The sequence below is a fragment of the Pectobacterium hainanensis genome (assembly GCF_046237015.1).
In the GTDB taxonomy this organism is placed as follows: domain Bacteria; phylum Pseudomonadota; class Gammaproteobacteria; order Enterobacterales; family Enterobacteriaceae; genus JBJYIN01.
Window position 1 is genome coordinate 230,687 of record NZ_JBJYIN010000003.1, and the last position, 57,671, is coordinate 288,357.

46 protein-coding genes, 1 tRNA gene and 1 pseudogene (1 of these 48 cut by a window edge) are annotated in these 57,671 nt (G+C 48.5%); 30 read left to right on the forward strand and 18 right to left on the reverse strand.

Annotated elements, in window-relative coordinates:
- The 7 genes from ACKPVM_RS04680 to ACKPVM_RS04710 form a co-directional block, all read left to right on the forward strand.
- Nucleotides 1–22: the 3' end of a FecR family protein gene (locus ACKPVM_RS04680; RefSeq protein WP_409307316.1), read on the forward strand. 914 nt of this gene lie to the left of the window's left edge; 22 of the gene's 936 nt are visible here — the last part of the coding sequence; its start codon lies beyond the left edge, outside the window; the stop codon is at nt 20–22.
- A gap of 298 nt (nt 23–320) precedes the next feature.
- Nucleotides 321–3,005 carry a TonB-dependent receptor gene (locus ACKPVM_RS04685; protein ID WP_409307317.1) on the forward strand — a complete coding sequence of 895 codons (2,685 nt, stop codon included), beginning with the start codon at nt 321–323 and terminating at the stop codon, nt 3,003–3,005.
- Between the two features lie 118 nt (nt 3,006–3,123).
- On the forward strand, nt 3,124–3,744 hold the full coding sequence (locus ACKPVM_RS04690; protein ID WP_409307319.1) for a heme acquisition protein HasA: 621 nt from the start codon (nt 3,124–3,126) through the stop codon (nt 3,742–3,744).
- Between the two features lie 165 nt (nt 3,745–3,909).
- On the forward strand, nt 3,910–5,736 hold the full coding sequence (locus ACKPVM_RS04695) for a type I secretion system permease/ATPase (RefSeq protein WP_409307321.1): 1,827 nt from the start codon (nt 3,910–3,912) through the stop codon (nt 5,734–5,736).
- Nucleotides 5,737–5,823: 87 nt separating this feature from the next.
- Nucleotides 5,824–7,182 (forward strand): HlyD family type I secretion periplasmic adaptor subunit, encoded by a 1,359-nt coding sequence (locus tag ACKPVM_RS04700; protein ID WP_409307322.1) that lies wholly within the window; start codon nt 5,824–5,826, stop codon nt 7,180–7,182.
- A 2-nt stretch (nt 7,183–7,184) separates the two neighbouring features.
- Nucleotides 7,185–8,534, forward strand: a complete 1,350-nt coding sequence (locus ACKPVM_RS04705; protein ID WP_409307324.1) for a TolC family outer membrane protein — start codon at nt 7,185–7,187, stop codon at nt 8,532–8,534.
- Nucleotides 8,535–9,312: 778 nt separating this feature from the next.
- Nucleotides 9,313–10,653, forward strand: coding sequence for an anaerobic C4-dicarboxylate transporter (locus tag ACKPVM_RS04710; protein ID WP_409307325.1), 1,341 nt, complete (start codon nt 9,313–9,315; stop codon nt 10,651–10,653).
- 83 nt (nt 10,654–10,736) lie between these two features.
- On the opposite strand, the gene cuyB (ACKPVM_RS04715) is transcribed toward ACKPVM_RS04710, so the two are convergent.
- The 3 genes from cuyB (ACKPVM_RS04715) to ACKPVM_RS04725 all read right to left on the reverse strand — a co-directional run bounded on the left by cuyB (ACKPVM_RS04715) (nt 10,737) and on the right by ACKPVM_RS04725 (nt 13,599).
- A complete protein-coding gene (gene cuyB / locus ACKPVM_RS04715) occupies nt 10,737–11,492 on the reverse strand; it encodes a cysteate racemase (RefSeq protein ID WP_409307327.1) in 756 nt (251 codons plus the stop codon).
- Nucleotides 11,492–12,502, reverse strand: a complete 1,011-nt coding sequence (cuyA, locus tag ACKPVM_RS04720; protein ID WP_409307399.1) for a D-cysteate sulfo-lyase — start codon at nt 12,500–12,502, stop codon at nt 11,492–11,494. Before cuyA ends, cuyB (ACKPVM_RS04715) begins: the two co-directional genes overlap by 1 nt.
- Nucleotides 12,503–12,576: 74 nt before the next feature.
- Entirely contained in the window at nt 12,577–13,599 is a 1,023-nt protein-coding gene (locus ACKPVM_RS04725; protein WP_409307328.1) for a malate/lactate/ureidoglycolate dehydrogenase, read from the reverse strand.
- Between the two features lie 377 nt (nt 13,600–13,976).
- Between ACKPVM_RS04725 and ACKPVM_RS04730 the strand changes: the two genes are divergently transcribed.
- The 4 genes from ACKPVM_RS04730 (at nt 13,977) to ACKPVM_RS04745 (ending at nt 17,937) form a co-directional block, all read left to right on the forward strand.
- Nucleotides 13,977–14,933 carry an ABC transporter substrate-binding protein gene (locus tag ACKPVM_RS04730; RefSeq protein WP_409307401.1) on the forward strand — a complete coding sequence of 319 codons (957 nt, stop codon included), beginning with the start codon at nt 13,977–13,979 and terminating at the stop codon, nt 14,931–14,933.
- 75 nt (nt 14,934–15,008) lie between these two features.
- Nucleotides 15,009–15,875 carry an ABC transporter ATP-binding protein gene (locus ACKPVM_RS04735; protein WP_409307329.1) on the forward strand — a complete coding sequence of 289 codons (867 nt, stop codon included), beginning with the start codon at nt 15,009–15,011 and terminating at the stop codon, nt 15,873–15,875.
- Nucleotides 15,835–16,701, forward strand: a complete 867-nt coding sequence (locus ACKPVM_RS04740) for an ABC transporter permease (protein WP_409307331.1) — start codon at nt 15,835–15,837, stop codon at nt 16,699–16,701. Before ACKPVM_RS04735 ends, ACKPVM_RS04740 begins: the two co-directional genes overlap by 41 nt.
- Nucleotides 16,702–16,827: 126 nt before the next feature.
- Nucleotides 16,828–17,937 carry an iron-containing alcohol dehydrogenase family protein gene (locus tag ACKPVM_RS04745; protein ID WP_409307333.1) on the forward strand — a complete coding sequence of 370 codons (1,110 nt, stop codon included), beginning with the start codon at nt 16,828–16,830 and terminating at the stop codon, nt 17,935–17,937.
- Nucleotides 17,938–18,047: 110 nt separating this feature from the next.
- On the opposite strand, the gene gltP is transcribed toward ACKPVM_RS04745, so the two are convergent.
- Together gltP and cbl are read right to left on the reverse strand one after the other, a co-directional pair.
- Nucleotides 18,048–19,364: a glutamate/aspartate:proton symporter GltP gene (gene gltP / locus ACKPVM_RS04750; protein ID WP_409307334.1), complete on the reverse strand. Its 1,317-nt coding sequence runs from the start codon at nt 19,362–19,364 to the stop codon at nt 18,048–18,050.
- Nucleotides 19,365–19,801: 437 nt separating this feature from the next.
- On the reverse strand, nt 19,802–20,755 hold the full coding sequence (cbl, locus tag ACKPVM_RS04755) for an HTH-type transcriptional regulator Cbl (RefSeq protein ID WP_409307336.1): 954 nt from the start codon (nt 20,753–20,755) through the stop codon (nt 19,802–19,804).
- Between the two features lie 344 nt (nt 20,756–21,099).
- Here cbl and ACKPVM_RS04760 point away from each other — a divergent pair, with 344 nt between their 5' ends.
- Nucleotides 21,100–21,942: an AraC family transcriptional regulator gene (locus ACKPVM_RS04760; protein ID WP_409307337.1), complete on the forward strand. Its 843-nt coding sequence runs from the start codon at nt 21,100–21,102 to the stop codon at nt 21,940–21,942.
- A 125-nt stretch (nt 21,943–22,067) separates the two neighbouring features.
- A complete protein-coding gene (locus ACKPVM_RS04765; RefSeq protein ID WP_409307339.1) occupies nt 22,068–23,051 on the forward strand; it encodes a DMT family transporter in 984 nt (327 codons plus the stop codon).
- 98 nt (nt 23,052–23,149) lie between these two features.
- Here ACKPVM_RS04765 and ACKPVM_RS04770 read toward each other — a convergent pair whose 3' ends face one another.
- From ACKPVM_RS04770 to hybG, 8 genes are all read right to left on the reverse strand, one after another.
- The gene (locus ACKPVM_RS04770) at nt 23,150–23,650 is read right to left on the reverse strand and encodes a TlpA family protein disulfide reductase (protein ID WP_409307341.1); all 501 of its coding nucleotides are present in this window, start codon (nt 23,648–23,650) and stop codon (nt 23,150–23,152) included.
- A complete protein-coding gene (locus ACKPVM_RS04775) occupies nt 23,637–24,356 on the reverse strand; it encodes an ABC transporter ATP-binding protein (protein WP_409307342.1) in 720 nt (239 codons plus the stop codon). Before ACKPVM_RS04775 ends, ACKPVM_RS04770 begins: the two co-directional genes overlap by 14 nt.
- 4 nt (nt 24,357–24,360) lie before the next feature.
- Nucleotides 24,361–25,473 (reverse strand): ABC transporter permease, encoded by a 1,113-nt coding sequence (locus ACKPVM_RS04780; RefSeq protein ID WP_409307402.1) that lies wholly within the window; start codon nt 25,471–25,473, stop codon nt 24,361–24,363.
- Between the two features lie 16 nt (nt 25,474–25,489).
- The gene (locus ACKPVM_RS04785; RefSeq protein ID WP_409307343.1) at nt 25,490–26,779 is read right to left on the reverse strand and encodes an ABC transporter permease; all 1,290 of its coding nucleotides are present in this window, start codon (nt 26,777–26,779) and stop codon (nt 25,490–25,492) included.
- A 2-nt stretch (nt 26,780–26,781) separates the two neighbouring features.
- The gene (locus ACKPVM_RS04790; protein WP_409307345.1) at nt 26,782–28,179 is read right to left on the reverse strand and encodes a Fe-S-containing protein; all 1,398 of its coding nucleotides are present in this window, start codon (nt 28,177–28,179) and stop codon (nt 26,782–26,784) included.
- 221 nt (nt 28,180–28,400) lie between these two features.
- Complete coding sequence (locus ACKPVM_RS04795) at nt 28,401–28,928, reverse strand: iron transporter (RefSeq protein WP_409307346.1); 528 nt, start codon at nt 28,926–28,928, stop codon at nt 28,401–28,403.
- Nucleotides 28,929–29,037: 109 nt separating this feature from the next.
- On the reverse strand, nt 29,038–30,960 hold the full coding sequence (locus ACKPVM_RS04800) for an FTR1 family iron permease (protein WP_409307404.1): 1,923 nt from the start codon (nt 30,958–30,960) through the stop codon (nt 29,038–29,040).
- 85 nt (nt 30,961–31,045) lie between these two features.
- On the reverse strand, nt 31,046–31,315 hold the full coding sequence (gene hybG, locus ACKPVM_RS04805; protein WP_409307347.1) for a hydrogenase maturation factor HybG: 270 nt from the start codon (nt 31,313–31,315) through the stop codon (nt 31,046–31,048).
- A 466-nt stretch (nt 31,316–31,781) separates the two neighbouring features.
- On the opposite strand from hybG, the gene ACKPVM_RS04810 reads away from it, so the two are divergent.
- From ACKPVM_RS04810 to hycI, 11 genes are all read left to right on the forward strand, one after another.
- Nucleotides 31,782–32,408 (forward strand): 4Fe-4S dicluster domain-containing protein, encoded by a 627-nt coding sequence (locus ACKPVM_RS04810; RefSeq protein WP_409307349.1) that lies wholly within the window; start codon nt 31,782–31,784, stop codon nt 32,406–32,408.
- Nucleotides 32,405–34,423 carry a hydrogenase 4 subunit B gene (hyfB, locus tag ACKPVM_RS04815; RefSeq protein WP_409307351.1) on the forward strand — a complete coding sequence of 673 codons (2,019 nt, stop codon included), beginning with the start codon at nt 32,405–32,407 and terminating at the stop codon, nt 34,421–34,423. The genes ACKPVM_RS04810 and hyfB overlap by 4 nt, the downstream gene beginning before the upstream one ends.
- Nucleotides 34,424–34,484: 61 nt before the next feature.
- Complete coding sequence (locus ACKPVM_RS04820) at nt 34,485–35,432, forward strand: respiratory chain complex I subunit 1 family protein (protein WP_409307406.1); 948 nt, start codon at nt 34,485–34,487, stop codon at nt 35,430–35,432.
- A gap of 16 nt (nt 35,433–35,448) precedes the next feature.
- Nucleotides 35,449–36,903 (forward strand): hydrogenase 4 subunit D, encoded by a 1,455-nt coding sequence (locus ACKPVM_RS04825; protein ID WP_409307353.1) that lies wholly within the window; start codon nt 35,449–35,451, stop codon nt 36,901–36,903.
- A 9-nt stretch (nt 36,904–36,912) separates the two neighbouring features.
- Nucleotides 36,913–37,578: a hydrogenase 4 membrane subunit gene (hyfE, locus tag ACKPVM_RS04830; RefSeq protein WP_409307354.1), complete on the forward strand. Its 666-nt coding sequence runs from the start codon at nt 36,913–36,915 to the stop codon at nt 37,576–37,578.
- 5 nt (nt 37,579–37,583) lie between these two features.
- On the forward strand, nt 37,584–39,152 hold the full coding sequence (locus ACKPVM_RS04835; protein ID WP_409307355.1) for a hydrogenase 4 subunit F: 1,569 nt from the start codon (nt 37,584–37,586) through the stop codon (nt 39,150–39,152).
- Complete coding sequence (locus ACKPVM_RS04840) at nt 39,145–40,884, forward strand: hydrogenase large subunit (RefSeq protein WP_409307357.1); 1,740 nt, start codon at nt 39,145–39,147, stop codon at nt 40,882–40,884. The genes ACKPVM_RS04835 and ACKPVM_RS04840 overlap by 8 nt, the downstream gene beginning before the upstream one ends.
- 11 nt (nt 40,885–40,895) lie before the next feature.
- The gene (hyfH, locus tag ACKPVM_RS04845) at nt 40,896–41,480 is read left to right on the forward strand and encodes a hydrogenase 4 subunit H (RefSeq protein ID WP_409307358.1); all 585 of its coding nucleotides are present in this window, start codon (nt 40,896–40,898) and stop codon (nt 41,478–41,480) included.
- A complete protein-coding gene (locus tag ACKPVM_RS04850; RefSeq protein WP_409307360.1) occupies nt 41,477–42,268 on the forward strand; it encodes an NADH-quinone oxidoreductase subunit B family protein in 792 nt (263 codons plus the stop codon). The genes hyfH and ACKPVM_RS04850 overlap by 4 nt, the downstream gene beginning before the upstream one ends.
- Nucleotides 42,265–42,741, forward strand: coding sequence for a formate hydrogenlyase maturation HycH family protein (locus ACKPVM_RS04855; protein WP_409307361.1), 477 nt, complete (start codon nt 42,265–42,267; stop codon nt 42,739–42,741). Before ACKPVM_RS04850 ends, ACKPVM_RS04855 begins: the two co-directional genes overlap by 4 nt.
- The gene (gene hycI / locus ACKPVM_RS04860; RefSeq protein WP_409307362.1) at nt 42,734–43,237 is read left to right on the forward strand and encodes a hydrogenase maturation peptidase HycI; all 504 of its coding nucleotides are present in this window, start codon (nt 42,734–42,736) and stop codon (nt 43,235–43,237) included. The genes ACKPVM_RS04855 and hycI overlap by 8 nt, the downstream gene beginning before the upstream one ends.
- A 208-nt stretch (nt 43,238–43,445) precedes the next feature.
- Here the strand turns inward: hycI and ACKPVM_RS04865 are convergent, their stop codons facing one another.
- Together ACKPVM_RS04865 and ACKPVM_RS04870 are read right to left on the reverse strand one after the other, a co-directional pair.
- Complete coding sequence (locus ACKPVM_RS04865; protein ID WP_409307364.1) at nt 43,446–45,134, reverse strand: methyl-accepting chemotaxis protein; 1,689 nt, start codon at nt 45,132–45,134, stop codon at nt 43,446–43,448.
- Between the two features lie 398 nt (nt 45,135–45,532).
- Complete coding sequence (locus ACKPVM_RS04870) at nt 45,533–46,375, reverse strand: lipopolysaccharide core heptose(II) kinase RfaY (protein ID WP_409307366.1); 843 nt, start codon at nt 46,373–46,375, stop codon at nt 45,533–45,535.
- Between the two features lie 193 nt (nt 46,376–46,568).
- Here ACKPVM_RS04870 and ACKPVM_RS04875 point away from each other — a divergent pair, with 193 nt between their 5' ends.
- The gene (locus ACKPVM_RS04875) at nt 46,569–47,111 is read left to right on the forward strand and encodes a 4Fe-4S dicluster domain-containing protein (protein WP_409307367.1); all 543 of its coding nucleotides are present in this window, start codon (nt 46,569–46,571) and stop codon (nt 47,109–47,111) included.
- A 38-nt stretch (nt 47,112–47,149) separates the two neighbouring features.
- The gene (gene fdhF / locus ACKPVM_RS04880) at nt 47,150–49,300 is read left to right on the forward strand and encodes a formate dehydrogenase subunit alpha (protein ID WP_409307368.1); all 2,151 of its coding nucleotides are present in this window, start codon (nt 47,150–47,152) and stop codon (nt 49,298–49,300) included.
- Between the two features lie 37 nt (nt 49,301–49,337).
- On the opposite strand, the gene flhA is transcribed toward fdhF, so the two are convergent.
- Complete coding sequence (flhA, locus tag ACKPVM_RS04885; protein ID WP_409307369.1) at nt 49,338–51,509, reverse strand: formate hydrogenlyase transcriptional activator FlhA; 2,172 nt, start codon at nt 51,507–51,509, stop codon at nt 49,338–49,340.
- Between the two features lie 729 nt (nt 51,510–52,238).
- Here flhA and ACKPVM_RS04890 point away from each other — a divergent pair.
- Nucleotides 52,239–53,549: a dicarboxylate/amino acid:cation symporter gene (locus tag ACKPVM_RS04890; RefSeq protein ID WP_409307371.1), complete on the forward strand. Its 1,311-nt coding sequence runs from the start codon at nt 52,239–52,241 to the stop codon at nt 53,547–53,549.
- Between the two features lie 191 nt (nt 53,550–53,740).
- On the opposite strand, the gene hypT is transcribed toward ACKPVM_RS04890, so the two are convergent.
- Entirely contained in the window at nt 53,741–54,634 is an 894-nt protein-coding gene (gene hypT, locus ACKPVM_RS04895) for a hypochlorite stress DNA-binding transcriptional regulator HypT (RefSeq protein ID WP_409307372.1), read from the reverse strand.
- 163 nt (nt 54,635–54,797) lie between these two features.
- Here hypT and cuyB (ACKPVM_RS04900) point away from each other — a divergent pair, with 163 nt between their 5' ends.
- Nucleotides 54,798–55,514 carry a cysteate racemase gene (cuyB, locus tag ACKPVM_RS04900; protein ID WP_409307373.1) on the forward strand — a complete coding sequence of 239 codons (717 nt, stop codon included), beginning with the start codon at nt 54,798–54,800 and terminating at the stop codon, nt 55,512–55,514.
- 81 nt (nt 55,515–55,595) lie between these two features.
- On the opposite strand, the gene nlpA is transcribed toward cuyB (ACKPVM_RS04900), so the two are convergent.
- Nucleotides 55,596–56,408, reverse strand: coding sequence for a lipoprotein NlpA (gene nlpA, locus ACKPVM_RS04905; protein WP_409307408.1), 813 nt, complete (start codon nt 56,406–56,408; stop codon nt 55,596–55,598).
- A gap of 532 nt (nt 56,409–56,940) precedes the next feature.
- On the opposite strand from nlpA, the gene ACKPVM_RS04910 reads away from it, so the two are divergent.
- Nucleotides 56,941–57,016: transfer RNA gene (locus ACKPVM_RS04910), tRNA-Asn, on the forward strand.
- A gap of 161 nt (nt 57,017–57,177) precedes the next feature.
- Nucleotides 57,178–57,385, forward strand: a pseudogene (locus ACKPVM_RS04915) (Arm DNA-binding domain-containing protein); the annotation flags it as partial.
- Nucleotides 57,386–57,671 lie beyond the last annotated feature (286 nt).

Sequence of the window (57,671 nt, forward strand, 5' to 3'; positions counted from 1 at the left end):
CGGTGTCACCATTTTATACTAACCGATTTCCGGCCAGTCCCATTTTTGAGAAAAAACGCAGAAATGGGACACGAGAGATCAGAAAAACGATCTGCACTCTCATCCCCCCAGACCTAAACGGACCAGACCTTTCCACCATCACATCTCATCAACACCCTATAGGAAAAAATTTAAATCTTTTTTTACGGGTTCTACGATCTCAACCGTCTTCATATTTAGGTAATGATTTTTATTATCATTTCCATTCAGAAACAAAAAACTTATATCTCTTTGTTTTTAGATACTAATTGATAATGATGTTGGCGGCAGAACAGGTGAAAATGGACAGTATTTTAAAAAATCAACAATTCCCTTTGTTACCGGTCAGTAAACTCTCGCTTGCCGTTGGGATCGCGCTTTCGTTATTAGGTCCGCAACCCTACGCACAAGCAGAAACTCAGGCGACAACCAAACCTCAGACACAGTCAGGTAGAACAATCGCTTTCTCCATCGGCGCACAACCTTTACATACAGCACTTTTGCGTTTTGCAGAACAGGCGGGGCTACAGGTGTTCTTTGCTGATGTAAAACTGGAGAACATGCAGGCCAGCCCGTTACAAGGGCAAGTAACACCCGATCAAGGGCTACGCCAGTTAATTGGCAACAATCCCGTTAATTTCCAAATCACGCCCGCTGGCGTTATTACCCTGTATCCCCATCAGGATAATGTCGATAGCGTCAAAATCGATGACACCATGGTGGTGCGCGCGCTCAGCGTTGCCAACGCAGGCGATTGGATCTATGAACAGCCGCGAGCTATCAGCGTGGTATCTCGTGAGCAAATGGATAATCGTCCCGCTCGCCACGCCGCTGACTTGCTGGAGCAATCCACTGGCGTTTACTCCAGTGTCAGTCAACAAGACCCGGCACTTTCGGTGAACATCCGTGGTATTCAGGACTTTGGCCGCGTCAATATGAACATCGACGGTGTTCGGCAGAATTTCCAGAAAACAGGCTATGGTCAACGTAACGGGCAGATGTATATCGATTCAGAATTGCTTTCCGGCGTCACCATCGAAAAAGGTGCAACCAACTCAATGGGGAGCGCCGGGACGCTAGGTGGCGTCGCTACGTTTAATACGGCCAGTGCCAGTGATTTTCTGGCACCAGGCAAAGAACTTGGCGGTAAGTTGCACGCCAGCACTGGCGATAACGGCACTCACTTTGTGGGTAGCAGCATCCTCGCACTCGGCAACGAAACGGGCGATATTCTGATCGGTGCCAGTGAACGCCATTTAGGTGACTATTGGCCGGGTAACGACGGCAACCTCGGTAATATCCGAATCCCCGGTAGCGCGAATAATTACAATGAACTGGCTGAGAACTTAAAACACCAGAAAGTCACCAATGCGGCTTATACCATGCGCTCAAGGTTAGCCAAAATTGGCTGGAATATGCCCGCAAACCAAAGAATTCAGCTCAGCTATATGCAGACGCAAACCTCCAGTGAGAACACGGGCACTTTGTCTGACATGTCGAACACTGAATTAGGCTGGAAAGCCAGCGGTCACAGCGAAATCATGGCCCGTAATGTCGCGCTGGACTATAGCCTGAACCCTGATAACCAAGACTGGCTGGATTTTAAAACAAAAATCTATTACGCCGATACAGACAACGATACATACAACTATTCAACGTCAAGCAACAGTGCCTATAGCGAGCGAACCCGACTTCGCACCTATGGGTTACAGGCGCAAAATACATCAAAACTCTGGTTCAGTGGCGCACATGAGCTCAGTGCCGATTACGGTACGGAACTTTACTACGACAAGATTACAACCAACAGTGACAGCAGCAGCGCAAGTAATGCGACGCCAGAAGGCAATCGCACAATGGCCAGCTTATTTGCCAACCTTAATTACGCTTATGACGACTGGCTCACCTTGCATGGTGGGATGCGCTACGATCGTTACCGGCTGCGCGGCACGACCAGCATCAGTTATAAAGAAATTAACTACACCATTGATGCCCCCTGTGACAAACGTTCCATTGCGCTTTGCACACCGCTGACCAAAGACGTCACACAGGATTGGGATGTAAATGACGAACACGGCAAGATATCACCCACCTTGTTTGCCGGAATCAAGCCGGGCGTGGACTGGCTGCAACTGTATACCAGCTACGGATTATCGTGGCGTCCGCCTTCAGTCAGCGAATCGTTTGCCAATGGCACATATAGTGCGGGTAATTATTATCTTTATCCCAACCCTAATTTAAAACCGGAGCGTTCCCGAGCATGGGAAGTCGGTTTCAATATCCAACATCCAGATCTCCTGCTTGAAGGCGATCGGATCGTTGCTAAAGTCTCTTATTTCGATACCAAGATCAGCAATTACATCAGTCTGAATGGAGCCAGAAATAAGCCGGGATATAACGGTTATTCCCTCAGTAATGCGGTATTCCAAAATAATCTGGCGCAAAGTCGTTTCCGTGGACTGGAATATCAATTGAACTACGACGCCGGTTTTCTCTACGTTGATGCCACCTACACACACATGATCGGTAATAACGATTTCTGTGCGCCCGTTGCCTGGCTAGGCGGTGTGACAACCGTCGGCGGCACCCGGAACAACTATTACTCCACGCCTGTGGATACGTCCGCCAGCGATTTCTACTGCCAGAAAACACTGCTCTTTAGCAATGCCGCCTATCTGCCTGGCGATCGCGGATCGGTGACGCTGGGTGCCCGTGCTTTCGACAGAAAACTGGATATGGGGGTCACGATGCGTTTTGCGCCCGGCTATCAGGACACCACCGCGCCCAGCAACTCAGCCTATCTGGCTGACTGGCCTAAATATCAGGTATATGACCTGTATGCCAGTTACCGCCTTACCGACAGCTTGACCCTACGAGGTTCGGTAGAAAACATCGCTAACCGTGCTTACATCGTCAGCTACGGAGAATCATTAGGGTATACCCCAAGCAGAGGAAGAACCGTACAGGCTGGGATGGAATATAGATTCTGATTTCTCTGTTATCTCGGGTAGATAACAGGAAAGCAAAGGCGACGGTAATCAACCGACGCCTTTCGTGGCATACACGGGTTACCGTGTATATCAATCGTTAGTTAATGAGGAGTCTGTTATGAGTTTTGCAATTACCTACGATAGCTACTACGCCAATTATAGTATTACCGATTATCTGACTGAATGGTCAGCCGCGTTCGGCGATGTTGAACATACGGCAGGCAATACAGAGGTCGGAGGAAACAATACTGGCGGCTTCTACGGTGGCGATACATTTATAGACGGAACTCAATATGGTATTACCAGTACGCAAAATGAGTTTTCTGCACTCATTGCCGAAGGTGATCTGACCTACACCCTTTTCTCCTCTCCTGCGCATACCCTGTATGGCGATCTCGATAGTCTTTCATTTGGGAATGTGTTGAAAGGGGGGACCACGGAAGGAACCACCTATTCTCTCGCCGAACCGGAAGTGACCTTCAGCGGATTAGACCTGTCAACCGACGTGGCCAACTTGACGCTTGATAACCGTGGTGTTGTCCACGATGTGGTCTATGGTCTGATGAGTGGTGATGTCCAACCTCTTCTGACGGCCTTAACCAGCGCCGGTATTGATATCAATGCCAGCCTGGACAGCCTGAGCTTCGCAACAGCCACCGCAGATGCGGCGATTGCCACAGACGCCACCATCGATGTTGTCGGTGTTGCCGATACTGCCGATCTGCTGTTGGTAGCCTAAGAAAACGGCTAAAAGTCTCACCTTTTAGCCGTTTGAAAGCACACCGCTACGGTACAGAGAGAACGTCGCGCCGTAGCGGTGACTCAAGTGTAATGATTGCCGGGAAGCCTCGTCAATAGCGGAATGGCTAACGGCACGCGCCTATTTATTGAGGAAGGATACGCCATGCCTTCACCCCGTTCCGTCTCATCAGGAAGAGAAATTATTGACGCACTGGCAACCTATCGTCAGGGGTTCTGGGGAATTGGCCTATTCAGTGCCGTCATTAATCTTCTGATGCTGGTTCCCGCCATTTATATGTTGCAGGTTTACGATCGCGTCCTGCCTTCTGGCAACACAATGACGCTGGCTATGCTGACGGTAATCACGCTAGGCCTGTTTTTATTCATGGGGTTACTGGAATGGATACGCAGCGCCGTGGTGATCAGCCTCGGAACGCAAATGGATATGCAACTTAATCAGCGGATCTATAATGCCGCTTTCGAAAATAACCTGAAGAATGGCCCTGCCAAGGGAGGGCAAGCCCTGAGCGATCTCACCACCTTACGACAGTTCGCAACCGGTAATGCTTTATTCGCTTTCTTCGATGTTCCCTGGTTTCCCATCTATCTACTGGTCATCTTCCTGTTGCATCCATGGCTGGGGCTTACGGCACTGATTGGAGCCATCATCCTGATAGTATTCGCATGGTTAAACCAGCGACTAACGCGTGAACCGTTGGCGCAGGCAGCAAAAATTACCGTTCAAGCGACTCAACAGGCCAATGCGAATTTACGCAATGCCGACGCCATTGAGGCGATGGGGATGCTGGGGGCCATGCGCCAACGCTGGCTGACGCAACACCAGCAATTTCTTCATTACCAAAATGTCGCCAGTGAAAAAAGCGCCAATATTACTTCACTGGCCAAAAGTACCCGGCTGGCACTCCAGTCACTGATGCTCGGGCTCGGTGCGCTGCTGGCGGTAAACGGTGACATTACCCCCGGAATGATGATTGCGGGATCGATTCTGGTGGGCCGGGTATTAAGCCCTATCGATCAGATCATCGCCGTCTGGAAACAATGGATGCAAGCGAGATTGGCCTGGCAACGACTTAACGAATTACTGGATCAAAATCCGGTCCGCACCACAGGTATGGCATTGCCTGCTCCACAAGGACGATTACAGGTAGAACAACTCAGTGCCAGCCTACCGCATTCTCGAACACCGATACTGGTCAATCTCACTTTTGAGCTATTACCAGGTGACGTACTGGGTGTATTAGGGCATTCCGGATCGGGAAAATCCACCCTGGCACGTCTGCTGATTGCGGCACTCCCCCCACTGAGCGGTAAGGTCCGGTTGGATGGCGCAGATCTACATCAATGGGACAAAGAAAATCTGGGCCGTTTCGTTGGTTACCTGCCGCAGGATGTGCAGTTATTCAACGGTACCATTGCCGAAAATATTGCCCGTTTTAACCGACCTGACGCCGAAAAAATTGTGGCTGCCGCGATGGCCGCCGGCGTACATGACATGATTCTGCGTTTGCCACAAGGTTACGATACTCAATTGGGTGACGGAGGCGCAGGCCTCTCCGGTGGACAAAAACAGCGGGTGGCGCTGGCTCGAGCTATTTATGACTCGCCCAAACTGATCGTACTGGATGAGCCTAACGCCAGTCTGGATGAAGATGGTGAAAAAGCGCTACTGACCTCGATTGCCACTCAACAGCAAGCTCTGTGCACACAAATTCTGATCACCCACAAGGCCAGCCTCCTGTCCTGCACGAACAAGCTTTTGGTTCTACGTGCGGGGCAAATTCAGTATTTCGGTGAAACCACACAGGTACTCAAGGAACTCCAGCGTGGACAACCGGTAAAACCGCCCGCCGTCAAACCAGTCGCCGTTCCCTCGTCTACACAGACTTTCAAACCTTCCCTGCCGGGCTCATCCGGGCTAAGTATGGTTTATAGCGCATCAGGATCGCGTAAAGCCGCGCCGGATAAATAACAAGAAGAGTACCGCCCTCACACACAGGGTAATTCAGGAATGTGTACGCCAGAGACTGGCTTGTTCGATTTCTTAACGAGGATGGATATGTCTGCCCCAGTTAAATCAATGTATCAGCCAAATATTGCCTCAGCCCCAGTGACGGGAAATGCCGCAGTAACGCCATTACACACCGATGCCGGACGCCATTTAAAACGAGGAGTATTACTGGTTCTGCTCGGTTTTATCGGTATGCTACTTTGGGCCGGATTAGCCCCGTTGGATAAAGGTGTCGCAGTATCAGGACGGGTCATTGTCGCCGATAACCGAAAGGCCGTACAACCGGTCAACGGTGGTCGTATTGCAACGCTAGCCGTGCGCGACGGTGAACAGGTACAGGCTGGACAAACGCTCGCGACGTTAGATCAAACACCAGCCCAGGCTCAACGCGATAACTTATCGACCCAACTTCTGGAAGCGCTGACCAGTGAAGTCAGACTGAAAGCCGAACGCGACAATTTAGCCGCGATCCCCTTTTCCGAAATGCCATTAACCACCGGATTACGTTCTCAGCAAATTCAGGCAGCACAACAGCAACTCTTTGTCAGTCGCCGAGCGGCAATCCAGCAGGAGATTGCCGCAATGCAGGCTGCCATCATCGGGGCTAACGCACAATGGCACGGTGCCCAGGCACTGCTTACGAGTAATCAAACGCAATACCACATTATCAACCAACAATTACAAGGATTACGCCCGCTGGCATTGGAAGGCTATATCGCCCGTAACCGTTTACTTGACGTCGAACGTCAGGCTGCACAGTTAGCTGGTAGCATTGCACAAGAACGCAACAATATGGTGCAGATACACCAACAGGTCATTGAGCTGGAAGAAAAAATCCAACAGCGCCAGAACGAGTATCAAAAGGATGTGCGTACACAGCTTACCGAACTTCAACGGTCTATTCAGGATATGACACACCGACTGACCTCTGCGGAATATGAATTGCAAAACACGCAGATCCGCGCTCCTGTTAGCGGCACTGTTGTTGGGTTAACGCTGCACACCGAAGGCGGCGTCGTTAGCCCTGGACAGGTTCTGATGGAAATTGTCCCCAATGGGCAACCGCTGCTCATTGATGCCCAGCTCCCCATTGAGCTGGTAGACAGGGTAACGGAAGGTTTGCCGGTAGAACTGCTATTTCCCGCATTTAATCAAGCCACAACGCCACGTTTCTCCGGCACTGTGATACTGATCGGCGCCGATCAGCTTCTCGATCAACAGACGGGAAAACCCTACTACGCCCTACGAATTCGCGTTGATGAACAAGAAAAACAGCCGTTTTCTGATCTTGCTGTTCGCCCCGGCATGCCGGTCGAAGCATTTGTACGAACAGGAGAACGCTCGTTGCTTAATTATCTGTTTAAGCCGCTATTGGATCGTTTGCATATCGCTCTGACCGAGGAATAATCATGCTGCGTTTTTTATATATTCAAGCGATACGCCATTATCGGTGGTTATTTTGTTTTTTCGCATTAGGTTACGGAACATCAAGTCAGGCATTGGGGTTAATGGAAGCCTGGCATTTAGCCTTAGCCCACGATCCCACCTTTCAGGCCGCTATTCATGCACGTAATGCTGGTGTAGAAGAAAAACATATCGGACGAGCGGGACTATTGCCGACCATCACCTACGACTATAGTCAGTCCCGTAACGATTCAACGGTAACCAGCAATGCCCAGAAAGCTGAACGAGACTATAACAGCCACGCCTCCAGCTTCACCTTGCAACAACCACTGTTGGATTATGAAGCCTGGTCACGTTACCAGCAGGGGGAAGCCAGTGCCGTACTAGCAGATGAACAATTGCGCGATCAAAGCCAGCAACTGCTGGTCCGTTTATTTCAGTCCTACAGCAACGTGCTATTCAGCCGGGAACAAATTACGTTGGTTCAGGCTCAGCAGCGGGCATATCGGGAACAATACCAACTTAACCAGCGTTTATATCAGCAAGGCGAAGGGACACGCACTGACATTCTGGAAACGGAAGCCAGGCTCAACCTCACCGATGCTCAACTGATTGAAGCACAAGATAATCTCGATATCAGCCTGCGCGAACTCGAAACCTTATTGGGTATCCCCATCACCGCCGGACAACTTGCTGAACTCACTCCGCGTTTCACACCGAGACAACTTCAGCCCGCCAATTACCAACACTGGCAATCACTCGCGGCTCGCCATAATGCGCAATTACTGGCGCTGGGCCAATCACTCGCCGTAGCAAAATACAGTATTGAACGTAATCGGGCGGGTCATCTGCCACAAGTCACATTCGTTGCCAGCACACGCCATACCCAATCCGATACCGAGAGCAGTTATAACCAGAAATATGATACCCGCTCAATCGGTATTCGAATTAGCGTGCCTATTTTTGCCGGAGGCGGTGTTTCCGCTGCGACACGTCAGGCTCAGGCGCGCTATCAACAAGCGGCCAAAGAAAAAGACGAGCAAACTGCGACCATTCAAATTGAATTACGTCGCCAGTTTAATTTGGTGACCAGTAGTCAGGCAAAAATTCGGGCATATGAATTAGCAGAGCAATCGGCTCTGGCGCTGGTCACTGCGACGCAAAAAAGTGTACAAGGCGGAGAACGCGTTAACCTCGATGTACTCAATGCAGAACAGCAATTGTATGGCGCGAGACGCGACCTCTCCGAAGCTCGCTATACGTGGCTAACCGCCTGGCTACAGTTACGTTACTATGCTGGCACACTGGATGAACAAACCCTACATCAGCTATCAACCTACTTCATTCATGTATAGGGTTGTCATACCTTTCGGGCGCGTATTCTGGCGTTCCCACCGTTCGAACTCTCGGTGGACAGACACGCCATTTATTCCGCTAACGTCAGCAATCTGACTGCGCCATGCGATTTATTTTCAGGAGTGGTCAAATTAAAATATATTCTAAAAAATTTTATAAAATTATTACCCTAATAACTTACAACACTATAAAAACCGTTTATTAAAACAATATAGCAAAGAATTAAAACAGATAATAAAAGCAACTTTAGATAAAAAAAGGGAGAGAAAATCAATCATTATCATTGGCTAATACCAATAACTGCCTGTCATTATTGACATTCAATAACAAAAGGGATTTAAGTTCACAAAGAAATAAATAATCATTTAAAATCAAATGGATAAGATCAAAATACTCATTATTGGGTATTTCGCACCTATCACAAGGTGGATTATCATATCAAAAACAGAACAAAACAGCCCATAAATAAAAACCAATAAACAACAAAAATAGAACAACAATTAAATAAAAAACCAATATTTATCAAATATATTAACTTAATGTCGATTTTGTTTAATTCATCATTTATTAAAAAAGTAATTTTACACTTAAAAAAGTAAATAAACCACAAGAGAATAATTATTGAGAGCTAGTTCCTTTATTTCGCGTAAAAATTAGAAACATAAAAATTAATAGATGTAGATCAAGAAAATGAATAACAAATAATCCCTATAGTACCCGCGACGAAGGTAAGACAACCTAATTAATTAACTCGTCATTTTGAGCAATGGGGTATCTATGGACTTTATCATTCAATTAGTCATCGTCCTGATCTGTCTTTTCTACGGTGCTAGAAAAGGTGGGATCGCGCTAGGTTTATTAGGCGGTATAGGACTGGTCATTCTGGTATTTGTTTTTCAACTTCAACCGGGTAAACCACCCGTCGACGTCATGCTGGTTATCATTGCAGTGGTAGCCGCATCCGCAACGCTTCAGGCCTCAGGGGGTCTGGATGTTATGCTACAGATCGCAGAAAAGCTGCTGCGCCGTAATCCGAAGTATGTTTCGATTATTGCGCCGTTTGTGACCTGTATCCTGACCATCCTGTGCGGTACTGGCCATGTGGTTTATACCATCCTGCCAATTATTTATGATGTCGCTATCAAAAATAATATCCGTCCTGAACGTCCTATGGCGGCGAGTTCCATCGGTGCACAAATGGGTATCATTGCCAGCCCGGTCTCCGTTGCCGTGGTGTCACTGGTTGCCATGTTGGGTAATTTCACCTTCCAGGGGAAACACCTCGGTTTCCTTGACCTGCTGTCAATTACCATTCCCTCTACCTTACTGGGTATTCTGGCTATCGGTATTTTCAGTTGGTTCCGTGGTAAAGACTTGGATAAAGATGAAGACTTCCAGAAATTCATCGCCGATCCAGAAAACAAGCACTATGTTTATGGTGACACCGCCACGCTGTTGGATAAAAAATTGCCTCGCAGCAATTGGATCGCCATGTGGATCTTTTTAGCCACCATCGCCGCGGTTGCTATTCTGGGTGCTGTCGAAGAATTGCGTCCGGTCTTTGCAGGCAAACCATTATCCATGGTTCTGGTTATTCAGATGTTCATGCTGTTTTCTGGTGCCATTATCATTATCGCCACCAAAACGAATCCCTCATCAATTTCCAAGAATGAAGTGTTCCGCTCCGGGATGATCGCCATTGTGGCGGTGTATGGTATTGCCTGGATGGCAGAAACCATGTTCGGCGCACATTTGGATCAAATCAAAGCGACCTTGGGTTCACTGGTTAAAGTTTACCCATGGGCCTATGCCATCATTCTGTTGATTGTATCGAAGTTCGTTAACTCTCAGGCTGCGGCATTGGCTGCGATTGTGCCTGTCGCGTTGGCTATCGGTGTTGATCCGGCTTATATCGTCGCGTCTGCACCAGCTTGTTACGGTTATTACATTCTGCCAACGTACCCAAGCGACTTGGCTGCCATTCAGTTTGACCGTTCAGGCACCACCAAGATTGGTCGTTTCGTTATTAACCACAGCTTTATTCTGCCAGGTTTGATCGGGGTAAGTACTTCCTGCGTCTTTGGCTGGGTATTTGCTGCAATGTACGGCTTTATCTAACGATATTGTGTGACACAAAAAGCCGTTCGATTTCTCGAGCGGCTTTTTTATTTATCCGTCTTTACACCCTAAATCATTCAGCCTCAGCGCGACACCTCACCCGATTTCACGGTATGGGACCACAAATCGACACAGACCTGAGCTAACGCCTGTGTGGGATCAATACTGATATCCAACCAACGTGACTTCACCGCCGTCAACGCCAGAGGAACTTCTGTGCAGGCCAGAACTAACCTTTGCGCCCCGCGCTCAATAAGCCGCAGTGCCAATTGTTCCAGTAATTCCCCTCCGCGTTGTAACTCACCGCGTTTCACGGCATAGCAACCCGGCACAAATAGACTATTCATTTCCTGTTCGTTTGGCTCCAGCGTCACCACGCCTTTCGCCGCAAACCGTTGCTGATACCACCCGGCGCTAAGCGTGCCTTGCGTGGCAATGAGTCCAATCTTTTGCTGTGCTTGCAGGCTAACGCTGGCAAACTGTTCAGTCCAAGCCAACGTAGCGTCAGCAATGTGCAAAACGGGCACGTCACTTTCCGCAGCCAGTTCATCAAACCAATGATGAGCCGTATTGCACGGAATAACGATATGGCTGACTGGTAACTGGTTTAACTGACGAATAGCAGATAATAATACCGGTAGTGGCGACTCACCGGTTCCTGCCAATGCCCGTTGTCGGTCGGGGATCTGCGGCACATTCCAGGCAATAATCGGAACATGTTCTTGATCGCAATTGGCTGGTGTTTGCTCAATAATTTTTTGCAACAGATCGACCGTAGCCAGCGGTCCCATGCCACCCAACACACCGATCAAGATGGCTTTATCTGGTGTAATCTTCATCAGAGTGACGTATTTTCCAGCAGTTGGCGATAGCCAAAAAGTCCGGCAGCGCCACCGGTATGAATGAACACAATATTCTCATCAGGATGAAAATAGCCGCGACGGATCAAATCGATTAACCCAGCCATGCCTTTACCGGAATAAACAGGATCGAGCAAAATACCTTCCAATCGCGCCAATAACGTTAGTGCTTCCAACGTTCCATCCGTTGGAATACCGTATCCATCCCCGACATAGTCACTATTCACCTTAACCGTATCGCGGGGGATCGAGCCAGGAATCCCAAGCAGTTGCCAGGTGCGTTGCGCCAACGCATAGACATTTTCTTCCTGCTGTTCTCTCGGCGCTCGGACGCTAATCCCCAGCAAAGGGATCTGGCTGTTCGTTGCGGTTAAGCCAGTAACCAACCCCGCCTGCGTGCCAGTGCTTCCCGTCGCATGTACAATATGATCAATGCGCAAACGCTGTTGGCTAGATTGAAACAGCAATTCTTCGGCACAGGCCACATAACCCAATGCGCCAATCGGATTAGAACCGCCTCCTGGGATGACATAGGGTTTGAACCCTTCCTTGCGTAAGGAATCAGCGAGTGCTTCCATCGCCTGTTGCATATTGGTACCGGCAGGCAAGTGCTCAACCACCTCACCACCCAATAAGTTATCCAGTAAAATATTGCCCGATCGCTGGTAGTCCTCTCCGTACTTACTCACTCGCTGTTCCAACAGCACTTTCGTTTTAAGCCCCAACTTTGCCGCAGCGGCAATAGTTTGACGAACATGGTTAGACTGCGTCGCCCCCTGAGTGATAATGACATCAGCCCCCTGCTGTTGGGCATCCGCTAACAAAAACTCCAATTTGCGCGTCTTGTTGCCTCCCGTCGCCAAGCCGGTCGCGTCATCACGTTTGATATAAATCGTCGGTCCGCCTAAGTAGGCAGTCAGATGCGGCAGCACCTCAAGCGGCGTAGGAAAGTGTCCCAGAGATAAACGGGGAAAGCGGGCGAGATGCATCATGTTCTCCTTGAAAGTAAATAAAAAATTAAAACGCAGCGCACGTTTTTATATACTGATAACTCATCAGATAATTAAGCGGCTTGTTGGTTTAATTCGAAAAGTTGTTTCCAACTGGTGTCATCAACATAAATTCCATTTTTAATACGATGACGATAATGTTTCTTTTCCGCATCACCCGGCAAAAGTAATGCATCATCGTCACGTGATTGCCTGACCCAAGCTAATAACGCTGGGATTTCATTTTGATACGTTTCCGCGCCACCAAGCCGTTGTGGATCAATTAAAATAGACAGCATACTATTAATAATCCGCTTGCCTTCCCCTGTTGCCGTCCGTTCTGTTTTTCCGCCAGTTAACGCCGCGCCTAATAACGAGCAAATCAGAGATAACCCCGATCCTTTATGTTGTCCAAACGGTAATAATGCCCCTAACGGCTCTTCCATCAACCAACGAGGATCAACGGCAGGATTACCTTGATTATCGACAATCGCGCCAGCTGCCAGTAATTTGCCCTCATTCCATGCAATTCTCGCTTTATTACCTGCAATAACGCTGGTGGCAAAATCCAGAATAACGGGATCCTCACCGTCTACCGGCACACCGACACAAAATGGATTTGTGCCAAAACGCGGGTACTGCCCCTGCCAGGGAAGAACCACGGGCTTGGTATAAACGTTGGCAAAGTGCAGCGAAACTAAGCCTGCGCGGGCAGCTTGCTCCGCCCATGCACCAATGCGCCCTAAATGATGGGCATCAGCAAGACTGACAACCGCGATCCCTTGAGATTGCGCACGCTCAATACCCTGAGTCAACGCCTGTTGTGCGACCACCTGTCCAAATCCATGATGGCCGTTAAAGGAAATCAAAGGGCCAAAATCCAGCGTTTTCTCTGCATTCGCATGAGGCGATAATCCTCCTTCATGAATAGCAGCAATATAGCGCGGCAGCATGCTGACACCATGTGAATCATGACCTTTAAGACTCGATTCAACCAGATTATCCGCCACCACGTTGGCTACCGTATTATCAACATGAATCTCAACCAATTTATCACGCAAAAAATCACGTAAATAATAGTGACTGAACACAGGCATAGCAGCCTCGTAACATAAAATAAAAGAGAGCCCTCACTATAACTCGCCGGTTTTGATACATAACTGAGAAATAAAACTATCGATATGAGATTTTCAGCTAAAGCATATCTCGCGGCACAATAAAACGGATCCCATAGATAAAAATCGAAAAACATCTAAGTTATTCCAAAAAAAGCTTTATCAAGCGATGACAATAAAAAATAAGATTCACATGGTCATAAAAATTAACGAGTCAATTTATTCATAATGATTATGTAGATATTGGCCAATCAGATAAAAATCAAAATGAATATTATTAAAAAAGGAAAGATATGAACCACATATTTAAAAATAAAAAGCTTAATCGACTCACTCAAACTACGGCACTTCTTGGGCTCATGTTTACCTCTTTTGCCAGCCATGCAGAAGGCAATATCAGTATTGCACAGCAATTTGGTATTGGTTATTTGATACTGGATGTCGTACGCGACCAAAATCTGATTGAAAAACACGGTAAACAGCAAGGGCTGGAGATTAAGGTAGACTGGCGTACGCTTTCTGGCGCAACGGCGATCAATGAAGCACTACTTTCCGGCGCGCTGGATGTGGCATCCGCGGGTGTGCCACCGATGTTAACCGTATGGGATCGAACCCGCGGTAAGCAAAATGTCAAAGCGATAGCGTCACTGGGTTCAATGCCAAATTACCTGCTCAGTAACAATCCAAAGGTAAAAACCATTGGCGACCTGAGTGATAAAGACCGTATCGCCGTTCCCGCCGCCGGAGTGGGTTTCCAATCTCGCACTCTGCAAATTGAAACGGCAAAACAATATGGCGTTGGTGATTTCAAGCGCTTTGACAGTATTACGGTCAGTCTGCCCCACCCGGATGCCAGTGCCGCGCTGATTGCCGGTGGTTCTGAAATCAATACGCATTTCTCCAGCCCGCCTTTCCAATATCAGGCTCTGGAGCACGCAAACGTCCATAAAATACTGAGCTCTTACGATGTACTTGGCGGGCCAGCAACGTTCAACGTGCTGTATACCACGCAAAAATTCCATGATGAGAATCCCAAAACCTATCGCGCTTTTTACGATGCACTCGCTGAAGCGGCTGAGATTATCAAAGCCAACAAGCCTGCTGCTGCCGACACCTATATTCGGGTAGAAAAATCACGGCTTGATCCGGCATTGGTGAAGAAAATCGTTGAAGACCCAGAGATTGATTTCACGATTACGCCTCAGCGTACTTATGTTTACGCCGAAAAATTACACCAGCTTGGCATACTGAAAAATAAGGCAGACTCATGGAAGGACTATTTCTTTAATGAAATTCATGAACAGCCGGGTAGTTAATTCACATTCATCATCTTGCCCTGTTCAATGGACATATTGATCGCCCAAGACCACCTGTCGTGCACTGGAGGATTCATGCGCCACGCTTTTAACAATGAGCTTAACAGGCCCCTATTACAAATTGACGGCGTCGGGTTGGAATATCGTACTCGCCGCACGCAGGTTCGTGCTACGCATGATGTCAGCTTCGATGTTTTTCCTGCCGATCGCTTTGTACTGCTCGGCCCTTCCGGCTGTGGAAAATCCAGCCTGTTAAAATCCATCGGCGGTTTTTTACCCGCAGTGGAAGGTGAAATCCGGTTGGATGGAGAGCAAGTAACCCAACCAGGGCCTGATCGGATTATGGTTTTTCAGGAGTTCGACCAGCTTCCACCATGGAAAACCGTTTTAGAAAATACCCTCTTCCCGTTAGTCGCCAGTCGTCAGGCAAACCGTGCCGAGGCACGTGAACGAGCTCTCTATTTTCTGGATAAGGTTGGATTGACCTCATTCGCCGATGCTTATCCCCATACGCTATCAGGTGGCATGAAGCAACGCGTCGCCATTGCCAGAGCGTTAGCCATGCAGCCCAAAGTCTTGTTAATGGATGAACCTTTTGCCGCATTGGATGCGCTAACCCGCCGCAAAATGCAAGAGGAGTTACTCTCGCTGTGGGACGAGGTACGCTTCACGCTGCTATTTGTAACGCATTCTATTGAAGAGGCATTGATCGTCGGCAGCCGTGTACTTTTGCTTTCTCCTCATCCTGGTCGGGTTCGGGCTGAGATTAACTGCCACCAATTTACGATGGACGATCAAGGAAGCGAAGCATTTCAGGCAACGGCTCAGCGAATTCATCATCTGTTGTTTCCCAATGAAGGCACCGCGCCATCTCCTATTCACTCGCGTCAAGGTAAATACGATGAATACCCATCCCCCCGTGCGGCCAGAGTATCAGCGTGAACTCGCGCCACTTAAAAATATTACGTTGGCCCTGCCTTTGCCTCTCGTTACCCGGCTATGGAATCAGGCCTGGCTGCGGAAAACTGTCATTTTGTGCGGATTAATCGTTTTATGGGAATTGGGCGCACGTTGGCAAAACAATGAGTTAATGTTCCCCGGCTTTCTACAAACGCTTAGCGCCTTTCGTGAAGATCTGACCAGCGGTGAACTGCCAAGCAAAGTGTTGGTTTCACTCAGTACATTGGTGAAAGGGTATGTTATCGGTAGCCTACTTGCGTTGGGGCTCAGCGCGTTAGCAGTATCAACCCGTATTGGTCGTGACCTGCTGGCCACCTTAACATCCATGTTTAATCCTTTACCCGCCATCGCCTTACTGCCGCTGGCATTGTTGTGGTTTGGCCTGGGCGAGAAAAGCCTGGTTTTTGTACTTGTGCATTCCGTCATGTGGCCGATGGCGCTCAACACCTATTCCGGCTTTCTCAGCGTTTCCGAAACACTGCGCATGACGGGACGGAATTATGGTCTGACTGGCCGCCGCTACGTCACTTACATTCTGGTTCCTGCTGCTTTGCCCTCCATCTTATCGGGACTGAAAATTGGCTGGGCATTTGCCTGGCGTACGCTGATTGCTGCCGAACTGGTTTTCGGCGCGTCCAGCGGCAACGGTGGATTAGGCTGGTACATTTTTCAGAACCGTAATGAACTCTACACCGACCGCGTGTTTGCCGGTTTGGCTTCCGTCATTATCATCGGTTTGCTGGTTGAAGGGCTCATTTTTTCCAGCATTGAGAAATTCACGGTAAAACGCTGGGGAATGCAACGCTAAACAAATCGTCGTGGTTCTGGTTATGCAAATTGCACTCATACATAACCAGAATTGTTCCTTTGTTGTGATGTCCATCGCTGTTACAACAAGGCAATCACCTTCCTTCACCTTATAGAGACCGCATACATGATTGCAATTCAAGCACCAGAAACCTACCTGAATCGTGATGGCGTTATTCACTCTGTTGGTGAATTCATTACGCCTTATGCCAAAACTATTCTGATCGTGACCAGTCACCAAGCCTGGCAAGCAACAGCAGAACGCGTCGAGCACAGTCTGAAACAGCAGGGATTGATTTATCAGATTGCATTCCTCTCCGGCTACTGCACCAAGCGAGTCATTGAAGAACTGACTGCCCAGGCTCGTGAACTAAACGCCGAGCTAATTTTAGGCATCGGTGGTGGAAGAGTATTGGATTCAGCGAAAGCCGTTGGCGAAGTGTTGGGTCAAATTCCTGTGATTACCGTCCCCACCATTGCAGCAACCTGTGCAGCATGGTCGCCCATTAGCGTGATTTATAGCGAGACTGGTGCGCACCACGGAGCCATCGCGCTAAGGCGGTTACCGGTGTGGGTATTGGTAGACAGCGAAGTGATAGCACAAAGTTCAACACGTTATCTCAAAGCGGGTATCGTGGATGCATTGGCAAAGTGGTATGAATTCCAGCCTTATTTACGCAACGGCGATGATAGTCTGGCGTTAGCGTTGAAAGCTCAAGCCGCTAAACTGGCCGTCGATACCTTCACCGCCTACGCCGATCAAGCCATTCAGGATAATGAACGGAAGCAGGTCACTCCGGCCTTACGCAAAGTTATTGATGCCGTTATTGCACTGGCTGGTGTGGCAAACAGCATGAAAGATGACATTCCCCGAGTGGGCGTTGCGCATGCGATTCATAACAGCATGACGCGCTTACCCGAACTTCATGATTGGTTACACGGTGAAAAGGTAGGGTTTGGCCTGACAGTACAGGCTTACCTTGAGCATGACGACGTTCAGAAAAGGGAACCTCTACTATCGCAACTCCATCGCTATGGCAGCCCGCTGACGCTATCGTCGCTGGGCCTGGATGCACATCCCACGTTGGTTGATGCTATTGCGCAGGAAGTAAAGATCGCCTCAAAAATTGCGGCACTACTGCCTTTCCACATCGATAAAGATCGGATCAGAAACGCCTTATGGCGCACTCAGGAACGAGTGACATTACCTCATCTGAAAGATGATCGGGCAGCATAACAACCATGCCCCGGAAATAACCAACCGGGGCATAATACAAACGCGTACTTAGACCGAATCAACCGTATTTAACCTGACGCTCGGCGATCCGCCTCGAAACGTTTCTTCTTTTACTCCTGATGCGCGGTTTGTGTATTTATTCCTTTTATTTCGTTTTCATAAGCACGCGCTTTCTTCTCATCAAACTGGTTTTCCCATTTGGCGATCACCAGCACGGCCAGCGCATTACCCACAACATTCAATGCCGTTCGCGCCATATCCAGAATACGGTCAACCCCTGCGATAAACGCCAACCCCTCCAATGGAATACCAACGCTACCCAACGTTGCCAGCAGTACGACAAACGACACGCCCGGTACGCCAGCAATGCCTTTTGACGTTAGCATCAACGTCAATACCAGTACAATTTCCTGCCCAATCGACAGCTCAATGCCATATAGCTGCGCAATAAAAATCGCCGCGATACTTTGATATAACGTAGAACCATCAAGGTTGAAAGAATAGCCCGTGGGTACCACAAAGCTGGTGATCGATTTCGGCGCGCCATACGCCTCCATCTTTTCAATAATTCGTGGCAACACCGTCTCTGAGCTGGCCGTGGAATAAGCAAGGATCAATTCATCTTTCAGAATACGAATAAGCATCGTCACGCGTAATTTGCATACACGCGCCACACAACCCAGCACCACCAATGCAAAAAATAGAATCGAGGCATAAACCAGAATCACCAGCTTAGCCAACGGCCACAGAGAGGCAAAACCGAAGTTGGCAACGGTGACAGAAATCAAGGCAAACACCCCTACCGGCGCGTAGCGCATGATCATATGCGTCACTTTGAACATCGTTTCAGAGACGCCCCGAAATACATTTAGCAACGGGTCACGATGATCTTTAGGCAAAGAGGATAAGCCCAGTCCAAACAGCACCGAGAAGAAAATAATCGGCAGCATATCGCCTCGGGCAATAGCGGCAAAAATATTCGGTGGAATCAGCGACAGGATGGTGCTCACTAAACTATGTGAACCACTCTGAACCTGCTCGGTGGTTTTTTCATATTGCGAGATATCAACAGACGTCAGCATCGACATATCAATGCCATGTCCCGGCTGGAAAACATTCGCGAGGGTGATGCCAAGAACAATGGCAACCGTCGTAATGATTTCAAAATAAACTATGGTCTTAAGACCGATACGCCCCAGTTTCTTTGCGTCACCCACGCCGGCGATACCCACAATCAGCGTGGCAATAACAATCGGAACCACAATCATTTTAATCAGACGGATGAAGATATCGCCTGCGGGGCTAAGAATATTGCTAATGAGCCACTGGCGACTCTCTGCCTGTTCATGTAGCACCGCACCGAGTGCGATCCCCAGAATCAATGCGATAAGAATTTGCCAGGCCAGGCTGATTTTTTGGACTTTCATTGTGATTTTCCGTTTTAAAACTCCTCGCCACGAACGAATGGCGATCGCGCAAATTCCGGCTAACATTGAGCCGTAAAATTAGCGTGGAGGTGATAAGAATCGAGTATGTTTGATGAACAGATGGCTGCTTTTTTTCTCTACCTGAGTGCAGAATGAATCACATAGTTATTCAATTAAAACGCACAAGTATTTGTATCTAAAAACAAAACACCAAACATAAGTTATTGTTATAACTGGGATGCTACTATCCCCATACGGTGAGATCAAGCGGATTATCATCAAGGCAAATCATAGTTATGCTAACCAGCAGACCACGTTATCGCCCAGACGAAGACAGGAATAAAACAAACAAAACGGGAATACCCGTTATCAGGTTGTCAGCCAGCAAGCAAAACCTGCTGGCGGTAAACCACGCCAGACACGTCAGAAAACGCGCCCTAAATTTGATAATCAATAATCGGTGCTTCACTGTCCGTAAACACACGATCTTTGATATCGTCAAGCGACAACTCGGTATTACAAAGCTGAATAAACTTCCAGGCATAATTGCGCTGAAGTTGGTGCTTCTTCAATCCCAACCAAACGGTATTCGCTTCAAATAAGTGTTCCGCATTTAGTTTGACTAACCCCTTATCGCGCTCTGGATCATAAGAGCGATCCGCGACAATGCCGACGCCAAGCCCCAATTCAACATAGGTTTTAATCACATCAGAATCCTGTGCGCTCAGAGTAATATCCGGTGACAGACCGGCAGCCTGAAAAGCACGATCCAGTCGAGAACGCCCGGTAATACCTTGACGATAAGTAATCAGCGGCATGGTATTGAGTGTCTCCAGCGTCAATACCGACTCCTCTACCAGTGGATGATTTTCCGGCACAATGATCGAATGGTGCCAGCGGTAATAGGGAAAAGCGGCCAGCGCAACATCGTTAATCAAGCGTTCACTGGCAATACCGATATCTGCCTCGCCTGAATGCAGCATTGCCACAATTTCATCCGGCGTACCCTGATTCAGCACCAAACGAACCTGTGGATACAATGCCCGAAATTCCTTGATCACATTCGGCAGACTATAACGCGCCTGTGTGTGCGTGGTTGCGATCACCAGTTGCCCAGTGTCATTATTGGTGAATACATTGGCCAGACGGCGGATATTACCCGCATCATTCAGGATTCGTTCGGCGACAATCAGCAGTTCCTTGCCTGGCTCCGTCATACCCAGTAATCGCTTCCCGCGACGGACGAATATTTCAATCCCTAATTCTTCTTCCAGCTCACGAATATGCCGACTCACCCCCGACTGCGATGTGAACAATGTATTGGCCACCTCAGTCAGGTTGTAGTTGCAACGTGCAGATTCACGAATAATTTTCAGTTGCTGAAAGTTCACTTTTCACCCCATCGTTGGTATTACATTTCAGCCTGATACTCAAAGCTTTTCAGACATTCGGTATATAGATACGAAGGAATGGCGCTCAGGACAAATACAGAAATAGTTTTTGTTATGCCCTTTTAAACTAAAGAAAATAACGATTTGAAATTATTAACATTATTAGCTTCTTACTTCGTCTTAACCTGATAAAAATTCTCTTTCGCTTTTTCTGTATGCCTAAGTTCTTAGGTGACCGGAAGATGCTACGTCTTCCTTCTTGCCCATCAATTTTCTTGGCATACTTCCAGGCGGTCGTTTATGGTTATCAGGCTTATCGCCAGAAATCGTAATGGAAAGGTATTATGCAGGGCGTTCCTGAACACTTTACCGATGAAAAAGACTATGCGCAGTTTCGGCATCATCCGACGCTCCCCGGTATCGAGCTTTACCATGCGCATGTATCTCGCTACGCCTTTGAACCCCATACCCACGAAGCATTTGGTATTGGCACCATTGACGCCGGTGCCGAAGCCTTCCGTTATCGTGGTGCAAAACACGTCGCCTCAGTAAATTCACTGGTGTTAATGAACCCGGATGAACTGCATACCGGTCAGTCAATGACAGAAGACGGGTGGCGTTACCGCATGATTTATATCCGTCCGGAAACGCTGGAAACACTATCGGGCGAGAAAGGGTGGTGGTTCACCGATGTTGTGCGCCACGATCCCGGCAGGGCTCGCCAACTGGCGCTCACGCTGTCTGGCCTTTGGCAAACCACCGACGCACTCGCCAGCGAAAGTCTGATGCTGTCGCTGATTTCACTGTTCCGTCCACATGCCCGTATTGCACACCAAGCCATTGCCGAACCGACGCACCGATTTGACATAGTGAAAACCTATCTGCGGGATAATTTTGCCAGGACCGTGACATTGAACGAGCTTTCATCCTTGGTTGCACTCAGCCCATACCACTTTTTGCGTCAATTCAAGGCTCAGTTCCACGTCACGCCTCATCAAATGTTAATGGCTATCCGTCTGTATGAAGCCAAGCAGATGCTGACATACGGCATGCCTGCCGCACAGGTTGCCCTTGCCGTCGGCCTCACCGATCAGGCTCACCTGACAAAAACCTTTTCACAACGCTATGGTATTACACCAATCCGCTATCAAAAGCAGGTAATGCCTCGCCGACGCTTACGCGGCTAGTGCCGTATTTGCCTACGGCACAGCACCCAAATTTCCATGTCATAACCGCAATATCCTACAATAATGACCGCCGCTTGATCGTTACACTAGGTTCCCTTTTATTAATATTGAATCACAGGTTTGTCATGCTTATTGGCGTACTTTTCGCCCTTGCCGCAGGGTTGATGTGGGGGTTAATTTTTGTTGGTCCCGTTTTGGTACCGGAGTACCCGGCCGCCTTACAGTCAACCGGACGTTATCTTGCCTTTGGGCTGATCGCATTGCCGCTGGCATGGCTCGATCGCGACAGACTGCGTCAGTTAAGTCGCCAGGACTGGGTTGAAGCACTCAAACTGACGGCTGTCGGTAATTTGCTGTATTACTTCTGTCTCGCCAGCGCGATTCAACGCACTGGTGCGCCAATTTCAACCATGATCATCGGTACGCTGCCCGTCGTGATTTCAGTCTCCGCCAATCTGCTTTATAGCAAACACGATGGCAGAATTGCCTGGCGTTCACTTACGCCCGGTCTGGTCTTAATTCTCGTCGGGTTGGTTTGCGTCAATATTGCAGAGCTGAACGATTCAAAAACACCGCTGGACCTCTGGCGCTATACAAGTGGTATCGTGCTGGCACTCATTGCCGTTATCTGTTGGACCTGGTATCCGTTGCGTAACAGTCGCTGGTTACGAGAGCACACCGATAAGACACCAACAACCTGGGCGACTGCGCAGGGACTGGTGACACTGCCACTGGCGATCTTTGGGTATCTGCTGGTGTGTGCTTATCTCTCGTTAACCAATGAAGGTTTCGCACTCCCTTTTGGTCCGCGTCCGATCGTCTTTATTCCACTCATGATCGCCATCGGGTTGTTTTGTTCATGGCTGGGAACACTTTGCTGGAATGAAGCGAGCCAGCGACTGCCCACAGTGCTGGTTGGTCCCTTGATCGTGTTCGAAACATTGGCCGGTCTGACCTATACATTTATCGCACGCCAATCCTGGCCACCGTTGCTCACACTGTGCGGCGTAGGTTGTCTGATTGTTGGTGTGATCTATGCGATGCGAATTAAACCGAAACCCGTTGTCGTACCGGTCATGGTGTCAAAACAAATGGAGTCAAAACAATAACGGAGCCCCCAGCCTAGCTGGGGGGATATACAAAAAGCCCTTTAGCGTCACTAAAGGGCTATCGGTAACAATAAGAAAAAATGCGCTATCGGAATAAATCAAACGCCTCGTGCAAGCTGGTCAAACAACAAAGCTAATTGCTCCTCGCTCCTTGCACCTTGATGTAATTCCAACACGTTGCCTTTACTATCAATGGCAAACGACGTTGGCGTACCAATAACCTGATAACGCTCTTTAGTGATCCCTAACTGGTCGCGCACGACCGGATAGGTCACGTTGTGATGAGTCAGTAATGCAGTGAGATCGATATTATCAGGATCGGTATTCACCGCCACCACGACCACTTTATCACCATAGTTTTTACTGAGTTTTTCCAGTGTCTCCATTTCCGCCAGACAACCACCACAGCCTGACGACCAAAAATTCAGATACACGCTTTTGCCCTGCCAGCGGGAGAGGTCTACCTGCTGCCCGGCTAAATCATACGCGGCCAGCGCCGGTGCCTGAGCGCCAACACTAACCTGTTCTTCCTTACAACCGCTAAGCAGTACCAACGCGCCCAGCAGACAAACCGCTTTGAGATAATTACGCCATAGCATGATGATTAATCTCCTCGCTTAAGTACTTACCGTGTTGTAAACGGATAATACGATCGGCAAACCTGCCCAGCTCAGGGTTATGCGTCACCATCACAATCGTCCTCCCCTGTCCATGCAGCGCTTTCAATAAATCCAACACACGCTGTTCGTTCTCTTCATCCAGGTTCCCCGTTGGTTCATCGGCAAAAATCACCGGAGGCTCGTTCACCAGTGCGCGTGCAATACATACGCGCTGTTGTTCACCGCCGGAAAGCTGACTAGGCAAATGATCGACACGATGCGCCAGACCGACCTGATCCAACACCCGTCGCGCGGCATCCTCATCCACTACGCTGTGATAATGTTGAGCCAGCATGATGTTTTCTAATGCGGTCAGAAAGGGAATCAGGTGAAATTGCTGAAAAACCAACCCAATTTTATCCGCTCTAAATTTACGCCGACCTTCCTCATCCAGCGCCGCGGCATCAACGCCATCCAATAGCACCTGACCGTCGCTTACCGTATCCAGACAGGTGAGGATGTTCATTAACGTGGTTTTACCGGAGCCTGAGGCTCCCATGATGGCAACAAACTCACCGCGGGCGATACGGATATTAATATTCTCCAGCGCGGTAACCTGACCAAAGCGTTTGTATAGCTGGCGAGTCTCGATCACAGCCTCTTCTGATACGTGCGCTACCGCTTGAACCTGTGTTGCTAAGGACATCGTGCTACTCTCCTTTTAATACTTTGGCTGGTTCGACATAAATCGCCCGTCGGGTAGGCACCACCGCCGCAGCCGCTGCAACCAGCAGCGAGAGCACCAGCGTTAACGGGAAAACCGGTGCTCGTAATGAAATTGTCGCATTGAATACCGCCATACCCAGAACCTGCGCCAGCAAATATCCCAGCAACGCACCACAGACAACGGCAGCCAGCGCAATGATGCCGGTTTCCGCCAGCATCTGGCGAATGATGTCTCGCCCGCTGGCACCCAATGCTTTCTGTAACGCAAATTCTCGCGCACGTTCACCCACAATAGCCATCAGGGTCGTGTTAACACACAGAGACGACAGCACCAGAATGACGACGGAAACTAATCCCATTAGCCCTTTGATTTTATTTAACACCTGACCTTCCGAAGCCGATACTTTCAGAATGGGGCGAATTTCCAACTGCGGATATTGTTTTTGGAGACTGGCCGCAAATTGATCGACCTGACCCAGATCGTTGCTAACACTCAGCAACGCATTACTGATAATCCCCTCTTTATCCAACCACTTTTGAGCCAGCGGAAGACTAACAATCAGCATGTTATCTGTCGCATCGCCAGATTCCACAATGCCTTTGATCCGTAAGCGTTGTCGGCCGCCATCTCCGACTAACGTGACGTTACCGCCGACTTTGACACCCAATCGTTCTGCCAACTTAACCCCAATCATCGCATTACGATCGTCAAAACCAACACCAATGCTATCGCCGGTAATCTGCCAGTAAGGCACCAGTGGGCGTAACGATTCAAACCATACGCCCATCAAAACCACTTTCTCCAGTTCGGTACGCGCCATGCCATACAGATAAGGGCTGGCGGCATTAATCAACCCCGCCGGGGCGTTATCCACAATCGGCTGAAAGGTACTTTGCGGCAGCGAATTCCCCCGCGCAGGGCCAATATAAAAGTTAGCCCCGAAAGTACGGAGCTCCTGACTCATTTTGGCATTGATATCGAAATAGACAGCGGACATAGCAGTGACAATTGCAGCACCGACAGTAAGGGCGGCAAACACCACGCTGACCCGTTGCATACGCAATCGCAGTGCTCGCAACACCAATCGCCAAAACATGCCATTCATCCAGGTATTAGCGGCCATATAACACCTCCACCGGATACAGTTTGGCAATACGACGGGCCGGGAACCAGGTACCGATGACAGCAATCAGCATCGATATCACTAATACACAAGGAATGACAATCCAGGCGAAACTGAGCGGAACCCCAAACAGCATCAGGCCAATGATCTTCGCCAATCCCCACCCTGCGATACACCCTGCGATGCCGCCAACAAGGCCGCTTAACGCGGCTTCAAGATAGAACAACAGCATAATCTGCCACTGACGCGCCCCAAGCGCTTTCATCAGGCCGATCTCCTTGGCTCTTTCCATAATCGTGCTGGTCATCAACGACGCAATGCCCATCGCCGCAGCAACCAACGCAGCGAATGTCACGACGGCCAGTAACAGTTGAATTTTATCAATCACCACGCCTTCTGACGCTGCTACCTGCCAGATAGGACGAACAACCGAACCGGAAATGGCTTCTTCAAGCTGATGCGCAATAGAAGAAACATAGGCGGTGCAATACCAAAGGTCATACTCTTCCGCGTTCAGCGCTTCAAGGTTCTCACGCGCTCGTCGAGAAAGTTCATTCTCAGGAACGGTCAGCGCCGAAACGCGGATCGCCTGAATCTTCCCTTCCAACCCTAATAAGGATTGAATCACGGCCAGAGGCATCACTAAACGCCCTTCCTCATCACCGCCACTGGTCAAAATACCGCTGATATGCGCGGTTACTTCACCTTGAGGGCCTCGCAATTGCAGATCGTTTCCCACCTGCCAGCCATTCTGTAACGCCAGTTGTTTACCTGCGAGGATCTCGACCGGTTTATCTTGTGCAATCGGTTCCTGCGGCCAACTTCCCGCCACCTGCCAGTAGGGACTAACCGTTGACTGACCGGTACGGTAATCTTCTTCATCAGGGACCGCGACCGGTTGAGAGAAAAAGGTTCCCAGTGCCGCTATCGTCTGGCCGTTGACCTCGATATCGCCACTCAGCAAGGGCGCAAAGCCGATAATGTTATTACGCCAGAAGATATCCTTAATGTTGGGTAATTCTGATTCATCCAAAAAATCCTGACCGTCCAGCGGATTACTGCGCTCACCAAAGAGCGCTGGCAATGCCGCTTGTCCAGCCGGTTCGATCAGAATATTCGCGCCATACGACTTTAATTCACGCGCCATCTTGTCGCCGATATCAATGGATACCGCCAGCAGAGCCGAAATTAAACCGGCAGCCAGAAAGACTGTCAGAACCGCCAGCGATTTACGCCGGATATTCCTGCGCCAGGATTGACGTAACATGCGCCATAACATGGTTATTCCCCTTCTGCGTGATCGTCAGCCGCTGCTTTTGAGGTAACAAATTTTCCGGGACTTTCACGAAAACGGTTATAGTTCGCTTCCGTCGAGAAGAAATAGGTCTTACCGCCGTAGCGATACTTATGTTCTGCCTTCACATTGGTTAATTTGGAACCGTCAACCGGGTCAATCACATCAAGAGAAACAATGGTACTGAAGTAGTTCGTCCCTGCCGCCAATGAGGCCCGACTAATCACCACTTCCTTATCATCATTACTCCAGCCCTCGATCGGCACCGGATTACACCCACCTGCTTTACCAATGGAAGGAATGAAGATACGCACATCACAAGCAACGCAAATGACCTGATTTCCATCCATCACATAACCCTGATCGCCACACAGCAAACAGGCATCAAATACCACGCCCAGCCGTAAACGATCTGGATAACGGTTAATGATGAAAAAACGCACCGCTTTGCCATCATCGGCTATCCAGACAAAACGATGTAGTTTGCCGTCACGTACCTGCTCTATCGGGATATGTACATTACCGTCCGCCGCCAGCGTGACAGGCAATGCTTCAGACAGGCGGGGCGGTTGTGAAGCCACCTTGTCCCAGTAAAGTTGTCCCAACAGCACAACCACTAACGCTACCAGCGTGGCAATCACGGTACGCAGCGCGTTACGGTAATCTGCCGTCGCTTTGCGTTTTTCTATCGGGTCACGTTGCTCATCCAGTCGCCGACTGGCCTGTTTCAGCGGCCAGAGATAGGCTCCGGCCAGCACGCTCATCAGCAATGCGCCGAAATAGTTCAACAGATAAGCATTATTTGTGACGTGTGCGACATAGCTTAGACGCGGCTTCGTTAGCCCTAGCACCTGAAGTTTCATCAACAACAATAAGAGCGTACCGCTAGTCGGCAGCATCAACATACCGAGAAGCAGAATCAGCAATGGCCAGCGTAGCAATTTCACGCGACGAACAATCAATCCACAGAGAGATGCACTGAAAACCAACCACGCTAACGCCATGACAATCGCACTGAAATTCAGCAACAAATCGGTATTAAGAACGTGTGTGGTTGTCAATGCGCTCAGATTAGGATCGCTCCCCCAATGAACCGCTGCACCAGCGACCAGAATCGCTTGCCACAGATAACCGAGACGCATATTGGCGGAAAACTGGCTGGCAAAAAATAACACCAGACCGATGGCCTGAGTCACCGTCATCCACAACTGAAGCTGTTGCCCGTTAGGCATCCGAGCACCAATCATCAACCCAGCTATCAACGCCAACAAGGTTATCCAACCCAGCGGCCTGATTTCCGGCGTGACGCGATGACTCCAGTTCAAACCAAGTAGCAACGCGATCGGCAAAAAAGCCTGTAGTGTAGTAACAAAGAAATAACTCATATTTCCTTCATCTTTCAAGTTGCAGGTGCGTGGGTTGCGTTAGTTCATCCTTTATCACCTACCACACCTTGAAAAAAACGTTGGCTGCATTTTTTAACAACGCAGTCCCATCACTCATCACCGCTCTGAGAAGACCACCTTGACTACAAATGCTCACGCCTCTGTAAACAGAGGCGTGAGCAATACCGCGATGATTTAAACGCTTACCGCGGTTATTACTGTCACTCTAAGCCTACATATTTGAAATCAAAGCTGACATCAAACGGCTTCCACCAACGACCTACGCCCGTTTCACCATCGGTATGACGATGCATACCGGCTTTGGATGGCGGATCGATGTGATAAGTCACTTTGTAGTTACCCACACCCATCATTTTTATATTCGCACCATAGTGTGGGCCATCGCTGGCAACCATTGGCATGAACGTCCCTTCTTGCTTGGCACCGGTATCTGTGTTGGTCAGGGTATAAGCGATAGTCAGGAACGGCATCCATTCACCCGCGCCGAAACCATTTTTGTTACCTTCAGCCGCATGGATATCCGCTTCCAGGTGAATATCGGCTTTTGCAGCAGGCAGCCCCATACCGCGAGGTTCCATGTCGATTGGTTGCAGATAAACCGCAGCAATTTCCATTTCATTCATGGAAACTGGTTCACCCGCAGGATATTCCTTAAAGGCAAACGCCGCTGGTGCAGTGAAAATGCCCGCAATGACGGCACTCGCAATTAATTTTTTTTGCATATTCATCAAACCCATCCTCATATCATCAATGTTCCCTTAGCCTTCAGCAGACAGTCTGCTTAGAAAACAGTCGGGTAAGTAACGGTCGTTTTTCTGCTTTTCATTGCTTCCAGTATCAGATCGCCGCGGCTTTGCGCCGCATTACCCACAGTGCTGCCAATGCGGCGATTAATAGCACCCCTTGCGGGAGTAACGTTTCCACATAGGGGTATATCCCCAACCAACTGATTTCAGGCACACCCATCAGCAGCGTCGGTTCAAATAGTTTTCCTTCTACCAGCTCCAACACACCTTTGCCTGCAAAGACAAAAGCCATCAGATACATGAAGCAGCCGGTAAACATAAAGAAAGGTTTCAACGGCAGTTTGACGACGGTGAAACGCATGATCAGGTAAGCGATGACCAGAATCACACACCCGATGATAAACCCAGCCAGGATGGAAAGGTGCCCTGCCGCGTTACTGGCGTCACCGACCAGCGCGTAATAAAACAGCACGGTTTCCGCCCCTTCGCGGTAAACCGCCAGAAAGCTGGTCAACCACAGCCCGACCAACGAACCACTGCTCAAAGAGTGAGAGAGCTTGCCTTCCAGATAAGCTTTCCAATGGCGCGCTTCCACTTTAGACAGCAGCCAATAGCTCATAAAGAACAGCATGACGACAGCAATCAGCATCGTCACGCCTTCCAGCAGTTCGCGACTGGCACCTGAGTTCGTAAACAGCAGTTGAAAAATAACGGCGGTGACCACACTGCACAGCAGCGCGACATAAACAGACTGACGAATGAGTGGCAACTTGTCATGCTGATCGTTTTTCACCAGATAGGCGACAATAGCCGCGACAATCAGCAAGGCTTCCAGCCCTTCACGAACAATAATCAACAGGCTATAAATCAACAGACTCCAGTGCGTCTCACCACCTTCACCTAACATGGTGACCGCATTCGCCAGATCCTGTTTTAACGCCTCAGCCTGAGATTGGAGTTGCTCCATCGGTTGTCCTGCGCTCATCATGCTGACTAATCGAGTGAAATAACCTTCGAGCGTGGATTTGAAGGCCGCATCACGCGATCCGACTTTATTCTCCATCCCCGTCGCTTCAAACAGGTCAAAATAGGTATCCTGCACCGCCATAATGGCGGGTTTAACCTGACCTGCTTGGTATTTTTCCAACGCGGCAGCAATAGACTGATTGATATCAGACGAGACTTTTGCCCAATTTGCGTCAGGGATACCGTCAGCGGAAGAAGCATCACCGCCCATCGGGGCCGCACTAATCGGTTGGGTATCACGCGTTGTCGGCAGACCTGGAAGCACATCCTCAATATCCTGCAACAGCGTCGTGACGCGGTAAGCGACATCGGTAAGCTGATCGGGTTGGCTGGCTAGCGTAATTAATGAAGAGAATTGTTGATTGATAGAAGCGGCTTGTTGCGCAGAGCGATTCTGCCTCACCGACATTTCCATCTCTGAGTTCTTAAACCCGTCATAGTGCGCGACCTGCACACTCTGGCTGGCCTGCTTGTAATTACCGGCCTGATATTCACTCACCGCCTCGGCTAGATTATCGTCGATAATTTTAAAGCTTTGCTGCCAGTACAGTGCTATCTCAGTATTGTCGTAGGCACCGTGTTGCTCCTGTGCCACGAGTTTGTGACCATCGGATAGCACAGGTAATACCGCCGTCAGTTCGCCTTTCAGCCAGGTCACCTTCGCCTGCACATCCGCCAGCGGTTTACCTTCACCAATCATGCGACGGATTTCACCGAAGGTGGCTTCTAACTGATAGCTTTTTTGCGCGGATATATTAATACGAATAGGGCCTTCAAGGTTCTCAAACACCTCAAAATAGGCCATCTGAACTTCGACACGAGCGTCGTCTGGCTTTTGCTGTTCATACAACTGCGCTGTTTTATCCAGTCTGGACTGGATATCCTGAATAAACGCGGCGTAATCTGCCGCAACAGCCACAGAGCTAGTGAACAACCAGCACAATAGAAGAACGATATTCAGGGGAACAAACTTTTGCCAATTAGACATAATCATTGATAAAGCATTAATGATAGTTATTCTTATTATCACTTTGATAAATGAATAAGTCTTGATTTACATCACTAACCGCGCGTTATTGTCGCAAAAAAATTGTAACATCATGTTCCAATGCTTCCATTTGCCGTAAAGCATCCAATGTAGCATGGGCTTCTTGCTCATCCAGACGACTCATAGCAAACCCGACATGAACTAAAACCCACTGTCCAATAAGCTGTTCACTGTCGATACCATCCGCAACCAAGGCAATATTAACCTCACGTTTAACGCCACATACCTCTACCCATGCCGATTGTTGACCCGTATCCGCTAACGCGACGACTTTTCCAGGAATGCCTAAGCACATAATGTTTTTTCCGTCATAAGACACCAAACATATTCAAAGCAATATTTATGCCAAAACATAAAATATGCACATAAACCCATCACCAACGTCGTGTTAATTATGATGTTCTTTACATTAACCTTTAAACGATTTACATAAACCACATGAGTTCAAACGGTATTTCATCCCGCATCATGCCTGTAGCGGCTGCTTTCTCTCACATTGCATGCTCATCGTTATCAGCACCCTGTCAGCTCAGAAACACTTGGAAAATGATAGGCAATAAAGCATATCGGCACAGAAGGTCATCTTATCTCGTCAAAAGTGTCGACACCGCTGTCGAATGATTCAATCTTTCAGGATGCTTTCATAATCCCTTCTCACTCAATCCCTTATGTCATGCGCTCTACCAGCGTATTGACGTGACGTGGCACGGAATATGCTTTGATGCAGCTAACCTAAACCGACTCCCCCGGAGAATATGGCTATGAACCGCTTCGTCATTGCGGATCCTAAACGCTGTATCGGATGTAACACCTGCATGGCGGCCTGCACACAGGTACACCGTCGTCAAGGATTACAAACGCACCCAAGACTAACGGTCGAGCGCGATCTTACAGGTACAACCCCGGTGTTATGCCGACACTGTGAGGATGCGCCTTGCGCCAAAGTATGTCCGGTTAATGCAATTACGCATCAGGATCATGCGGTGGTGTTGAATGAAAGTACCTGCATCGGCTGTAAGCTTTGCGCTATCGCCTGCCCTTTCGGCGCAATTACGCCATCAGGCAGCAAACCATTAGCTATCCCGGCAACCTTTCAACAGAACATCCCCCTATCCGAACTTTCCGACGTGCCAGTCAGTGTCGCGTCCATCAATCCTTTTCTGGCGTGGAACGCTGGCGTACGCAGTATCGCCGTGAAATGTGATTTATGTGCCTTTCAGACTCACGGACCGGAATGCGTACGTGTTTGCCCAACCAATGCACTGTTCGTGATTGACGATCAAAAAATTGAGCAGTCTATTGCAGAAAAACGGCGACAAGCGATGGAGTGGCCCGCAGGCAACGCGCCTTTCCCACCAACCGAGATCGCTCGAGGGAATAAATTATGATGACATCTCTGGAATGGCTGACGTTGGCACTCGTACTGTATTGTAGCGGCGCGGTGGCATCGCTTTGTCTGTCGCGACATGAACCATTGGCAATTTTCCTAAGTGGCGTCAGTTCAACATTCGGTGGCCTATGTGGTATCGCTGCTGCTCTGCCTGTATTGTTGAATGGCCAAATGGTAACCGCTACCTTCGCTGGCCCCTTTGCCGATATCGCACACTTAACACTACGGTTGGATGCTTTAGCCGCGTTTATGGTACTGGTCATCTCACTGTTGGCCGCTGTCACCTCTCTCTATTCGCTGGCCTATTTACGGGAATATCGCGGTAAGGCGTGGGCAATGGGGTTCTTTATGAACCTGTTCATCGCGTCAATGGTGGCGTTGGTGGTCACGGACAACGCCTTCTACTTCATTATATTATTTGAAGTGATGTCCCTAAGTTCTTACTTCCTGGTGATATCCGATCAGGATGACGAAGCGATTAGTGCTGGGTTATTGTACTTTCTGATCGCACATGCCGGTTCTGTGCTGATCATGATGGCGTTCTTTCTGCTTTACCGACAGAGCGGTAGCCTGGATTTTGCCGATTTTCGCGACGTTTCTCTCTCTCCCCTTCACGCATCTATTATCTTTCTACTGGCCTTCTTTGGTTTTGGTGCCAAAGCCGGGATGCTGCCGTTACATGGCTGGCTGCCACGCGCTCACCCGGCAGCACCGTCTCATGCATCAGCCTTGATGTCTGGCGTAATGGTAAAGATTGGTATTTTCGGCATTATCAAAGTCGGCATTGACCTACTGGGCGCAACGGAAGTCTGGTGGGGGATCGTCGTGCTGGCGTTTGGAGCCGTCTCTTCAGTACTCGGTGTACTTTATGCACTGGCTGAACACGACATTAAACGTCTGCTGGCCTATCACACCGTGGAAAACATCGGCATCATTCTGATGGGTATCGGTGTGGGCATGATCGGCATTGCTACACACCATCCGCTACTCGCTACGCTTGGCCTGCTCGGTGGGCTCTATCACCTTCTCAACCATGCCATCTTCAAAGGTCTACTGTTCCTGGGGGCAGGCGCTGTTATTTATCGGCTGCACACCAAAGACATGGAAAAGATGGGAGGACTTGCGCGTTTGATGCCGTATACCGCCTTGGCTTTCCTCGTCGGCTGTATGGCCATTTCAGCGCTTCCTCCACTCAACGGTTTCGTCAGTGAATGGTTCACCTATCAGTCACTGTTCACGCTGAGCCATCAAGGCAGTTTCTCCCTGCGCCTTGTTGCCCCGATTGCCATCGTTATGCTCGCCATTACCGGTGCGCTGGCAGCCATGTGTTTCGTTAAAGTTTATGGCATCAGCTTTTCCGGTGCGCCACGTAGCGAAAAAGCGGCACAAGCTCGAGAAGTCCCTTGGTTGATGACCACGGCGATGCTGTTGCTGGCGCTACTGTGCGTTCTACTCGGTATCGGCGCGAGCGAAGTTGCGCCCATTATCGCCCGGGTAGCAGCCAGCTTGACCGAAACCACGGTACCGATCGTTGCACAAGGGATGCAGGTTTTCCCCGGCAATCCAGGCCAGACCACGCTGTCTACGCCACTCATTTTCATTCTGCTACTGACCTTGCCACTTCTGCCGTTGTTGCTGTATGTCGGCTGCAAAGGTACACGTCTGAACTTCCGCCAGCGGGGGACGCCATGGGCCTGTGGTTACGCTTACGAACCAGAGATGGCTGCCTCTGCTGCCAGCTTTACCCAGTCATTACGTGTGATGTTCGCACCGCTCTATCGAATTCGTAAAACGCTCGATCCGGCTCCGATAATGCAAACCGCACTGGAAAAAACCACATTAGCCGCTGGGCGCACAGAACCATCCTGGGATAACCGCCTCGTATTGCCTTTGGTGAATGCGGTACAGAAAGTCAGTCGGGCAATCCAATGGATCCAGCATGGTGATTTCCGGCTCTATTGCCTTTATGTCGTCGCCGCATTGGTGATCTTGCTATTGGTAACCATGGCCTAAGGAGAACATGATGATCGCTGAAAGTTCAGTCACAGGAACTGTCATCACCGAAGGCACGCCGATGCTGATAGTTCCTCTCTCGACGCTGATACTCTGTGCGCTATTGCAAGCGTTATGTTTGCTGGCTATCGCACCACTCATGTCAGGCATGGCAAGGGTGATCCGCGCAAAAATGCACTCACGTCAGGGGCCGGGTGTTTTACAAGATTACCGAGACATCTTCAAGTTGCTGAAACGTCAGGATGTGTCGCCTCAACATGCTGGCGGCGTATTCCGTCTGATGCCTTATATCTTGATCGGTACCATGCTGTTAGTCGCCATGACATTGCCTATCGTCACGAGAGTTTCGCCATTCGGCTCAGGCGGCGATGTTATCACCCTACTTTATCTGTTTGCCCTATTCCGCTTTTTCTTTGCCCTCGCTGGGCTGGATTCGGGTAGCGCTTTCGCCGCAATCGGTGCCAGCCGCGAGTTGACGCTCGGTATTCTGGTCGAGCCTATTTTAATCCTGGCGCTGCTTGTGGTGGCACTCATTGCAGGGTCTACCAATATCGGCAACATCAGCAACATGCTGGCAAGCCACACCTGGTTATCCCCCACCGCCACCGTCATGGCATTACTGGCTTTCGCGTTCGCAACCTTTATTGAGATGGGGAAAATCCCGTTTGATGTCGCAGAAGCAGAACAAGAGTTGCAGGAAGGTCCGTTAACAGAATATTCCGGTGCGGGATTGGCACTAGTGAAATGGGGGATCAGTCTGAAACAGGTCGTGGTGGCCGCATTATTTCTGTCTATTTTCATTCCCTTTGGTAAGGCAGAGACGTTCACATTTGCCGCGCTGGCCCTTGGTTCATTTGCCTTTCTCATCAAGCTGACCGTGGTGTTTTTCATCGCTGCATTAGTCGAAAACAGCCTGGCTCGCGGACGCTTTTTGCTGACGGGACACGTTACCTGGCTGGGCTTCGGCGTTGCTGCGCTGGCGTTCGTTTTTTATCTCACGGGTCTATAAGGAGTAAGCATTCATCATGGAGACGTTTATCATACAGAATGTTGCCCTTGCGACCATCCTGCTGCCATTCACTGGCGCATTATTGATCGCTATCCTGCCCCAGCGACAGGCTAAATGGCTGTGTTGCCTATTTTCTTTGCTGGCAACACTCGGCATGGGATGGATGGCAGCGGACTATTTTATCAGCGGCAAAGCCGACATGGTTTACACGCTATACCGCTATGGTCAGGCTGAGCTGTTTGGCTTTCAATTCGACAGGCTGAGCCTGCTGATTGGCTTTGCCGTGGTTTTCCTCGGTTTACTCGTCAGCATTTACTCCACTGGCTACCTGACGCAGGGCAACCGAGAACACCCGCACGAAGGCACGAATCGTTATTATGCTTTTCTGCTGGTGTTCATTGGCGCGATGGCAGGATTAACACTGTCCTCAACCCTGCTGGGGCAATTGTTATTCTTTGAAATCACTGGGGGATGCTCCTGGGCATTAATCGGTTATTACCAGAATCCAAAATCCCTGCGTTCTGCGCTGAAAGCCTTACTGATTACACATGTGGCATCAATCGGACTTTATCTTGCTGCTGCTTATCTGTTCGTGAATACGGGAACCTTCGCGCTCAGCGCACTGGCGCTACTGGATACCAATGGCAAAATTATCGTATTCGGCGGGATCCTGTTCGCTGCCTGGGGTAAATCTGCACAGATTCCGCTGCATATGTGGCTGCCAGATGCCATGGAGGCTCCCACGCCGGTCAGTGCGTATCTGCACGCCGCCTCTATGGTGAAAGTCGGAGTCTATATTTTCGCCCGCGCGATTCTATCGGCACAAGACGTTCCTGAAGTCATCGGCATCGTGGGTATCGTGATGGCAACCATCACGCTGATTTACGGTTTTATCATGTATCTGCCGCAAAAAGACATGAAGCGGCTGCTGGCTTACTCTACGATCACACAACTTTCCTACATTTTTTTCGCGCTATCGCTGTCGATATTCGGGTCACGCATGGCCTTCGAGGCTGGCGTGGCTTACATCTTCAACCACGCTTTCGCCAAGAGTTTATTCTTCCTGGTCGCGGGTGCCCTTAGCTACAGCTGTGGTACCCGTATGTTGCCGAAACTAAAAGGCATGATGCGAAAAATGCCGCTATTAGGCGTGGGCTTCTGCGTTGCGGCATTGGCGATCACTGGCGTACCGCCCTTTAACGGTTTCTTCAGTAAGTTCCCACTATTTGCTGCTGGTTTCTCTCTCTCGCGAGAGTACGTCTGGATGTTACCACTGCTCGTGATCACGCTGATCGAATCGGTCGCCAGTTTTGCCTGGTTCCTCTACTGGTTTGGACGCACGGTCCCAGGAGAACCATCAGAAGAAATTGCCGCTGCCACACCGGTGCCCTGGTCTATGCAAGGGGTACTCATCGTGCTGATTATCATGTCGGTCTGTTCAAGCGTTATTGCCGCCGTCTGGCTGAGCTAAGGATGATTGATGACTGGATCTCTTATCGTGAACAATTTGCTAGTAAATAACCTGTCCGGGTTGCTGATTATCACCTCCTTATTGGTCATCGCTGCCCGTCGTCCCGCGCTTTCTGCCTGTTTATACGCCTTACAGTCGCTGGTTCTGGTGCTCATTTTCATCTCACTGGCCGACCTGCTACAGGCGCACGAATTGTATCTCTGGTCAGTGAGTGCATTTATTACCAAAGTCATACTGGTGCCAACCATTATGTACTGGGCATTCCGCAAACTGGATGATCCGCTGGCGGACGGCGGCGTGGTAAGCCCGGTGGTTATCGTATTGCTGGCGACGCTGATCGTGGTGCTGAGCTACTTCGTGGTTGAACCTGTAAAACTACCGATCGTCAGTACGCTGAAACCCGCACTGGCGGTATCGCTCAGTCATTTCATGATCGGTCTGCTGTGTATCGTCACGCAGCGCAATATTCTCAAACAGGTATTCGGCTATTGCCTGATGGAGAATGGCGCACACCTGACGCTGGCGCTGCTGGCGAATCAAGCACCGGAACTGGTGGAGATTGGTATTGCCACCGATGCCATTTTTGCCGTGATCGTGATGGCACTGATGGCCCGCAAAATCTACCGGACACTCCACACGCTGGATGTACAGCAACTGACGGCGTTAAAAGGGTGAATGACATGACCAATACCGACTTACTTCTCATCCTGCTGGCAACACCGTTTGTTGCTGCACTGCTTGCCTTTCTCTGTCGATTGACCGGCCATCAGGCTCGTCAACTGGTTACCGTCATCCATCTACTGGGTATAACGCTCCTGTTGCTCGTGTCTTTATCGTTAGTTTGGCAGGTTTATCAGAACGGTGAAATACTGGCGATCCACAACTGGCTGCATCTCGATAGCTTAAGCGCCCTGTTTCTGGCAATCCTCGGTATTATCGGCTTTATTACCGGCGTCTATTCGATGGGATATATGCGCCATGAAGTCAACAGCGGCGAGATCACCATCCCAACCTTATGTTATTACTACGGTTTCTTTCATCTCTTTCTCTTTACGATGCTGTTGGTGATAACCAGTAACAATCTCATCCTGATGTGGGCTGCTATCGAAGCCACAACCCTCAGTTCCGCCTTTCTGGTGGGATTATATGGGCAACGCTCGTCGCTGGAGGCCGCGTGGAAATACATCATTATCTGTACCGTCGGCGTCGCATTTGGGCTGTATGGTACAGTACTGGTGTATGCCAATGCGGCAAGCGTCATGTCGGAGCCAGGTAACGCCATCTTCTGGACAGAAGTGCTAAAACACGCTGACGAGTTGGATAGCACGCTGATGCATCTGGCGTTTATTTTTATTTTAATCGGGTTCGGCACCAAAACCGGGTTATTCCCCATGCATGCCTGGTTACCGGACGCACACAGTGAAGCGCCAAGCCCGACCAGTGCATTACTTTCCGCTGTTTTGCTTAACTGTGCGCTGTTAGTCATAGTGCGTTATTACATCATTATCAGTGCCGCCATTGGTACTGAGTTTCCGCGTCAGTTGCTGCTGGTGTTCGGGATGCTCTCTGTCGCGGTTGCTGCATTCCTGATTCTGGTTCAGCGGGACATGAAACGTCTGCTGGCCTATTCAAGCGTTGAAAATATGGGATTAATTGCCGTTGCGCTGGGCATCGGCGGGCCGCTGGGCATTCTCGCGGCGTTACTGCATACCCTGAATCACAGCCTGGCAAAAACGCTGCTGTTCTGTGGCTCCGGTAATGTTCTGTTGAAATACGGGACGCGTGACATGGATGCGGTAAAAGGCATTATGCGCGTGGCACCACTCACCGGCGCGTTACTGGCTGGTGGAGCGCTGGCTCTCGGCGGTATGCCGCCATTTAATATCTTCCTCAGTGAATTCATGACCGTCAGCGCGGGCATCAGCGCCGGTTATCTCTGGTTGATCATCGCATTACTCATCTTGCTCACTATCGTACTGGCGGGTCTGGTTCGAATGGTTGCAGGAACCGTATTGGGTAGCAGCCCGGAAGCCGTGAGTAAAGGCGAACTCGGTATCTTGACCACCGCGCCCATGGTACTGCTGCTGGTTCTCATGTTAGTCATGGGCACCCACATTCCTCAACCCGTTATTCAGCTACTGGAAAATGCCACGACTGTCGTACAGAACACCAGATCGGATAGCCATTTTACCCCGCTGGCAGAGCATTCGTCGTTAACCCCTTCCCGTCAGGAGATGTACCGTGATTAATGAACCCCCTGTTTCCAGCCCGTTTTCCGCAACTGACAAACTCGGTGCAGGCTATGTCGCACAGGTCAGACAGAAATTTCCGGCTGCCGTTCTGGAAGAGGCGTGGCAAACGCATAATCAGCTCACACTGACGGTAAAGCTGGATTCGCTACCGGAGGTCGTTGAGTTCCTCTATTACCAGCAAGGCGGTTGGCTATCAGTCCTGTTTGGCAACGATGAACGTTCTCTGAACGGCTGTTTCGCTATCTATTATGTTCTTTCAATGGAGGCGGGAGAAAAATGCTGGGTTATCGTTAAGGCGCTGGTCAATGCGGCAAATCCAGAGTTTCCGTCGGTAACGCCTCGTGTACCGGCGGCAGTTTGGGGCGAACGTGAAGTTCGTGACATGTACGGTTTAATTCCGGTTGGTTTGCCCGATGAACGTCGTTTAGTGCTGCCAGACGATTGGCCGGACGATCTCTATCCGCTGCGCAAGGATGCCATGGACTACCGCCGACGCCCTAAACCCACGCGCGAAGAAGAATCTTACTCGTTCATTAACGAAGGTAGCAATGAAGCACGGGTGGTTCCCATCGGGCCACTGCATATTACGTCTGATGAACCAGGCCATTTCCGTCTGTTTGTTGATGGCGAACAAATTATTGATGCGGACTATCGGTTGTTCTACGTCCATCGCGGTATGGAAAAGCTGGCAGAAACACGGATGGGTTACAACGAAGTCACTTTCCTGTCGGATCGGGTGTGTGGCATCTGTGGGTTCACCCACAGTGTGGCTTATACCTCATCCATTGAAAATGCATTGGGAATTGTTGTTCCCCCGCGTGCTCACAGCATCCGCAGCATTTTGCTGGAGGTAGAGCGACTGCACAGCCATCTGCTTAATATCGGCCTCTCCAGCCACTTTGTCGGCTTTGATACCGGTTTTATGCAATTTTTCCGTATTCGTGAAAAATCGATGACAATCGCCGAAATCCTGACCGGCGCTCGTAAAACTTACGGGCTCAACCTGATTGGTGGCATTCGTCGCGATATTCTGAAAGACGACCGATTAAAAACCATCAAGCTGATTCAGGAAATGCGGGCCGACATCACCCAGCTTTCCGATATGTTGCTTAGCACGCCCAATATGCTGCAACGTACCCAAGGCATCGGCATTCTTGATAAAAAAGTCGCCCGCGATTATAGCCCGGTAGGTCCGATGATCCGTGCCAGTGGCTTTAAACGGGATATGCGTATCGACCATCCTTACGCCGGTTATCTGGATCTCCCGATGGAATTGCACCATCTGGATGCGGGCGACGTTTACTCGCGGGTATTGGTTCGGGTACGCGAAGTGTTCACCTCACTGGCAATGATCGAATACGGTCTGGATAATTTGCCGGAAGGCCCTCTGCTTAATGAACATTTCACCTATCAGCCACACAAATTTGCTCTCGGTTTCTCCGAAGCGCCGCGTGGCGAAGACGTTCACTGGAGCATGACCGGCGATAATCAAAAACTGTTTCGTTGGCGTTGCCGCGCGGCAACCTACGCCAACTGGCCAGTACTGCGTTATATGTTACGCGGCAACACCATTTCCGACGCACCGCTGATCATTGGCAGCCTCGATCCCTGTTACTCCTGTACTGATCGGGTAACGTTAGTCGATGTACGCAAAAACAAAATCACCACCGTGCCCTATAAAGAGATAGAACGTTACGGCCTGGAACGCACCAACTCGCCGCTTAAGTAGAGGGATGAATCATGCTGAAACTGTTTAAAACACTCCTCAAGGCGGGGAATAGCACGGTGAAATACCCGTTCAAACCGCTGGAGGTCACGGCAGGATTTCGTGGCAAACCCGAGTACAATGCCGAACAGTGTATCGCCTGTGCGGCGTGTACCATGGCATGTCCGGCGAATGCGCTGACGATGGAAACCGATATCGCTAGCGGCACGCGTACCTGGCAGTTGTTTCTGGGTCGGTGCATTTTCTGCGGACGCTGTGAGGAAGTGTGCCCGACACGCGCAATCGTGCTATCGCAAGAGTTCGAGATGGCCGTAAGTAACAAAGCCGATCTCTACCAACGGGCAACGTTTACGCTACTGAACTGCCATGTTTGTCATCGACCTTTCGCGCCACAAAAAGAGGTGGAATATACGATGGCGCTACTGACGCAGTCCGGGCTATCCAAAGAGGAAATCGACTCGCAGCGCTCCCGTTTTGAAACCTGCCCTGAATGCAAGCGTAAACAAAATATGAACCACAAGGGCAATGTCATGCTGAGTCAGTATCTTTCGCCCGCAATCGGTCAATCATCCTCTTCTTTAAAAGGGAGCAAATCATGAGCACCCTGCCCACCGGTGTCGATCACTATCGCACCACCCCGATTACACTCGATGAACAGTCGCAGAAACTTAAGAAAACGCTGCTGAAAGATATCCAACGTTCTGCTTACGTTTATCGCGTGGACTGTGGCGGCTGTAACGGATGTGAAATTGAGATTTTCGCGGCGATTACGCCGTTGTTTGATGCAGAGCGATTTGGTATCAAAGTCGTTGCCTCGCCGCGTCACGCCGATATATTACTGTTTACTGGCGCAGTGACTCGAGCAATGAGAACACCGGCATTGCGCGCTTATGAATCCGCCCCCGATCCGAAAATTTGTATCTCCTACGGTGCCTGCGGCTGTGGCGGCGGCATTTTCCATGATCTTTACTGCGTATGGGGAGGAAGTGACACCATCGTGCCAATCGATGTCTACATTCCTGGTTGTCCTCCCACGCCAGCGGCCACCATTTACGGCTTTGCCGTCGCACTCGGATTACTGGAGCAAAAACTACACGGTAGCAACCACCAGCAAAGCGAACATGAGAAAGCCGCATTAATTCATCCCGATGTGCCGTTAGATTTGCGCATTCTGCTGGAACGAGAAGCTCGCCGTATGGCGGGATACCGTCAGGGCAGAGAAATTAGCGATGCGTTTCTGGCCCGACTGGAAAACCAGTCATTAGAGGGATTAGATCAACGTATCGCCAATTGGCTACAGGAACAAAACGATCCTCGGCTGAATGAAATTGTTGGACAATTACAGCAAATCTATTTGTCATTGCTGAATGGAGAACGCTACCGATGAGTACCCAGGTCATTTTCTATGCATTGAACAAGAAATTTCTTGATGAGCAAGATAAACCCAAAGGAAACGTGCCAGAGAAAGCCCAGCAGGTGATGTATTACTCATTGTCTATCGGCCATCATGTTGGTGTCATCGACTGCCTGAAAAAAATACTCGTTTGTCCGCTGGATGACTATAAACGCTGGATAGCACAGCTTCCTGAAGGTGAAGCACAGCGGAAAATGGCAGGCTTAATGAAATTTGGCGAAATAATGATTGATAGCAGTCATACCAAACTGCTGGGTTATGCGTTCGGTTCACTTAACGTAGAACAAGATGGTTTAAAACAAGGTAGTTTAAAACAAGACAATTTAAAAAAAGGCAATTTAAAAAAAGATAGTTATGCGCAATGGACTCAAACGTTACTGGATTATCTGGCAGCCATTGAACAAGAAACCGCACTTTATTTAATGGTGAGACGCCTCGATGACTAATCTGAAATTAGACATAAATGACGAATCACGATACGACAACATGGTACTGACGGTCGGCAATAGCATGATGGGTGACGATGGTGCCGGGCCTTTACTGGCCGAACGAATGACGCAGCATCCTGTGGCTGGCTGGTCAGTGATTGACGGTGGGGCCATCCCCGAAAATGCAGCACATCTATTACGGAAAAGTCATCCCAAACGGTTACTGGTCGTCGATGCAACCGATATGGGGCTGGCGCCGGGAGAAATTCGAATTGTCGACCCATCGCGTATTGCACAAGATATGCTGATGAACACCCACAATCTGCCACTCAATTTTCTTATCGAACAATTACAGGAAGATATTCCTGACGTTATTTTTGTTGGTATTCAACCTGCACTGGTCGCATTTTATTTTCCAATCAGTGCCGAAGTCGAACAGGCGGTGGAACAGCTTTACCAACGCTTAAGCGATTGGCAAGGAAATGGGGGATTTGAGGAGTTATACCCAAAATAATTCAAGTTTCAGGAAGGCGGCAAGAGAAGGAATCCCGATGAGCTTACTTGAGTAAGTGATTCGGGTGACTGAACGCAGCCAACGCACATGCAACTTGAAGTATGACGGGTATATCGTAATCATGACAACGCGGTAGCCATCATTAAGCTACCGCGTGTATGACCATCAAAATCACAGACTCACGCTATCCATATCACTAAACATCAACTCAGAACTTCTCCCAGTTATTGCTATGCCCGTCCGTCGATACAAGTGAAATATTCGTGCTACGCCGTGATACTGCCGGTTCGCTCACCATCCGTGACGGCGGAGAAATGCGATCGGCTCCTGTCAAAAGAGGTGTATCAGTCCCCAGTTGAAAAACATCCACCGCCGCAGAAAGCTCTTCCGTCTGTGCGTCCAGTCGTGCAGCCGACTCAGCCGCTTCCAGCACCAATGCGGCGTTTTGCTGGGTAACGCTGTCCATCTCATGTACCGCCTGGCTTATTTGCGTAATCCCGCGAGTCTGTTCATCCGTTGCCGCCGCAATCTCGCTAATCAAATCATTCACATGAGCAATCGCATCAATAATCGATGTCATCGCCTCACCGGAGTGTTTAACCTGATCCGATCCTGTTTCCACTCTCTCGACCGACTCAGCAATTAACGCTTCAATTTCTTTTGCCGCTTGAGCGCTACGTTGCGCCAGATTACGCACTTCGCCTGCAACTACCGCAAACCCCCGCCCCTCTTCACCCGCTCTAGCCGCTTCAACGGCCGCGTTCAGTGCCAAAATATTCGTTTGGAAGGCGATACCATTAATGACCGTCGTAATATCCGCAATTTTACGCGAACTGGCACTGATATTATTCATGGTCGCCATGACGCTACGGCTAAGCTCGCCGCCTTCTTTCGCCATATTAGAGGCATCCTGTGCCCGCTTACGAGCCTCATGAACATTATCAGTCGTATGTTTTACCGTCGCGCTGATCTGTTCCATGCTGGCAGCCGTCTGTTGCAATGCTGCGGCTTGTTCTTCCGTGCGACTGGACAGATCGTCATTGCCATTCCTGATATTTGAGGTGCCATGACCAATCGCAGTGGCGCTCTCACGAATCACCGTGACCGTATCACGCAGGCTTTTTTGCAATGATTTGATATCGGGTATTAATCTGCCTGCGCAGTTACGGCCGAACTCCGCCAATTCACATCCCAATCTGCCGGCAGTCAACTGCCCCAAGTGGGATTTCAACACGGCAATCGGTATGACCAGATAATTTCTCAGATAATATTCCGTGAAAATCAGTATCAAAATACCGATGATCATGGCACCTATCAGCATATTACGATTACGTTCGTTGTGTGCGTTGATATCAGGAATAACATTCGCATCCATAACCTGATCGGTATAGCGTTTAATGTCATCACCGAAGGCTAAACTCACCGGTGGGTAAACGCCTCGAAAGACTTGTCGAAACCCTTCAACATCATTGCGTTGTAGCGCACTATTCATCGGATCAATCGCCGTCGTGATTAACGTTGACCAGGTGTTTTTTACCGTATTCATCGCATCAGGATCTGAACCGACATGCTCCGATTCACTGAATTTTTCCAATGACGACTTAGTATTGTTTATGGCTATTTGCGCCATATCCAACGTCTTTCTGGCGTTCTCAAGATCGTTGTGCTGCAAATAGTCCATCGTGCGTTCCATTCGAGTCACGGCACGAAAATATTGATCTGACCCATAGACCAGGTGGGAATACGTTTTCCGTTGTACTTCGCTTTTATCAAGCAGATGAGTGACCTGATACAGAGAGTAAAGGCTGAACCCTGACGCCACACCCCATGCCAACAATAAGAATGCCACGATAATTAGCACCATGAATTTTATGCTAATGTTTTTCAGAAAACTCATAATACACTCCGCGAATTTATCAAATAAATTCCACGCCAACTCGGGCCTGGAAAGTATTCGTTTTTAATCACCACTGTGTAGCCTTAACGTTTCGCATTCGGCGGTGCAACGAGAACACGCAGGCATTCCGGAATCCCTGATTCAGATACCGATCAAAATAAAATTAGAGATGCAGCAAAAACGACCAATAGCGTAACGGTTCAACAACTGATGCCTTCCCTGTCCTGATATAACACCTGTTATTAAAATGAAGTATAGGCATGAATAGATAACAATGAGGGGGATTAACTCAGTTTTATGTCAAATTATGACGAGAAGATGAAAGGCTGAATCTGGCCGTTTCATCGCCGGAACCAACCGACGACGAAACGAGCCAATAGAGAGGCTATTGAGCAGACTTAACGCTTTTTACCACGTATTTTCCTGGAGAAATCCCGGAAGCGGTTACGGAAGCCAATGAGGGAATAAATGAAATTATGCATTTTTAAATCAATGTCATAAAACTTTTTCAATGCAAAAGCATCGTTCACCTGACAGATCGTCAAGCTACCTGAATCAGACAAATCAATCACGCGTATCCCATCCGTACTAAGGATGAGATTACCGGGATGGATATCATTAGACGCTAATCGATGACGATGCAAGTTCTCAACACAGGCTTTAATTTCAGCTTTATAGGGAGACAAATCATGCAGTTCGGCCAGCGGTGTCCCTTCAATGTATTCAGCCAGAACATAAGTTTCCTTGGCTTCGCGGTGCCTGACTTTTTCAGCAACCGCATAGATGTTTGCCGTTCTCGTGCATCCTTGTTTACGCGCTGCCGCAACACGATAAATTAACCGAGAGTAATAAGGACCAAAGATAAAGCGCGATATCCGCTTCTCTAATCTTGGATCCAATTCTTTTTCCCATTTCAGTACATATTTTGTGCCCTCAACATCAATTAAATAGACTTTACGATCTTCACTGCCACTGTTGAGAGGCTTATAACTTATTTTCCCCTGAGAAAAATCGCGCAAAATCTGTACATAACCCCCATTACGGGATTTTTCATAAACGTGAAAACCGTTTATCTCTTTTCTGATTATGGTTTCTGACATGACAATACCTGTCGTTATTATTTTGATCCCCGACAAAATATACGTTTCAGGAAAAAAACTCTTAACATTAATTGTCATGAAACTGTCACGAAGATCATTATTTGCTCTATCACTTATTTTCGTCAGATCTGCCGAAATCACGTTTTTGTCGTCGTCACCCTTGCCTACATCATCCTGAACATACGTTCAAAAACACTAAATTTATATATTATTCAGCCAATTACATTTTAATGCGCGTATTGGCATAAACCCTGCTTTATATAAGGATATGTGTCACTGCTCCACTATTTCGACACCACGCTTTTTTATCTGGGCCTAGGTCGGAGACGATGTCATGAACCGGTTCGTTATTGCAGATTCCCAAAAATGTATTGGCTGTCGCACGTGCGAAGTCGCCTGTGTATTGGCGCACAGCGACGGAAAGACAGCCTCATTATCCCCTGAACACTTTTCACCACGCCTTAAGGTCGTTAAAGGGTTAAGCATTAGCACCACCATACAATGCCGCCAGTGTGAAGATGCCCCTTGTGCCAACGTCTGTCCGAATGGCGCTATTACTCATGCCGACGACAGCATTCAGGTTCAGCAGGAAAAATGCATTGGTTGTAAAACCTGCGTTGTGGCCTGCCCTTACGGTGCTATGACCGTGATCAGTAAACCCGTTGCCCGTATCAGCCATTATCAGGTGTTGGGTAACAGTATCAAAGCCGAGGCGCAGAAATGCGATCTTTGCTCAGGGCGAGCGGCGGGACCGGCTTGCATTGAGGTTTGCCCAACGAAAGCCCTACATATGATCAGCCGTGATGATATTCAGGCCATGATCCAACGAAAACAACGGCGTGCGGCGCTCGATGAAGCCGCAGGAATGCAGTTCTGAACAGTGCCACCAAGGTACGCTGAAGGAGAATAATCATCATGCAGAAAGTGATCACTGTCTGTCCTTATTGCGGGTCAGGCTGCAAAATTAACCTGCTGGTAGAAAACGGTAAAGTGGTAGGAGCCGAGGGTGCCAATGGCGTCACTAACGAAGGTGAACTATGCCTGAAAGGCTATTACGGTTGGGATTTTCTCAACGACACCAAATTATTGACGCCACGCCTAAAACAACCATTGATTCGTCGTCAGAAAGGCGCACCATTTGAAGCCGTTTCCTGGGATGAGGCGATTGAATTTGCGAGTTCCCGGCTGCGGGCCATTAAAGAGAAATATGGTGCCGACGCGATCATGCATACGGGTTCATCGCGCGGACCAGGTAACGAAACCAATTATGTGATGCAGAAATTCGCCCGTGCCGTCACCGGCAATAACAATGTCGACTGCTGCGCCCGGGTCTGTCACGGCCCTTCCGTCGCGGGTTTACAGGTTACGCTGGGCAACGGAGCCATGAGCAACTCCATCTGCGAAATTGAACACACCGAATGTATTCTGGTGTTCGGCTATAACGCCGCTGACTCGCACCCTATCGTCGCTCGCCGGATTCTGAAAGCCAAAGCACGTGGCGCTAAAATTATTGTGTGCGATCCCCGCCACATTGAAACTGCGCGTATCGCCGATTTATGGCTACCGCTAAATAACGGTTCTAACATGGCGCTAGTCAACGCATTTGCCAATGTGCTGATTAATGAGGGGCTGTACAACAAGGATTATGTTGCACGTCATACAGAGGGTTTTGAAGAATACCGTCAGATTGTTGCCAAATACACACCAGAATATGTCGCGGAAATCACCGGGCTATCGCCACAGCTGATTCGTGATGCGATGCGTATGTATGCCGCTGCGCCCTCGGCAACTATTTTATGGGGCATGGGTGTGACCCAATGGGGTCAGGGTGTTGATGTAGTGAAAGGCCTGTCTGGTCTGGCTTTGCTGACAGGTAATTTAGGTCGACCCAATGTGGGAGTCGGCCCAGTACGTGGTCAAAATAACGTGCAGGGTGCCTGCGATATGGGTGCGCTACCTAATGTGTACCCTGGTTATCAAAAAGTCACCGACCCTGCCGTTTTGGATAAATTTGCCAAAGCCTGGGGCGTTGCCAGCCTGTCAGATAAAGTCGGTTATTCCCTGACCGATGTGCCGCACAAAATTAAAGAAGGCAAGATCAGAGCTAACTACGTGATGGGGGAAGATCCGCTGCAAACTGAACCGGATCTCTCCATGATGCGAGAAGCATTCAATGAGTTGGAACTGCTCATCGTACAGGATATCTTCATGACCAAGACGGCATCCGTTGCCGATGTCATTTTACCCGCCACATCCTGGGGTGAACATGAAGGGGTTTACTCTGCGGCTGACCGAGGCTTTCAACGTTTCTATAAAGCGGTTGAGCCACAAGGGGATGTCAAACCCGACTGGGAGATTATCAGCTTGATGGCAACGGCGCTCGGATATCCCATGCACTACAACAACACGCAAGAAATCTGGGACGAGCTTCGTCACCTGTGTCCGCTCTATTACGGCGCTACTTACGAAAAAATGGCGGGTTTGGGTTATATCCCATGGCCTTGTCTGACCGAAGAAAGCCCAGGTACGCCTTGGTTGTATGAAGGAAATAAATTCGATCGCCCCGGAGGCAAGGGCTTACTGTTCGCTACCGAGTGGCGGCCACCGATGGAGTTGGTGGATGATAGTTATCCACTGGTACTCTGCACCGTGCGCGAAGTCGGACATTACTCCTGCCGTTCAATGACAGGTAACTGCACCGCACTGCAAACGCTGGCAGATGAGCCCGGCTATGTTCAGGTCAATCCAGAAGATGCCGAACGATTAGGCCTGCGCGATCAGCAACTCACCTGGGTTTCCTCACGTCGCGGTAAAGTCATTACGCGTGTCTCCGTCAGCGAACGGGTGAATAAAGGCGCGGTTTACATGACGTATCAATGGTGGATTGGCGCATGTAACGAACTAACGTTGGATCACCTCGATCCTATCTCCAAAACGCCAGAATATAAGTATTGCGCCGTCAAGTTAGAAGCAATTGACGATCAACAAGCCGCAGAAAACTACGTGCAACATGAATACAGTGAACTGAAAGCGCGGCTGCGTAGAGCCGCAGAAGAAGTTAATTAACTGATACAGAGCGGTCAGATTTTCTGGCCGCTCTGCGTTATTCCATATCTTCGATGGCTTTAACCGAAATCCCCATCCGCTGCATACGCGATAATAGCGTAGTCCGTTTTAACCCCAGTTTGGCCGCAGCCCCTTTTGGCCCGGCGACAATGCCATTCGTCTCTCTAAGCACACGGATAATACGCTGACGTTCAGACTCTTCTTCATCATCCTCCGCTATCGACGGTGGCATGACCGTATCCTGTACCGGTATTGATGATGGTTTCGGTGTATCCAGTAATGAAACGGGATGCTGTAGCTCAGACAATTGTAAATTCAGCGTCGTTCCCCGAGTCAGGATCACCGCCCTTTCAATCACATTTTCTAATTCACGCACATTTCCCGGCCAAGGGAGCTTGCTCAACTGGCGCAGCATTTCAGATGGAATGCTATCAATCGTTCGGTTCATCCGGCGCGCGATCTTGCGGGTAAAAAACTTCGCCAGTAGCGGAATATCTTCGGGTCGCTCACGCAAGGGCGGTATCACTATCGGGAACACATTCAATCGATAATACAGATCGCTGCGATATTCCCGCTCAGCCACCATTTGCTTCAAATCCCGGTTGGTGGCGGCAATCAGACGAACATCGACCGGAATGATTTTGCTGCCGCCAAGACGTTCAATTTCCCGTTCCTGCAAAACGCGTAGTAACTTAGGCTGTAACTCCAGAGGAATATCCCCGACTTCATCCAGAAACAGCGTGCTCTTGTCAGCCAGTTCAAAACGCCCTTGTCGCTGACTGGACGCCCCGGTGAATGCCCCTTTCTCATGGCCAAACAAATCGCTTTCCAACAAACCAGACGGGATCGCCGCACAGTTCATTTTCACCATCCGATTAGCGTTGCGTGGACTCAGGCTGTGGATCGCTCGGGCAATAAGCTCTTTCCCGGTCCCCGTTTCGCCCAGGATCAGTACGGTGCTATCGCTGGCTGCCACCATCTCCACCTGCTCAAGCACATCACGAATCGCAGCACTACGGCCAATAATCTCACCAAACGCATCTCCGCCGAGACTTTGGGTATGCTCAGTGAGTTGTTCTGTCAGGTAGAAGTTTTCGTGAATTAGACTGTCTTTCAAACGCGTGATTTGTTCATACGCCAATGCGTTATCCAACGCGATAGCGATGCGCGCCGCAATCTGCTGCAAAAGTTTCATTTCCGTTCGGCTAACGGTTAATCCACTACTGTGCGCTAACTCCAGGACACCTAATACGCGGTCACCAAACGATAGTGGCAGCAAACAGGCATATTTCAGATTGTGATCAAACCACTGGGCTAAATAGCGAGGCTGTTTCGGCGAAATATTGTGGTCATCATGCCCGATGAGCAGAATCTTATTGTCCCGTATCACGGCTTCTGCTTGAGTATCAGATAGCTTAAGCACACCCTCTTTTAACTGTGGCGAACATCCGGAAAGATAATGAGTAGCATAATATTTAAGCGTTTTATCGTCATCATCAACGTCATGCAACGCCAACGCCACAAAATCAATACCGAAAAAACGATGAATTTCTTTTGAAACTTCCTGCGCCAATGCCGTTAGCGTTAGCTTAGAAATCACAGTATTAGTGACATCGACCAGAATACGGAAATGATCTCGCTCATGGCGCAATCGCTCCTCCTCAAGCTGGGCCTGCGTTCGTTCACTAATATGTTCCAGCGCCAACGTCATCACATCAGAAAGTGACTTGAAAAATAGAATTTCACTATCGTTAAATAAACTGCCATCCGTCTTAATGAATTCGACGCCCCCCAGCGAACGCTGCGGCGTCAATAAAGGAAACTGACAGTAGTCACTTAAACCTGCGTAAGCAGGCAGTCCGACAAGATGGGAAAATTCCCTTTGAAAATGAACCCGATCACAGTGTAACGGCGTATGAGTATTCCATACGATGCCGCCGGGCCCATCCAATAACAACGACGTTTCCTCACTGCACAGGGTTCTGTTTCCGTGACGATCGTAGCGATAAAATAACGTTTGGTTATGCAGAGGATCGATCAAAAGCAAGTTAACTCGCCCAAATCGCACAACAGAGAAAGACAAATTATCCAACACTTGTAGCAACGCTTCGATACTTCGCTGCTGGAGCAACGTTTGTGACACCTTCAGCAGGGCATCCTGCCACAGAATCGACAACCGAGATGGAGAATCTGTCAATCGTATCGCCATAACCACCGCAAAAAGTCATTATGATTACTAAGGGTATAGACAGTGTAGGAGTTAATGCGCGGAAATCCTATGTCATGATGTTGATAGCTTGATCTGAATCGCCATTAACTCGAAGATTTATCAAGAGGAAGGAAAATACAATGATGAATAATCCTCATTTTGCAGAAAAAAAGAAGATTTCTGGGAGAGGAAATATCGTCTTCTCACTCTTTGATAAATAACGCTTTACCCATCTTTACCTTTGAACACGGCTACAATAAACAAACAACAATTTCACAAATATAGAAATAATATTTAATCACCAGGTGCATTTAAAAACATTTCTCAGAACAAAATCACAACTAAATTAAATATTTCATCCAACTTGTCATCATCAATTGAATGAAATAACATCAATTAAAAATCACAAAAACCAAAACCAGGCAAACAAAAAATCAGTTTTTAAATTAAAATAATCAAGCTTATTTAATTACAATCAAGAACATTTATCTCCCTTCCCCATTGCATAACGCATTGACATTCATTTTTTGCATGACGAAGTTCACAATTGCATTTCAACTCAAAGAAAAAAAATGTAAAAAGATAGATTCGCTGTAATATCGGCGTGCAGACACAACACCCCAATAACAGGCCAGGGTGACGAGCTGGTGTGCTCGATTAATCAACACCACCCCGTCTCGCTGCAATAATATTGTGTTGTCAGAGTGAATTCATCAACATGAGGTTTATATGCAAAGGCAGAAGTTAGTGATACAGATAGCGGTTGCTATCATATTAGGGATATTCATTGGATGGGCATGTCATCAATATCTGGATGCAGGGCGTGCAAAAGAAATTGCGTCTTATTTCAATATGGTTACAGACATATTCCTTCGTCTTATCAAGATGATCATTGCCCCACTGGTGTTTGCAACACTGGTTTCCGGTTTGGCGAGCATGGGAAAATCCTCCGCCGTCGGGCGCATCGGTATGAAGGCCATGATCTGGTTCGTTACTGCATCATTCCTTTCTCTGCTTATCGGTATGGCATTCGCCAACTTCTTCCAGCCTGGTGCAGGCATGAATCTGGAAGTTCCTGCCGCAGCGACGCATGTTGCCACCGGTCTGAACACCGATGGTTTTACGCTTAAGAACTTCATTAGTCACATCTTCCCGAAAAGTATCGTGGAAGCGATGGCCAACAACGAAATTCTACAAATTCTGGTTTTCTCTTTATTCTTTGGCTCTGCCCTTGCCTACGTTAAACACCAAAACAAGCATGCAACCATCATTATTTCGATGATTGAAGAGTTAGCTAAAGTTATGTTCCGCGTGACGGACTATGTGATGGCGCTGGCTCCTATTGCCGTATTTGCAGCCATTGCCTCTGCGATTACCACTCAGGGTCTGGGGCTGATTTACGACTTCGGTAAACTTATCGGTGAATTCTATCTTGGTTTAGCGCTGCTGTGGGCGGTTCTGTTTGCCGTTGGCTATGCTTTTCTTGGCAAAGCAATCGTTACACTGGCAAAACTGATTCGCGAACCCACCATGCTCGCCTTCGCAACCGCAAGCAGCGAATCCGCCTATCCGAAAACCATGGAAGCGCTGACAAAATTTGGTGTACCAAAGAAAATCACCAGCTTCGTATTGCCATTAGGCTATTCTTTCAACCTTGATGGTTCCATGATGTATCAATCCTTTGCGATTCTGTTTATCGCTCAGGCATACAACATCGACCTAAGCCTGACGCAACAAATTCTCATCCTGTTAACACTGATGATTACCAGTAAAGGTATGGCTGGTGTGGCACGCGCTTCCGTGGTTGTCGTGGCGGCCACGTTACCGATGTTCAGCCTGCCAGAAGCCGGGATTTTACTGATCATTGGTATCGACCAGTTCCTGGATATGGGGCGTACTGCAACCAACGTAATCGGTAACAGCATATCTACCGCCGTTGTAGCAAGTTTAGAAACTGACGTCCATGATGACGAGGAAGAAGCTGAAGCTCAGACGGCTGACGTGGCCTACGAACAAACTCAAACGCCCCTGAACTCCTGATGATAAAACGGCTATGCCCAAAATAATTCAAGTTTCAGGAAGGCGGCAAGCGAAGGAATCCCGATGAGCTTACTTGAGTAAGTGATTCGGGTGACTGAACGTAGCCAACGCACACGCAACTTGAAGTATGACGAGTATATCTGGCAGCGATATCGCTGCCAGTGGCTATTATAGCTATTTTATAGCTATCCTCATGATTCATGCGGCAGTGCTTTCATATAACGCCAAAATTTTTCTGATGCCATGTTCAACCTGGCGTCAAGACGATAAAGATATACCCCCATATTCATCACGGCATTCTCCATATCAAGGATAACCAACTCGCGGTTATCCAATTCCTCCCTGATGGAATAATCAGGTAGCCACGCAATACCGTAGCCACTCTTGGCCATCCGCTTTAACAGGTCACTCATCGACGAAACAAAGTGTACCGTAAATCTGTCACTGTCCACAGAAGAGAGGTATCGGCTCACCTGTCGTCCCATGTAACTGGTATCGGTATAATTTAGTAACGGAACGGAAGTGGCGTGAATGTCGAATAATGGTTCTCCGTTATTATTACTGGCGCAGACAGGATAAAGTCGGGATTCCAGTATTTTTTCATGCATAAAAGGTTCGGACATCAGTTCTTCGTTATAAAACGAAAAAATAAAATCACTTCGCCCTTCTTTAAGATTTAATACGGCTTCATCGACATCGATAGACTCAACATAGAATATTTTTTCCTGAGATTCAGGTACAGATTTCAATAACCCCGGCATCAGGAAGACAGATAATGAATGGGCAGCAGCAATGGTAATTTTATTTTTATAGTGACTTCCACCGTGCAATTTATTGAGCTGATACTCCAGATCGTCCAGTGTATTACGAATATGGGCATGAAAGACTCTCCCCTGCTCGGTGAGTTGCAATGGAGAAGAACTACGATCAAAAATATCAAAACCGATGGCCGTTTCTAATGCGCGAATACGGCGACTAAATGAAGATTGTGAGATATTTCTTTTCTCGGCTGCCGTAGTAAAACTACGGTATTCCTCCAGAGCGATAAAATCGTAGAGCCATTTCGTCTCAATATTATTCAGCATGATACTTCACCACATTATTCTATCGGCTACGTTAACCCAAGAAAAGCATGAAGATACCATTTACTATGCAAAACATACATAGCAGATGGGAATTTAGCAATTCACAAACGTCTGCAATATGCGAATATTCCAATATATTTCAAAACACTACAAGGCAGATAGCATGAATAGTCTTATAGGTATTCTTGGTGGCATGGGGCCAGGAGCAACCGTTGATGCAATGCAAAAGCTGATTAAAAACACACCGGCACTTCGAGATCAGGATCATATCCCGATGATTGCCGTATCCATCCCTGATATTCCAGACAGGACAAAATGCATTCTTGATCACGGTATTTCCCCTTTGGGAAAAATGATTCAATATATGAAGATATTGGAAAACGCTGGTGCCGAATGCATTATTATTCCGTGCAATACAGCACACTATTGGTTTAATGACCTCAAACAACATACCCAAGTAGAAATGATCAGCATTATTGATACAACCTGCCAGGTGATTAAAGACAAAGCGCTATCGAAAGTTGGGTTATTGGCAACAACAGCAACGATTAAGGCACGTATTTATCAGGATAATCTTGCAGGTAATAGCATCGATTGCCAAATTCCAACAGAGCAAGAACAACATCACGTCATGGAAAGTATTTATGCCTATAAAGCTGGCGACGTTATTGCTGCACATAACATGCTGGCACCAATAAAAGATCGATTACTGCAAAGTGGGGTAGAAAAAATCATTCTTGGATGCACTGAATTACCTCTTATTCTTGAAAATGAAAGTAAAACCACACCAGAACAGTATGTTGATGCTACTGAAGAACTCATTAAAAAAACGGTTAAATGGTATTTTTCGCATTCTCATAGAGATGAGATTGCAGCCTAATCTACGATAATTAACGCAATAACCTGACGATCATGCTCGCATCAGATCGTCAGGTTTAGTTTGTTCCAGCACGATTAGCGGCTACCAACCTTTTACCGCGCCGCCATTGAAAATGGTTTCGGCAGCTTGAGCCACTTCGTCAGACTCATACGCCTTAATAAATTTGCTAACGTTTTCAGCATCCTTGTTATTTTCACGCGCCACGATGATATTCACATAAGGTGATTCTTTATCTTCGATAAAAATACCATCTTTGGTTGGCGTTAACCCCGTTTGCTGAATATAAGTAGTACTGATAATTGCTACCGTTACCTGAGCATCATCCAGCACACGCGGTAGTTGTGCACCTTCAATCTCCATAATACGCAAGTTGCGCGGATTAGACGTGATATCCAATGTGGTCGGCAATAATCCGGTATTCGATTTTAATTCAATTAACCCTTTTTGTGCCATCAGCAAGAGAGCCCGTCCTAAATTGGTCGGATCAACGGGAATTGCTATCGTATCACCGTCTTTCAACTCACTGATATTTTTTATCTTTTTTGAATATCCTGCCATCGGGAAAACAAAGGTATTGCCTACGGCTACTAATTTATAGCCATGCTCACGGTTTTGCTGCTCAAGAAAAGGACGATGCTGAAACACATTGGCATCCAAATCGCCTTTATCCGTCGCTTCGTTCGGTAAAAGAGAACCGCTAAAACCAACCAATTCGACATCCAAGCCGTACTTCTCCTTCGCGACTTTTTTGGCAATTTCAGCAACATCTTGTTCAGCACCATTAATCACGCCAACTTTAATATGGTTAGCCGGATTATCATTGCTATCGCACCCCGTTAATGCAACAACAGCCGATAACACCCCTGCAGCCAACGCAACATGTAATTTTTTCATCATTTAAACTTACCCAACATCATGAATATATTGATTTAAAGGTAGAAACAGTACTGCGCTCAAACATATTAAGTCAAATAACTCCGAGTTCTATAAATAGATGATTCATTACCAGACCGACGAGTTTATTTACTTTCGGTTAACCAACTCTATCTTTGCCGCCTCACATTGTGAGGAATCCCACCCGTGACGGGAAATTATTATTTCCAGTCATTTTTCGTTAACGGAGCAACACCATGATTAATATGTTTTTAACCAATAGTCACATGCACAATGATGTATCGAGTTTACGCGCCCATTGAGATAGACCATCTCACGACAATGCAATAACTGCCACATCAAGGTTCAATAGCTCTCATCATATAAAAAGTGCTAGTGAATACACCTTGGTAGTGATTAAACACAATAACATACTGATAATTGGAAAAAATATCGTCAAATTGCATATTCTCTCACCGAACGATTCAAAATTGTCGTTTCCGCCTTTGACATGCGCTGCACTCCTCGCTATCATGCGCCCCGTTCACACGATTCCTCTGTAGTTCAGTCGGTAGAACGGCGGACTGTTAATCCGTATGTCACTGGTTCGAGTCCAGTCAGAGGAGCCAAATTCTTGTTTTCATGCCGCTTTGCGAATCCTTATACGATGTAGATTCAATAGGTTAGCGTGAAAAGTCTTCCCGATGCATTTTCAGTTTTCCCTCCGCATCGGGAGAATTTGGTGGTCAGATTTGGGGTCTTTCCGGTTCGATAATGGAGTGACCCGCATATGTCTCTTAACGATTCAAAAATCCGCAACTTAAAACCATCCGCAAAACCCTTCAAAGTCTCCGATTCTCACGGTCTATACCTTTTAGTTAATCCAAGCGGTTCACGTCTCTGGTATCTCAAATATCGCATCAATAGAAAAGAATCCCGCCTCGGCTTAGTTAGGTGCCTATCCCGGAGTGTCTTTGGCCGATGCTCGTCAGCAACGTTTCGTGATTGTATGAAATCATCACATTGATCTTACTAACTTAATCGCAGACCAGTTGCCGTTTGAGACTCGCGTTTTCAGTAGTCAATTAATTTTCCCGTTCGGATGACGTGAGTTGCTGTTGCAACTTGGTTCACCAGTTATAAAACAGGGATGCATAGACACAGAGTTGACGGGGCAGCAGGAACGCCAATGCTTTCGGCAATATTCAGGGCTTCTTGCTGGTTGATACAGACTTTGTCATGTGAGTCATCTCTGGTAGAGAGTTTACTCACTTAGTCGAGTGT

Excerpts from the sequence above, each read along its gene's own strand:
- ACKPVM_RS04685 (WP_409307317.1), top strand. The coding sequence starts at position 321 with ATGGACAGTATTTTAAAAAATCAACAATTCCCTTTGTTACCGGTCAGT.
- ACKPVM_RS04690 (WP_409307319.1), top strand. The coding sequence starts at position 3,124 with ATGAGTTTTGCAATTACCTACGATAGCTACTACGCCAATTATAGTATT.
- ACKPVM_RS04695 (WP_409307321.1), top strand. The coding sequence starts at position 3,910 with ATGCCTTCACCCCGTTCCGTCTCATCAGGAAGAGAAATTATTGACGCA.
- ACKPVM_RS04700 (WP_409307322.1), top strand. The coding sequence starts at position 5,824 with ATGTCTGCCCCAGTTAAATCAATGTATCAGCCAAATATTGCCTCAGCC.
- ACKPVM_RS04705 (WP_409307324.1), top strand. The coding sequence starts at position 7,185 with ATGCTGCGTTTTTTATATATTCAAGCGATACGCCATTATCGGTGGTTA.
- ACKPVM_RS04710 (WP_409307325.1), top strand. The coding sequence starts at position 9,313 with ATGGACTTTATCATTCAATTAGTCATCGTCCTGATCTGTCTTTTCTAC.
- cuyB (WP_409307327.1), bottom strand. The coding sequence starts at position 11,492 with ATGAAGATTACACCAGATAAAGCCATCTTGATCGGTGTGTTGGGTGGC.
- cuyA (WP_409307399.1), bottom strand. The coding sequence starts at position 12,502 with ATGCATCTCGCCCGCTTTCCCCGTTTATCTCTGGGACACTTTCCTACG.
- ACKPVM_RS04725 (WP_409307328.1), bottom strand. The coding sequence starts at position 13,599 with ATGCCTGTGTTCAGTCACTATTATTTACGTGATTTTTTGCGTGATAAA.
- ACKPVM_RS04730 (WP_409307401.1), top strand. The coding sequence starts at position 13,977 with ATGTTTACCTCTTTTGCCAGCCATGCAGAAGGCAATATCAGTATTGCA.
- ACKPVM_RS04735 (WP_409307329.1), top strand. The coding sequence starts at position 15,009 with ATGCGCCACGCTTTTAACAATGAGCTTAACAGGCCCCTATTACAAATT.
- ACKPVM_RS04740 (WP_409307331.1), top strand. The coding sequence starts at position 15,835 with ATGAATACCCATCCCCCCGTGCGGCCAGAGTATCAGCGTGAACTCGCG.
- ACKPVM_RS04745 (WP_409307333.1), top strand. The coding sequence starts at position 16,828 with ATGATTGCAATTCAAGCACCAGAAACCTACCTGAATCGTGATGGCGTT.
- gltP (WP_409307334.1), bottom strand. The coding sequence starts at position 19,364 with ATGAAAGTCCAAAAAATCAGCCTGGCCTGGCAAATTCTTATCGCATTG.
- ACKPVM_RS04760 (WP_409307337.1), top strand. The coding sequence starts at position 21,100 with ATGCAGGGCGTTCCTGAACACTTTACCGATGAAAAAGACTATGCGCAG.
- ACKPVM_RS04765 (WP_409307339.1), top strand. The coding sequence starts at position 22,068 with ATGCTTATTGGCGTACTTTTCGCCCTTGCCGCAGGGTTGATGTGGGGG.
- ACKPVM_RS04770 (WP_409307341.1), bottom strand. The coding sequence starts at position 23,650 with ATGCTATGGCGTAATTATCTCAAAGCGGTTTGTCTGCTGGGCGCGTTG.
- ACKPVM_RS04775 (WP_409307342.1), bottom strand. The coding sequence starts at position 24,356 with ATGTCCTTAGCAACACAGGTTCAAGCGGTAGCGCACGTATCAGAAGAG.
- ACKPVM_RS04780 (WP_409307402.1), bottom strand. The coding sequence starts at position 25,473 with ATGTTTTGGCGATTGGTGTTGCGAGCACTGCGATTGCGTATGCAACGG.
- ACKPVM_RS04785 (WP_409307343.1), bottom strand. The coding sequence starts at position 26,779 with ATGTTATGGCGCATGTTACGTCAATCCTGGCGCAGGAATATCCGGCGT.
- ACKPVM_RS04790 (WP_409307345.1), bottom strand. The coding sequence starts at position 28,179 with ATGAGTTATTTCTTTGTTACTACACTACAGGCTTTTTTGCCGATCGCG.
- ACKPVM_RS04795 (WP_409307346.1), bottom strand. The coding sequence starts at position 28,928 with ATGAATATGCAAAAAAAATTAATTGCGAGTGCCGTCATTGCGGGCATT.
- ACKPVM_RS04800 (WP_409307404.1), bottom strand. The coding sequence starts at position 30,960 with ATGTCTAATTGGCAAAAGTTTGTTCCCCTGAATATCGTTCTTCTATTG.
- hybG (WP_409307347.1), bottom strand. The coding sequence starts at position 31,315 with ATGTGCTTAGGCATTCCTGGAAAAGTCGTCGCGTTAGCGGATACGGGT.
- ACKPVM_RS04810 (WP_409307349.1), top strand. The coding sequence starts at position 31,782 with ATGAACCGCTTCGTCATTGCGGATCCTAAACGCTGTATCGGATGTAAC.
- hyfB (WP_409307351.1), top strand. The coding sequence starts at position 32,405 with ATGATGACATCTCTGGAATGGCTGACGTTGGCACTCGTACTGTATTGT.
- ACKPVM_RS04820 (WP_409307406.1), top strand. The coding sequence starts at position 34,485 with ATGCTGATAGTTCCTCTCTCGACGCTGATACTCTGTGCGCTATTGCAA.
- ACKPVM_RS04825 (WP_409307353.1), top strand. The coding sequence starts at position 35,449 with ATGGAGACGTTTATCATACAGAATGTTGCCCTTGCGACCATCCTGCTG.
- hyfE (WP_409307354.1), top strand. The coding sequence starts at position 36,913 with ATGACTGGATCTCTTATCGTGAACAATTTGCTAGTAAATAACCTGTCC.
- ACKPVM_RS04835 (WP_409307355.1), top strand. The coding sequence starts at position 37,584 with ATGACCAATACCGACTTACTTCTCATCCTGCTGGCAACACCGTTTGTT.
- hyfH (WP_409307358.1), top strand. The coding sequence starts at position 40,896 with ATGCTGAAACTGTTTAAAACACTCCTCAAGGCGGGGAATAGCACGGTG.
- ACKPVM_RS04850 (WP_409307360.1), top strand. The coding sequence starts at position 41,477 with ATGAGCACCCTGCCCACCGGTGTCGATCACTATCGCACCACCCCGATT.
- ACKPVM_RS04855 (WP_409307361.1), top strand. The coding sequence starts at position 42,265 with ATGAGTACCCAGGTCATTTTCTATGCATTGAACAAGAAATTTCTTGAT.
- hycI (WP_409307362.1), top strand. The coding sequence starts at position 42,734 with ATGACTAATCTGAAATTAGACATAAATGACGAATCACGATACGACAAC.
- ACKPVM_RS04865 (WP_409307364.1), bottom strand. The coding sequence starts at position 45,134 with ATGAGTTTTCTGAAAAACATTAGCATAAAATTCATGGTGCTAATTATC.
- ACKPVM_RS04875 (WP_409307367.1), top strand. The coding sequence starts at position 46,569 with ATGAACCGGTTCGTTATTGCAGATTCCCAAAAATGTATTGGCTGTCGC.
- fdhF (WP_409307368.1), top strand. The coding sequence starts at position 47,150 with ATGCAGAAAGTGATCACTGTCTGTCCTTATTGCGGGTCAGGCTGCAAA.
- flhA (WP_409307369.1), bottom strand. The coding sequence starts at position 51,509 with ATGGCGATACGATTGACAGATTCTCCATCTCGGTTGTCGATTCTGTGG.
- ACKPVM_RS04890 (WP_409307371.1), top strand. The coding sequence starts at position 52,239 with ATGCAAAGGCAGAAGTTAGTGATACAGATAGCGGTTGCTATCATATTA.
- hypT (WP_409307372.1), bottom strand. The coding sequence starts at position 54,634 with ATGCTGAATAATATTGAGACGAAATGGCTCTACGATTTTATCGCTCTG.
- cuyB (WP_409307373.1), top strand. The coding sequence starts at position 54,798 with ATGAATAGTCTTATAGGTATTCTTGGTGGCATGGGGCCAGGAGCAACC.
- nlpA (WP_409307408.1), bottom strand. The coding sequence starts at position 56,408 with ATGAAAAAATTACATGTTGCGTTGGCTGCAGGGGTGTTATCGGCTGTT.